Source organism: Sporosarcina sp. P3 (assembly GCF_002743415.1).
Classification (GTDB): Bacteria; Bacillota; Bacilli; order Bacillales_A; family Planococcaceae; genus Sporosarcina; species Sporosarcina ureae_A.
The window spans coordinates 57,672-115,342 of record NZ_PDZE01000004.1 but is presented as its reverse complement, the minus strand read 5'-3'; the positions used below and the strand labels follow the sequence as shown (position 1 = coordinate 115,342).

At 41.6% G+C, this 57,671-nt stretch carries 49 protein-coding genes and 2 pseudogenes (2 of these 51 cut by a window edge); 32 read left to right on the top strand and 19 right to left on the bottom strand.

Annotation, left to right across the window (positions count from 1 at the left end; translation table 11 throughout):
- From csrA to CSV61_RS06745, 3 genes and pseudogenes are all read left to right on the top strand, one after another.
- Window positions 1–72, top strand: partial view of a carbon storage regulator CsrA gene (gene csrA, locus CSV61_RS06755; RefSeq protein WP_099638581.1) — the 3' portion only. Its footprint begins 150 nt before the window's first position; the window shows 72 of its 222 coding nt (coding positions 151–222); the start codon falls outside the window, past its left edge; the stop codon is at window positions 70–72.
- Between the two features lie 216 nt (window positions 73–288).
- Entirely contained in the window at window positions 289–1,374 is a 1,086-nt protein-coding gene (locus tag CSV61_RS06750) for a flagellin N-terminal helical domain-containing protein (protein WP_099638580.1), read from the top strand.
- Between the two features lie 340 nt (window positions 1,375–1,714).
- Window positions 1,715–1,828, top strand: a pseudogene (locus tag CSV61_RS06745) (flagellin); the annotation flags it as partial.
- 419 nt (window positions 1,829–2,247) lie between these two features.
- On the opposite strand, the gene CSV61_RS06740 reads toward CSV61_RS06745, so the two are convergent.
- Window positions 2,248–4,161: a hypothetical protein gene (locus CSV61_RS06740; protein ID WP_158233790.1), complete on the bottom strand. Its 1,914-nt coding sequence runs from the start codon at window positions 4,159–4,161 to the stop codon at window positions 2,248–2,250.
- 116 nt (window positions 4,162–4,277) lie between these two features.
- Between CSV61_RS06740 and CSV61_RS06735 the strand changes: the two genes are divergently transcribed.
- From CSV61_RS06735 to CSV61_RS06705, 7 genes are all read left to right on the top strand, one after another.
- Window positions 4,278–4,505, top strand: coding sequence for a hypothetical protein (locus CSV61_RS06735; protein ID WP_099638578.1), 228 nt, complete (start codon window positions 4,278–4,280; stop codon window positions 4,503–4,505).
- 247 nt (window positions 4,506–4,752) lie between these two features.
- Window positions 4,753–6,330, top strand: a complete 1,578-nt coding sequence (locus CSV61_RS06730; protein WP_099638577.1) for a VPA1262 family N-terminal domain-containing protein — start codon at window positions 4,753–4,755, stop codon at window positions 6,328–6,330.
- The gene (locus CSV61_RS06725; RefSeq protein ID WP_099638576.1) at window positions 6,323–6,913 is read left to right on the top strand and encodes a hypothetical protein; all 591 of its coding nucleotides are present in this window, start codon (window positions 6,323–6,325) and stop codon (window positions 6,911–6,913) included. Before CSV61_RS06730 ends, CSV61_RS06725 begins: the two co-directional genes overlap by 8 nt.
- Window positions 6,910–8,814 (top strand): hypothetical protein, encoded by a 1,905-nt coding sequence (locus CSV61_RS06720; RefSeq protein ID WP_099638575.1) that lies wholly within the window; start codon window positions 6,910–6,912, stop codon window positions 8,812–8,814. Before CSV61_RS06725 ends, CSV61_RS06720 begins: the two co-directional genes overlap by 4 nt.
- Window positions 8,815–9,222: 408 nt before the next feature.
- Entirely contained in the window at window positions 9,223–10,062 is an 840-nt protein-coding gene (locus CSV61_RS06715; protein ID WP_099638574.1) for a hypothetical protein, read from the top strand.
- 661 nt (window positions 10,063–10,723) lie between these two features.
- Window positions 10,724–14,164, top strand: a complete 3,441-nt coding sequence (locus CSV61_RS06710; RefSeq protein ID WP_099638573.1) for a flagellin — start codon at window positions 10,724–10,726, stop codon at window positions 14,162–14,164.
- A gap of 285 nt (window positions 14,165–14,449) precedes the next feature.
- Window positions 14,450–15,190 (top strand): hypothetical protein, encoded by a 741-nt coding sequence (locus CSV61_RS06705; RefSeq protein WP_099638572.1) that lies wholly within the window; start codon window positions 14,450–14,452, stop codon window positions 15,188–15,190.
- A gap of 215 nt (window positions 15,191–15,405) precedes the next feature.
- Here the strand turns inward: CSV61_RS06705 and CSV61_RS06700 are convergent, their stop codons facing one another.
- From CSV61_RS06700 to CSV61_RS06695, 3 genes are read right to left on the bottom strand one after another with little or no spacing between them, the layout of a single operon-like run.
- Window positions 15,406–16,764 carry a hypothetical protein gene (locus tag CSV61_RS06700; protein WP_099638571.1) on the bottom strand — a complete coding sequence of 453 codons (1,359 nt, stop codon included), beginning with the start codon at window positions 16,762–16,764 and terminating at the stop codon, window positions 15,406–15,408.
- Between the two features lies 1 nt (window position 16,765).
- Complete coding sequence (locus tag CSV61_RS16735; protein ID WP_158233789.1) at window positions 16,766–16,927, bottom strand: hypothetical protein; 162 nt, start codon at window positions 16,925–16,927, stop codon at window positions 16,766–16,768.
- Window positions 16,909–17,784, bottom strand: a complete 876-nt coding sequence (locus tag CSV61_RS06695; RefSeq protein WP_099638570.1) for a hypothetical protein — start codon at window positions 17,782–17,784, stop codon at window positions 16,909–16,911. Before CSV61_RS06695 ends, CSV61_RS16735 begins: the two co-directional genes overlap by 19 nt.
- A 399-nt stretch (window positions 17,785–18,183) precedes the next feature.
- Between CSV61_RS06695 and CSV61_RS06690 the strand changes: the two genes are divergently transcribed.
- From CSV61_RS06690 to CSV61_RS06670, 4 genes are all read left to right on the top strand, one after another.
- Window positions 18,184–21,414: a hypothetical protein gene (locus tag CSV61_RS06690; protein WP_099638569.1), complete on the top strand. Its 3,231-nt coding sequence runs from the start codon at window positions 18,184–18,186 to the stop codon at window positions 21,412–21,414.
- Between the two features lie 5 nt (window positions 21,415–21,419).
- The gene (locus CSV61_RS06685) at window positions 21,420–22,283 is read left to right on the top strand and encodes a carbon-nitrogen hydrolase family protein (protein WP_099638568.1); all 864 of its coding nucleotides are present in this window, start codon (window positions 21,420–21,422) and stop codon (window positions 22,281–22,283) included.
- 1,348 nt (window positions 22,284–23,631) lie between these two features.
- Window positions 23,632–24,453 (top strand): choline kinase family protein, encoded by an 822-nt coding sequence (locus CSV61_RS06675; RefSeq protein ID WP_099638566.1) that lies wholly within the window; start codon window positions 23,632–23,634, stop codon window positions 24,451–24,453.
- 14 nt (window positions 24,454–24,467) lie between these two features.
- The gene (locus CSV61_RS06670; protein WP_099638565.1) at window positions 24,468–24,887 is read left to right on the top strand and encodes a PaaI family thioesterase; all 420 of its coding nucleotides are present in this window, start codon (window positions 24,468–24,470) and stop codon (window positions 24,885–24,887) included.
- Between the two features lie 184 nt (window positions 24,888–25,071).
- Here CSV61_RS06670 and CSV61_RS16730 read toward each other — a convergent pair whose 3' ends face one another.
- Genes CSV61_RS16730 through CSV61_RS06645 form a run of 6 tightly spaced genes read right to left on the bottom strand, consistent with a single transcriptional unit; the run spans window position 25,072 to window position 31,158 of the window.
- Complete coding sequence (locus tag CSV61_RS16730; protein WP_158233788.1) at window positions 25,072–25,224, bottom strand: hypothetical protein; 153 nt, start codon at window positions 25,222–25,224, stop codon at window positions 25,072–25,074.
- A 5-nt stretch (window positions 25,225–25,229) separates the two neighbouring features.
- Window positions 25,230–26,483, bottom strand: a complete 1,254-nt coding sequence (locus CSV61_RS06665; RefSeq protein WP_099638564.1) for a dihydrolipoamide acetyltransferase family protein — start codon at window positions 26,481–26,483, stop codon at window positions 25,230–25,232.
- Window positions 26,484–26,495: 12 nt separating this feature from the next.
- Window positions 26,496–27,518, bottom strand: a complete 1,023-nt coding sequence (locus tag CSV61_RS06660) for an alpha-ketoacid dehydrogenase subunit beta (protein ID WP_099638563.1) — start codon at window positions 27,516–27,518, stop codon at window positions 26,496–26,498.
- Complete coding sequence (pdhA, locus tag CSV61_RS06655; RefSeq protein ID WP_099638562.1) at window positions 27,518–28,582, bottom strand: pyruvate dehydrogenase (acetyl-transferring) E1 component subunit alpha; 1,065 nt, start codon at window positions 28,580–28,582, stop codon at window positions 27,518–27,520. The genes CSV61_RS06660 and pdhA overlap by 1 nt, the downstream gene beginning before the upstream one ends.
- A 29-nt stretch (window positions 28,583–28,611) precedes the next feature.
- Window positions 28,612–29,751: a Glu/Leu/Phe/Val dehydrogenase dimerization domain-containing protein gene (locus tag CSV61_RS06650; protein WP_099638561.1), complete on the bottom strand. Its 1,140-nt coding sequence runs from the start codon at window positions 29,749–29,751 to the stop codon at window positions 28,612–28,614.
- 51 nt (window positions 29,752–29,802) lie between these two features.
- Entirely contained in the window at window positions 29,803–31,158 is a 1,356-nt protein-coding gene (locus CSV61_RS06645) for a sodium-dependent transporter (protein WP_099638560.1), read from the bottom strand.
- 275 nt (window positions 31,159–31,433) lie between these two features.
- Between CSV61_RS06645 and CSV61_RS06640 the strand changes: the two genes are divergently transcribed.
- Complete coding sequence (locus CSV61_RS06640; RefSeq protein ID WP_083035207.1) at window positions 31,434–31,898, top strand: Lrp/AsnC family transcriptional regulator; 465 nt, start codon at window positions 31,434–31,436, stop codon at window positions 31,896–31,898.
- 310 nt (window positions 31,899–32,208) lie between these two features.
- Window positions 32,209–32,916, top strand: coding sequence for a gamma-glutamyl-gamma-aminobutyrate hydrolase family protein (locus CSV61_RS06635; protein ID WP_099638559.1), 708 nt, complete (start codon window positions 32,209–32,211; stop codon window positions 32,914–32,916).
- 87 nt (window positions 32,917–33,003) lie between these two features.
- Here the strand turns inward: CSV61_RS06635 and CSV61_RS06630 are convergent, their stop codons facing one another.
- The gene (locus CSV61_RS06630) at window positions 33,004–33,702 is read right to left on the bottom strand and encodes a YjjG family noncanonical pyrimidine nucleotidase (protein WP_099638558.1); all 699 of its coding nucleotides are present in this window, start codon (window positions 33,700–33,702) and stop codon (window positions 33,004–33,006) included.
- 258 nt (window positions 33,703–33,960) lie between these two features.
- Here CSV61_RS06630 and CSV61_RS06625 point away from each other — a divergent pair, with 258 nt between their 5' ends.
- Window positions 33,961–35,616 (top strand): flagellin N-terminal helical domain-containing protein, encoded by a 1,656-nt coding sequence (locus CSV61_RS06625; RefSeq protein ID WP_099638557.1) that lies wholly within the window; start codon window positions 33,961–33,963, stop codon window positions 35,614–35,616.
- Between the two features lie 162 nt (window positions 35,617–35,778).
- Complete coding sequence (locus CSV61_RS06620) at window positions 35,779–36,534, top strand: IclR family transcriptional regulator (RefSeq protein ID WP_099638556.1); 756 nt, start codon at window positions 35,779–35,781, stop codon at window positions 36,532–36,534.
- A gap of 47 nt (window positions 36,535–36,581) precedes the next feature.
- On the opposite strand, the gene CSV61_RS06615 is transcribed toward CSV61_RS06620, so the two are convergent.
- Together CSV61_RS06615 and pxpB are read right to left on the bottom strand one after the other, a co-directional pair.
- On the bottom strand, window positions 36,582–37,571 hold the full coding sequence (locus CSV61_RS06615; RefSeq protein WP_099638555.1) for a 5-oxoprolinase subunit C family protein: 990 nt from the start codon (window positions 37,569–37,571) through the stop codon (window positions 36,582–36,584).
- Complete coding sequence (pxpB, locus tag CSV61_RS06610; RefSeq protein ID WP_099638554.1) at window positions 37,562–38,302, bottom strand: 5-oxoprolinase subunit PxpB; 741 nt, start codon at window positions 38,300–38,302, stop codon at window positions 37,562–37,564. The genes CSV61_RS06615 and pxpB overlap by 10 nt, the downstream gene beginning before the upstream one ends.
- Window positions 38,303–38,611: 309 nt before the next feature.
- Here pxpB and CSV61_RS06605 point away from each other — a divergent pair, with 309 nt between their 5' ends.
- The 3 genes from CSV61_RS06605 to CSV61_RS06595 are packed head-to-tail and all read left to right on the top strand — an operon-like array spanning window position 38,612 to window position 41,422.
- Window positions 38,612–39,388 carry a LamB/YcsF family protein gene (locus tag CSV61_RS06605; RefSeq protein WP_099638553.1) on the top strand — a complete coding sequence of 259 codons (777 nt, stop codon included), beginning with the start codon at window positions 38,612–38,614 and terminating at the stop codon, window positions 39,386–39,388.
- On the top strand, window positions 39,385–40,611 hold the full coding sequence (locus tag CSV61_RS06600; RefSeq protein WP_099638552.1) for an NRAMP family divalent metal transporter: 1,227 nt from the start codon (window positions 39,385–39,387) through the stop codon (window positions 40,609–40,611). Before CSV61_RS06605 ends, CSV61_RS06600 begins: the two co-directional genes overlap by 4 nt.
- Window positions 40,612–40,630: 19 nt before the next feature.
- Window positions 40,631–41,422 (top strand): putative hydro-lyase, encoded by a 792-nt coding sequence (locus tag CSV61_RS06595; RefSeq protein ID WP_099638551.1) that lies wholly within the window; start codon window positions 40,631–40,633, stop codon window positions 41,420–41,422.
- 102 nt (window positions 41,423–41,524) lie between these two features.
- Here the strand turns inward: CSV61_RS06595 and CSV61_RS06590 are convergent, their stop codons facing one another.
- A complete protein-coding gene (locus CSV61_RS06590; protein WP_099638550.1) occupies window positions 41,525–42,292 on the bottom strand; it encodes a 3-hydroxybutyrate dehydrogenase in 768 nt (255 codons plus the stop codon).
- Between the two features lie 503 nt (window positions 42,293–42,795).
- Between CSV61_RS06590 and CSV61_RS06585 the strand changes: the two genes are divergently transcribed.
- Window positions 42,796–43,350, top strand: a complete 555-nt coding sequence (locus CSV61_RS06585; RefSeq protein WP_099638549.1) for a competence protein ComK — start codon at window positions 42,796–42,798, stop codon at window positions 43,348–43,350.
- Window positions 43,351–43,506: 156 nt separating this feature from the next.
- The gene (locus CSV61_RS16725; protein WP_158233787.1) at window positions 43,507–43,662 is read left to right on the top strand and encodes a hypothetical protein; all 156 of its coding nucleotides are present in this window, start codon (window positions 43,507–43,509) and stop codon (window positions 43,660–43,662) included.
- 126 nt (window positions 43,663–43,788) lie between these two features.
- Here CSV61_RS16725 and CSV61_RS06580 read toward each other — a convergent pair whose 3' ends face one another.
- A complete protein-coding gene (locus CSV61_RS06580; RefSeq protein WP_099638548.1) occupies window positions 43,789–44,301 on the bottom strand; it encodes a sigma-70 family RNA polymerase sigma factor in 513 nt (170 codons plus the stop codon).
- A gap of 199 nt (window positions 44,302–44,500) precedes the next feature.
- Between CSV61_RS06580 and CSV61_RS16720 the strand changes: the two genes are divergently transcribed.
- Window positions 44,501–44,653 (top strand): hypothetical protein, encoded by a 153-nt coding sequence (locus CSV61_RS16720; RefSeq protein ID WP_158233786.1) that lies wholly within the window; start codon window positions 44,501–44,503, stop codon window positions 44,651–44,653.
- Between the two features lie 485 nt (window positions 44,654–45,138).
- Here CSV61_RS16720 and CSV61_RS06575 read toward each other — a convergent pair whose 3' ends face one another.
- From CSV61_RS06575 to CSV61_RS06560, 4 genes and pseudogenes are all read right to left on the bottom strand, one after another.
- Window positions 45,139–47,121, bottom strand: coding sequence for a methyl-accepting chemotaxis protein (locus CSV61_RS06575; RefSeq protein WP_099638547.1), 1,983 nt, complete (start codon window positions 47,119–47,121; stop codon window positions 45,139–45,141).
- Window positions 47,122–47,256: 135 nt separating this feature from the next.
- Window positions 47,257–47,334, bottom strand: a pseudogene (locus CSV61_RS17060) (YjcZ family sporulation protein); the annotation flags it as partial.
- A gap of 129 nt (window positions 47,335–47,463) precedes the next feature.
- Entirely contained in the window at window positions 47,464–47,592 is a 129-nt protein-coding gene (locus CSV61_RS06565; RefSeq protein ID WP_099638545.1) for a YjcZ family sporulation protein, read from the bottom strand.
- Between the two features lie 113 nt (window positions 47,593–47,705).
- The gene (locus tag CSV61_RS06560) at window positions 47,706–49,673 is read right to left on the bottom strand and encodes a methyl-accepting chemotaxis protein (protein ID WP_099638544.1); all 1,968 of its coding nucleotides are present in this window, start codon (window positions 49,671–49,673) and stop codon (window positions 47,706–47,708) included.
- A gap of 204 nt (window positions 49,674–49,877) precedes the next feature.
- On the opposite strand from CSV61_RS06560, the gene flaG reads away from it, so the two are divergent.
- The 8 genes from flaG to prfB form a co-directional block, all read left to right on the top strand.
- On the top strand, window positions 49,878–50,252 hold the full coding sequence (gene flaG / locus CSV61_RS06555) for a flagellar protein FlaG (protein WP_099638543.1): 375 nt from the start codon (window positions 49,878–49,880) through the stop codon (window positions 50,250–50,252).
- A gap of 20 nt (window positions 50,253–50,272) precedes the next feature.
- Window positions 50,273–51,808, top strand: coding sequence for a flagellar filament capping protein FliD (gene fliD, locus CSV61_RS06550; protein ID WP_099638542.1), 1,536 nt, complete (start codon window positions 50,273–50,275; stop codon window positions 51,806–51,808).
- Between the two features lie 33 nt (window positions 51,809–51,841).
- On the top strand, window positions 51,842–52,243 hold the full coding sequence (fliS, locus tag CSV61_RS06545) for a flagellar export chaperone FliS (protein WP_083035226.1): 402 nt from the start codon (window positions 51,842–51,844) through the stop codon (window positions 52,241–52,243).
- Window positions 52,240–52,593: a flagellar protein FliT gene (gene fliT / locus CSV61_RS06540; RefSeq protein WP_099638541.1), complete on the top strand. Its 354-nt coding sequence runs from the start codon at window positions 52,240–52,242 to the stop codon at window positions 52,591–52,593. The genes fliS and fliT overlap by 4 nt, the downstream gene beginning before the upstream one ends.
- A gap of 67 nt (window positions 52,594–52,660) precedes the next feature.
- The gene (locus CSV61_RS06535) at window positions 52,661–53,032 is read left to right on the top strand and encodes a PilZ domain-containing protein (RefSeq protein ID WP_099638540.1); all 372 of its coding nucleotides are present in this window, start codon (window positions 52,661–52,663) and stop codon (window positions 53,030–53,032) included.
- A gap of 118 nt (window positions 53,033–53,150) precedes the next feature.
- Window positions 53,151–53,705 (top strand): ribosome hibernation-promoting factor, HPF/YfiA family, encoded by a 555-nt coding sequence (hpf, locus tag CSV61_RS06530; protein WP_083035229.1) that lies wholly within the window; start codon window positions 53,151–53,153, stop codon window positions 53,703–53,705.
- Window positions 53,706–54,408: 703 nt separating this feature from the next.
- Entirely contained in the window at window positions 54,409–56,907 is a 2,499-nt protein-coding gene (gene secA / locus CSV61_RS06525) for a preprotein translocase subunit SecA (protein WP_099638539.1), read from the top strand.
- Between the two features lie 33 nt (window positions 56,908–56,940).
- Window positions 56,941–57,671, top strand: a protein-coding gene (gene prfB / locus CSV61_RS06520; RefSeq protein WP_099638709.1) for a peptide chain release factor 2 whose coding sequence is annotated in 2 segments (ribosomal slippage) — window positions 56,941–57,012 and window positions 57,014–57,671 — 1,101 coding nt in all; it runs 371 nt beyond the window's last position. Because the reading frame shifts where the segments join, the coding sequence is not laid out codon by codon here.

The window sequence follows — 57,671 nt, the reverse complement described above, 5'->3', positions numbered from 1 at the left end:
ATTAAAGATACGAATACTGAATCATTGACGCTAGATCTGGACTGGTATAAAAACTTGAAGGATAACAAATAAAACATGGTGACGTCATCACAATAACCAATACAAGTCACTTAATCTCCACATTTCAAATAAATTGAAAAAGATTTCAATAAACTACTAAACACTCTAGTCACGCATCCGATATTAGTAGTGTAAGCGGCAGAGAGCGTCCGGCCGGTGCTCAAAACCGTAAAACAAATAAGGGACACAAGGACGTGTACCCAACAAACACTCAAGGAGGAAATTATAATGATTATCAATCACAACATGGCAGCAATGAATACGCACCGCCAACTAGGTTCAAACAACGCAGCAGCAGCTAACAACATTGAGAAGTTGTCTTCGGGTCTAAAGATCAACCGTGCAGGAGATGATGCAGCTGGACTAGCAATCTCTGAGAAAATGCGTGGACAGATCCGCGGTTTGGATATGGCTCAAAAAAACTCACAGGATGGAATATCTTTAATCCAAACAGCTGAGGGTTCTTTGAACGAAACACACGATATTCTACAGCGTATGCGTGAATTAGCTGTTCAAGCAGGTAATGATACAAATACGGGGAATGACCGTAAAGAAATTCAAAAAGAATTAAATTCACTAACTTCCGAAGTAAATCGTATCGGTAATGCTACAGAGTTTAATACCCAGAAACTGTTGAATGGAGATAAAGCGTCTCAGTATACATCTAAGTCCAATATAGAAGTAGATTTAACAGACATGACAGGTGGAAAAGTCACTGTAATGGGCAAAGAAATAACTTTTAATAATAACATTTCAGATACTGGTGATGACATCGCAGCTGCAATTAATGATGATGCTGAATTGTCCGCTAAATTTACTGCAACTAATAATGCAGGTATAGTTACAATTGAAACTAACAAAAATGCATCTTCTGAAGGTTTGACAGCAGATCTTTCAGGCGCTACAGATATTACTGGCGTAGTAACGACAACTGAGGGCGACTTTGATGATACTAACGTACTGAATTTCCAAATAGGTGCCAATGAAAATCAAAGTTTGAAAGTGGATATTTCTGATATGCGTGCGAGTGCACTAGGGCTTACTAATGCAGGTACTGGAGCTGGACTTGGTGTTACTGATGGAACATCAAGTACTATTACAGAACAAGCCCTTGATGTTTCTACACATGATAATGCTGCAGCAGCAGTAACTAAGATCCAATCAGCAATTGATCAAGTATCAGGTGAACGCTCAAAATTAGGTGCCACACAAAATCGTCTAGAACACACAATCAACAATCTCGGAACTTCTTCTGAAAACTTAACGTCTGCGGAATCACGCATCCGTGACGTGGATTATGTCTTAGCTGCGTAAGAAGTGAAAGACACAGTCGTCCTGACTGGTAACGGTCAGAGAGTACGACCGGGTGAATTGCTGGAAACCCCTGAAACTGTTCTTGCTACAACGTAACTGGAAACGGTCAGCGTGAATGCTTGAAAAAAGAACAGATTGGGCAATCAGCAGCCAAGCTCCTGTCTCGAAAGAGTGGAGAAGGTTCAACGACTAGGATAGACCATCTAAGGCATAAGCTATGATGATGAAATCCGTAGGAAACACAAGACTGAGTAGTTTGTGAATCCGAAGTGCCCGGCCCCTACCGATAGCGGAGGGTGAAGATATAGTCTAGTCATTAGTGAAAGCTAATGTTCGCACGATGGCGAAAGAGATGATGGACTTTACGAAGAACAACATCTTAACTCAAGCAGCACAAGCAATGCTTTCTCAATCGAACCAGCTTCCGAACGGAGTATTACAACTCCTTCGATAAACGGTTCAGGGACGCCTATTCGGTAACGGATAGGACGCATAACTGGGTGAATTGCTGGAACCTCCTGAAGTCCACTTTCCGACAACGCAGCTGGAAACGGCAAACGTGAACGGTTGAAAAAAAGTGGAATTGGACAATCAGCAGCCAAGCTCCTGTGAGGAAACTCTGGAGAAGGTTCAACGACTAGGATATACCGTCTAAGGCAAATCGCTATGACGATGAAATCCGTAGGGTGTCAAATGACATTCGAAGTGCCCAGCATCCTAGGTATTTAGGTTCAAGGATGGAGATATAGTCTGACCCTATTAGAGACAATAGGACTAGTTGCAAGCAAATCAACAGCCTCAGGGCGTACTACAACTATTACGTTAATGGTTAATAAGAACTATAAAAGAGACTTCTTACGAGAAGTCTCTTTTCTATAATGTTTTTCGATTTCGCAGTTCACGAATTTTGTAAACTATTGACCAATAGCTACGACCAAGTGCATCAGCTATTTGTTGGTCGGTGTTACCAGATTGTTTCATCTGTTTGATCGTTTGTATTTCATGCAAAGTATAAGGCAGTCTACGTTCCCTGGAGCTAGTCAGTAGTTGATAGTCTTCATATTTTTTATGCCATCTTTGTTTCTCGATATAGTAGCGGTAATGCCAATTCGTTTTATAACTCATTGAAGGACAGGTAATTGCTGCGGGTTCTATATCCTGTAGAAATAATAATGTATCCGCTGTTTTACTCGTACGTAAATAGTAACCATTGCCACTCGGAGTTTTTGTGAGGATAAATTCAGCAGTAGTTAATTTTTTAATTTGTTCTTTTAGTAATGACAATTCATCAAATGTGAAGCATTGTAAATAGAGAGCTATGTGAGGAGTAATATAAATCTTTTTATGATTATGATTCACTCGAGTGCTTAGCAGTAACGATCCATCATCCATATAGATTGTTGCAAGACTATGCACATTAGTTAAATTGTCGAGTTGGTTTGGCGGCAAACGTTTGGTTCTTCTATTATATTCATTTTTCTTGCTATAAAACTCAGCTTGCAAGTTACTCCATAAATTCTCGATTTTTGAATTGATCACAGTAGCTTCAAGATTAAATGTAAGGTAAGGATGAAGCTTCATTACTTTCCAGGCACGGTAGTCATATTGTTTGATAGAAAAATGTTCATAATAACTACTTCTGATTCCTTTGGTTTTTGTAGGGAGATGTGTCAGCATGCCATCTCCAATAATTGATCCCAGCATAATACTTTGCTGTGTAGTCGAAAGATCATCTAACGTATTCAGCGGTCGCGGTGATATGCTGTTATGCTGATGGAAACACTCTTGCACAATCTCACCCAACGTTAAACCTGTCGAAGCTTGGACAGAGCATAGAGCGTGTTGATTTTCTTCAGTCAGGCTCACTTGATAGCGTGTAGATTCATTGTTCTCTTGCCTCGCGTAATTTAATCTTTGGAAGTTGTTGCTCGTTACTTGGATAGAAGAGGCGTATTGCTGAATCATTTGATTGATTTCTTTTGTAGGTGCAGGAATAGATATTTGGTTGGGCAGTCGTATAGTTGTTCGTTTTGAAACTGGTTTGTGAACTGCTAGGTCTTTTACTTTATAAGCGAACAAGGGATGGATCCAAGGCGTTACTATACTTAGGAAGTATTTGATTTGCAATTGGTCATAGAGTATTAATCTCTTCTGTCCATCTATCGCGAACAGCAAATTAAATTTACTATTCATTACATATTGCAGTAACCGAAGCTCTTCGTCAGTCCATTGCTCAGTAGAAAGAATCAGCTTCTCGAGCGTTCCATTATCTTTCACTTTCAAGTGACCGCAGTCCTGGTACCACCACGTGAGAGTTTGATCGGTCATATGCTGTTTGACAAAATCGAGAGGTATACCCTTGAAGCTGTTCTGATACCAATCGGAGTATAACGCATCAGCAGTCGCACAGGGAGCAGATTCGATCACTACACGCTCTGTGAAGCCGAGTTTACTTCGTGTATCCGTAGTTTGTTCTTTCTTTATAACGAAGTTCGGTAAATAGGCTTGTAACTGTTGATTACAGGAATGAGCCCATTCAGTATGCTTTGTATGGAATGTGAAGCGGAAATACTTATGGCTAGTTGAGGAAGAAATAATACGTCCACTGCCGAGCAACAATGCACATAGCAAGCTGTTTAATTTTTTTGTAGAAAAAGGTAGCGAATTTATTTTCTGATTACTATTTTTACAATTGGCGGTGTATTGCTCCTTTGCAGCATTACCATCTTCAAGTAAAAAGCCGTAAGATCGTGAATGAGTAGAGTACTTCAATGTTCCAATCGTCATAGCGAGCCCTCCTATAAGATAAGAATACATGTTCTTATTATATAATAGTGGAAGGGTAATAGCTAATTATAATCTGATAATTGAACTGACATGTAAGTGTAAAGGAGGAGTAGCAAATGGCGGATCATTCAGAAGAACTCGAACGGTTGAAAGAACAACTTGAGCAGGTTAAGCAGCAGGATCGGATATTGGAAGAGATAGAGAAGCGGTTGTATAAGATGAAAGAGATTGCGAAGTATGCTTCGAGGTTTCGGCTAAGTGGGGAAGAAACGTTGGAGTTAGAGAAGCAGATCGAGGGGCATAAGGCTGCAATTGAGTCGTTGCAGAATTATTTAGACGTGTAAGTTATCATCTACACGTTTATCATTTATCTTGAAAAAGTAAATCATTGAATGTAGCAGTTGATTTAAATAGGGCGGTACTGTTTTATTATGCATTACACAACATATGTAGGAAGGATTGTCAACACTAAACTGGACACCATTTATAAGGTCTTTAATCTGAATTCCACTGGACTTTGATAGTCAAGCGTGCCGTGTATTCGAATTGTGTGACGCACAGGTAATTAAAAGTGAAGAGGAGATGTTACAGATGTTACTTCCTGAATTATCTTTATACGATCGAACGGAAATAACAGTAGCGTGGATACGTGATAAAGTATCTGGCCAAAATTTAAATATTCTCACTGTCATTGAAATATGTCCAAAAGAGCAGCCGATTTCCGAAGCGATTTTGCCAAATAACGAAGATCTTATTTATTGTAAAAGAATTAATAAAAATATGAGTTTATATATTGCAAGAAAGTACGACTTATCTCCAATCGAAGCATTAGAGTTTTTTAGAGGTAATGAAAATCTCCAGACAATAGTAATTGAAGGAAGGGAGTTAAAGTTCCCGGCAATTGGACATTTAGAGCTAGAACCACCCAAAGAAGTCCCATTGCTGATCTCGAGCAATTTACATCCTGATGACCGTGCGCTTTCCAACATATTACCGAAACGTCCTGTTGACCAGCGTGTGTCCTCATTAATGGATGTCAATGGCTCGGCTCTAAATAGAATAGGTCATAAAAACTTAGGAAAGATAACGGCTGCTATTAAGGAGGTTTTATTTGTAGATTTGATCAAGTATCAAGAATATATAGGTTCTTTTTTATTTTCTATGCCAAATCCTTACTTGCGCAATCATTCTATTCGATTACATCATGAACAAACAGCTGTCATTGTTGAATTTTATTTACGTCATGGAATGGATCTAAAAGGCGGAGAAATTGAGCTGGTTGATGAAAGAAGAGGAGGACAGGGTTTTGTTAAAAAAATTTCTATTGAACAAACAGTCCATATGATCCCAATTCCGTATTCGCCAGAAAAACTGAGAGTAAGGATATTTAGCCCGGAAGGCGTCCTGATTAGTGAGGAGGCTTCGCACTTTTTAATGAATATACATGTGAATATGCAATTAGCGGGGCCAACTCGTAAAATTCAGGTAACTGGAGAAGATGGCACCGCAAAAGAACAGTTTGAAGTTAAAACATTTTCCAGTGACAATATAGACATTTTGCAAGATAAAGAACAATCTCTTCATCAAAAGCTTGCCAGTGCTGAAGAGAGCAGGATGATGAATCAACTTGAAAGTCAAAGAAAATTCATTTATTTTCCAGGAAACAATGAAGATTCTAAGCAAAAGGCAACGGAAATTATTCGTGAGCTGATATCTCGAACCCGTGAGAGGTGTGTGATTTGTGATCCTTATTTATCTGGCAAGGATGTCGTGAGGTTTGCTACGCATGTCCGAAGCAGGAATGCGGATATTCAGTTATTAGGGTCAGCAAAACACCTGACAGAAAAAGCAAGCGACGGATATGTAAATGGAGAACTGCTTCACTCTGCAATCAGTCAGCTGAGTAAACACGATAAAAGCTTGCGAATAGAGTGCCGGGTTTTAAAAGGCAGAAAGAAAAGTCCTCTCCATGACAGATTTTTGATTATTGATGAGATTGTCTATATCTTAGGAAGCTCTCTCAATGAGTACGGATCGAAAGCCACGACTTTATTTAAAGTGCCTGATCCCCGACATATTCAGCGACAAGTTGATAGCTGGCTTAAAGAATCACCTTCTTTAGAAGAGTGGATTAGTGCAAGAACGAAAGAGGCAGATGCTGATGAGTAACGTGCTAAAACCCGGAGGAGAAGCAGAACTGAGTACCCCGAAAGGGCAAGAATTGAATTGTTCTACAGCCTCGGGACTTTGGTATTTTGATCATTTTATGGAAGCTGTAAAGCCGCCAGCAGTTTACAAGAAATTTGTAACGGAATCAAAAGAACGAATTTGGGTGTGGGATCCTTATGTTCGTGCTGGAGATGAAGTGCTATTTGAAGATGTGAGTAAAGAAGTGGATATCCGTATCTTGACAAGCGATGACATTAAGACAAAAATACCTTTGAAAACTGAGGAATTTATTGCCGGTATTTCTTCAGTTCAACAAAGTGCTCAATTTAAGTTGGAATTAAGGATTTATAATACCAATCCTAACGAAGAGAAAGGCGCCTTTCACGATCGTTATTTATTTGTGGATAAGCATGTGTATTCGGTCGGCGCCTCGATTCAGCATCATCGAAGAAGACTAACTTCCACCTCTATCCATCAAATACTGCAAGAGGACGCGAAAAGTTTAATTGAAGAGAAATTTAGAGACGTATGGAACCATCAAAATACTCAAAGTGCTATAACTTTAATCGGAGGGCGATTATGATTAGAGACGAGAGATTATCATTAAATCATTATTCAGTTATGCACCATAGAATTGAACTGGAAAAGAAGCGTAGTGAATATAGAGCGCAATATGATGTCAAAGTCTGGCGAGATGCCATTTTAAAAAGCGTACAGCGGATTATAAATCATTTGTTTGAAGATAAATTAGACCCGTTTGTATTTGAATCGTCTTTAAGTAGCGAAACAAATTATCATATTCAGATAGTAGAAGAATGGCTGAAAGACGGAACAGACATTATGTTTCCAAGAGAAGCTGAAATGGAGACGGTATTGAGCTGGTTTGGGGAGATATTGGCTGAAAATTCAGGAGCTGATTTCGTAACATGGGAAATACTTTTTGAACGAATATGCGAGAACCATATACTTGCACAAACTTGGATGCAATACTTGCCGATTGAAAGTATCCAAAAGAATGAAAATGAGTTAGCCCAATTACCAAATTTCACTGATCCTCTCGAATTAACAAATACGTGGGGATTGTACCATGATAAACAATACTGGAGTGGATTTAGCGAAAGTATGGAGAGTAAGAAAAACGATTCCCCCAACACTTGGGAATTTGTTAACAATACTCTGCGTTTCGACAACGAATTTATACACAAACCCATTATAGAACTCAAAAGCACTTTACTGTTTCGTTGTGATAAAAGTATTTGGGTGAAATGGCTAAGTGAATTACCGTTTTTGCAACTGAAAGACGCAGTTTTAGAAGCCTATTTAGATTTCGACTTACTTATTGAACTGCTTGAAATTAGTTTGAAGCAAAGCTGCGAAGAATTATCGGCTTTACTGATTTGGAAGTATCTCGATCTTGCAAAGCACATTACTGGAAATTTGGAAAAGTATTCAAGTGACAGATGGACAGCCAATGAAGCAGATAAGGAATTTGCAAAAGAGAATAAAAAGGAATTAGAAAAGTGGAAACAGCAAGAACTGCCTGAACGGATAACAGATATTGGAACTGTGCTTATAGATTCGGAAGAAACAAGGGGCACTCAGCTAGCTATTAATATATTGCAGACAATATCTATAAGAGGAAACAATAACGATCATATACATTCTACTGTTAGAAAGGTTTTTATAAGTAGGCTGGTGGATGATGAGGAAATTAAAGTTCATAGCATTTTAAATAAACCGATAACCGAAAGTTCTCTAATCTCTGCTACATTATTTCTTTACGAAAAAGATAGCAATTTGGAAAGTGAATCTACCAATTTATTATGGGATGCTTATTTAGAATTGTTGTTACGAGAAAGATTCTATTGGCACACTGAACTGAATAAAAACCAAGATGATTTTCTCTTGCTTTGGCTAATGGGAGGAATCTTAAGTGAATTTTTGGATTCTCAAAAAAAATTAGCAGAAGCCATGAAAGCAATAAATGCGGAGACTGAAGGATGGAGAGTTCAGCCGGACCTCATTTATGCGCTTAACAAGAAGGCTGTCCACTTGCTGATATGCGGGGCCATGTCAGCCGAATGGATGCATCAAAATCAAAAAGTACCGGAGGCGCAAGATATTTTTAACTTTGTATTCCATCAAATGAAACAGCGAATCCGATTGTTAACGAACCACGATCATGAAGAGTTCTATCCGCTGATTTTACAAGTATGGTCCAGACTTCCATCGATTTGCCCAGATGATTATGTACTTTTGGCTCAAGAGACCATAAATGAATTTGATAACTTGGATCATATTCTTTTATCTTTAACAATTCTCCGACAAAATATCTTGCGTGACAAAACAAAGATATTTGATCCGCAGCTAATCCAGCTGATGAAAACTAGCTTTGATGCTAAATTTCCGTTTGTAAAAATTAAATATGCACATTTGCCTGAACGGATTCAATGGTATGAGTCTTTTGATTGGTGGGAGGAATAGAGTTCTTTTCTGATATGCCTCAGGCTTGCTTGAAGAAATTAAAATATCATGCCTATGTATTGCATAACTCTGAAAAAACTCAGAATCGTTCTAGAGTTTTATACTACACAGGGAAAAATGTTTTTTTGGTAGATGAGGATGTAAACAAAGAAGTAATTGTTTTATCAAATAAATATTGTGCACCTGTGCATCACACAACTCCGACACTAGTCTAAATAGTTCTTGAGTTGTATGATACAGGTGCGCTAAACGACAATAAACTGAAGTTCAGCAACAGGGAAAAAATTGTCTACCTGTGCATCAAACAACTCGGACACTATTCTGAGTTGTTTGATACACAGGTAAATTTGTTTTTTTAACAGTCCGGCTTATTTTTACAAGCAGCACAAAAAATTGAGGAGGGGTAATGTGGCGGAGCGTGCTTACAGTATAGAATTGAAAAAAGACATAAGTGCAAAACAAGCGAGTGATTATTCGATTAAGGGAGAATTGTACGATATGCGGGCGTTTCAATGCAGCGATTCGAACTGTCAAATTCATATGACTTGTACCAACTGGAACCGAAAAGGGGTACGATACTATTTCACGCCTTCATCTCAAGACGAGCTGCATGTCATTGGTTGCAGTGAATTATCGACAAAGGAAATTAAAGAGCAGGAAAAACTCGAAAGTAACCTTGCCAAAGAATCTATTCGGAAAAACGGAATGATCAAGATGACGAAGTCGATGGGTAAAGCAAAAAGCCAAGATAAAACGGATATGAAAACTGAATTCACTGGTGAGAGAATGAATCAATCCACCAGCCCGACTACTAAGAAGAAAAGCGAAGCAAGACACGTTTATCCCATTGCCAGCTTCGTAAATTTATTTGAAGATGCTACAGTGGACAACGATTCCCAAATCGTCGCTATTGAAAAAGAACAAATATCATTGAATGATTTATTTATCCAAAGCAAAGCTAATTTTATTCCGTATGGATGTATGCGAATTATTTACGGGGAAGCGGTTATTAGAACCGCTGATTTCGGCAAAGATATGCTGGAAATTGAATTTCTCAACAGTAAATTGCCTAAAGTTTACTCTAATATAAAATCGATATCCAAGAATAAGTCTGTATCAGATGTGAAAAATCACCTAGACACAAACAAAACAGTAGTTGTCTATTATCGAGGCAAACTAATCAAAAATGGTTCTACTTTTAAGTTTGTGTCGTTCAATTATCAGGTCTTTAAGGATATCCATTTCTAAGGAAGTGGAAGGTCTATGATTTTTCCTTTAGTGAAGGATGCCTGTGTGAATAGTATGCTGAATCATGTAATGTAAAGATAAATATTGGATGAGCTATAGTCTTGGTCCATCTTATCTAACAAGAACTAAATGATCACATCTTCCAAGAGTTTACAGTTTGTGAAGAACTCTTTGAGAGAGTAATAGGAGGGAATGGAAAAATCTCTGGAGTCTATCCTGAATTAAAATGTTGAAGAAAACTATATGCCTGGGCTCTACTCATTTCATCCGCTCTAATTGAAGATTTTTGAAAGATAGTCTAACTCGTTAATTCGGGATACAGAACAGAATATATGAAATGTGCTAGTGATTCAGTTGATTTTGAAAGATGGATAGGAGACGAGATCTCTTGCTTTTATGCAAGTGCTGGCCATGCTTCGGCAGTCTCACAAGTTAAACGCCCGTAAGTCACAGATGCTTGTATAAAAAACGAACATGAACGTTTCGCATACAGGCGCTCAAAAATTATCCTCAGTAGCCTCTACTTTAGTTAGCCTCCTACTAAATCTCTCCAAAAGTAAAAACTCTCCATTTTCAACCGATATAATACCTATGTTAATCATACACACACAAATACATACTCAACAATAATAAAACATATCAAACGCGTGGAGGACTAAAAATGATGCTCATCAAAAACGGATCGTTTGGTTTACAGCGAAATATGAATCAAGCGAATGAGCGTTTGGAGAAATCGATGGGGAAGCTGTCTAGCGGGAAGCGGATTACGTCTGCTGCAGTGGATGCTTCGGGTTTGGCGATGAGTGAGAAGTTGCGAGCGTTGCAACGTGGATCCCGTCAGGCACTGCAGAATGTGCAGGACGCGCAGTCGCTTGTCCAAACAGCGGATGCGGCTATGCAAGAAATAACGGATGTGGTGCAGCGGATCCGAGAGTTGACGATTCAGGCGATGAACGGGACGAACACGGATACGGAATCGGGTCATAGTTCCCCGGATACGCTCATTATTCAGAATGAAGTGGATGAGCTGAAGAAGAATTTGCGAGATATTGTGCACAATACGGAGTTTAATACGCATAAAGTGCTGACGAATACGACGCCGGGGGAGTATGGGACCGCAGCCCGGAGTGTATCGGTGAATCGGTCTGCACAGACGGTTCAGTCTTCGGGGAATGCGCTGACGGGCATCAATACAGTAGAGTCTGAACCGAAAAAATATGCTTGGACAGAAAGGGTACAGTCGGATTCTGCAGTTATAAATGACAGTGTTTCTTTCGTGCCTCAGAAGGCAAAAGTGACGACAGTGCTGGATCACAAGCCGCAATGGTCAGCTGACGGCAGAAATATTATTTTCCAGTCATCCAGAGACGATGGGACTTACAGTGTACGCGCAGACGGGAGCACAGAGCCCGTGGCAGCGGAGTCATCCATGACAACGGCTGCTTCGCGCAAAATAGCGGGAGATTACCGACTACAGAACGCGGGTTCTTCACTGTATCTTCAAAAGCAGTCTGGAGGCAACTGGTCGACGGCAGCCACATATTCAAATTTCAATGCGATCGACGGTCTGCAAGGGTACAACTTTGCGCCCGGCACAGATCCGCAGGGAGATATTTCATTTGCGTTTTCGGATACTGACGGCAATATTTCCAAGGTAGTGATTGGAAAGAATGGCCATATCAGCTCTCCTGTAACAGTTATCCCGAACACCGATAAACTGAACCTTCCGCCCATCTATAATACGTTATCCATTGGCGGGACACCGGATCTATACCGGATGAATGAACAGAATGCCTCGCTCATCGTGCACAAAGTGACAGACGGCGGATCGCAGCGGCTTCTGTACTGGGACGGTACTGGTTCACCGCCTGACAGTGGATACTATACGGTGAACGGAGACAAGATCACCTTTCACAGAGACGCAATTCTTGGATTTGATCCGAACAGTGAAGATGATGCACAGGATTACTATACAGTTGATTATGTGCGGGGGAGCGGAGAGCCTTTTCACACGGAATCTATCCCGGGTTCTGCTCAATTGTATAATGTGCATGGAGAAGAGGGACCGGGCTCGCTTCAAATCAGAGTAGGGAACCGTACTGTCACTAAAGAGCAATTTTTATCTGAACGGCCAGCAGACGCAGAGAGTACAACCGGTGTCTACATTGACCAAACAACCGGCAGAGCTGAATTCTACGGTGATCTGCGTCCTGCATTTAATGAAACGGTCAGTATTCACTATATTCCTGACAGTGATGCCGACCGGACAGTGCAGACATATGTACTGCCTGATGAAATCGATACCTATAATCTTGATTCGAATGATTCATCACTGCCCAAGTCGCTTGCGGTATATGTAGGGTCGCGAAAGTTGTCGTACGACGAAGTGGACGGCTATACATATGACCCTGCCACTCGGCGCATTAGCATCCGAGGAAATGGCCGCCCCGATATGCTGAACGGCGAGTTGCTGCGGATTGAACACATCAAAGACACCAGCCAGACGACAAAAGAAGTTTACGGCATCGAATTAAAAGGAATCAAGCCGGAAGTGTTCAACCTCGGGCAAGCTGACGCGCCCAACTCGATCCGCGTATTTCGGGGCAATGAAGAAATCGATTATTCGGCAACGGATGGTTTTCAATACAATGTTGCTACCAATACGATTGAGCTGTTTGGCAATAGCCGACCTAACGTCGGGGACCAGTATACTGTCCATTATGTAGCGGTAGAGCAAGAGCCGAATAAGCTGGACGATAGGCTGGAAATCAAACTGAGCGGCACACCGGAACTTTACGATGCAGACAGCCCTGGTTATCCATCTACCTTGCGTGTCGCGATTGGCGGAAGGACGATCAGTTATGACGAAACGAAGCAAGACGGTTTTTATTATAATAAGCAGACAAATACTATTGAAGTGTATGGGAATAGTCGGCCGGACGCGAACGATCAGTCCATAAGCAACCCGCACATCTCTGTCACCTTCGTAACGGAAGCGGGGACGACGAATCTCTACAATAATTCTTATGATATCCAGATCCCGGCTGGTGGCACATCTTACGGGATTGAAGAAGGAAGCGACGCACCGAAAGGGTTGAAAGTCTTCCAAGGCCTGAATGAAGTTCCGTATGATGCTGAGAACGGCTATACATTTAATGCCGATACGAGAACAGTTTCCCTGCATGGAAGTTTCCGTCCTAGTGCTACTTCTCCTGCAGGCTCATTCAAAATTTTTTCCGTGCCTGAAACAGCCTTAAGTCGGTCTGTGCCTGCAGGTTCGACTGTCCATAAAGTCTTTGTCAGTGGCACAGAAATCCAGCCGGCTGAAGACGAGAACGGCGACGGATACGTAGTCGAACAGGGCATCGTCCGACTTGTCGGGAATGCCAGACCCAATGCGGTTTACAACCAGATCAACTATGCGGTAGACGTGCTCCATACAGAACCGCTCACTATGGAATTGCCGGTCCATCCACTGCTCACAGACGACAACTCTTATTGTGACCATGAAACCGGTACAGCCATGCCCGACGCAGAATTGGTTCCTGACTCGCAAACGATTCGGCTCAACGGCCAGGCGCTCTCACACGACCAGTACGAAATTAGCGGCGGTCGTATCACACTCGTCAACAACAAAGTACAACTTTACTCAGGAAGCAACACACTGAGCGCCGACTACCAGATCCGTCAAGGAATCCATTACGAAGACAATTCCTACACCTTCCAAGTAGGCGGTAACTCGGGCAACAGCAAAGTCTTGAATATCGCTTCCTTCGACAACATGCTCGTCGACATGAGCGCTGTCTGCGTCCGCACCGCTGAACATGCGGAGAAAGGACTCAAGATCATTGACCGGTCTATGAACTTTATATTAGGAGAGCTCGGAAACGTCGGAGCTGCAGAGAACAGCCTAGAGCATATTGCGGCGAACTTGCGAGTAGGAGAAGAAAGCATGATGGCTGCACTGAGTCGGATTGAAGATGTGGATGTAGCGAAGGAATTAATGAACAGTACGAAACTGCAGATGTTGACGCAGGTGGGACAGACGCTGGCTGGGCATGATAAGCAAAGGCATGAAGCGGTTTTGGGGTTGCTGCGGTGAGTGAATTCAAATACGGACCTGTGCATCACACAAAGTGAGAACTATTCTGAATTGTTCTCACTTTGTGTGATGCACAGGTAAACAAGATCAATGCATAGGTGCACCATACAAAAAGGAGTGCGTAACGCTTCCTGTTCGGAAAAATGTACCTTTAACTCAAAAACTGCTTACGATAGGGCTTGATATGGTGTATGGTTTTGAAGGCATGAAGTAGGTAAGTTGCGTTAGAGGTACATAGAGCTATTTCCATATTTATTGTATTATGTAAGTATGGAGGTGAAATATTTGAGAGAAAAACTTATTGAAGGCTTTGCCTTAGTGGCCGCAATAATCTTTGCTATAACAATTTGGGCATTATTAATCCAATTTATAGGAGTAGATAACGCCAATAAGGCCGCAATAAGCGGTGGTGTGTTAAGTATGATTGGGGGAATGGTTGGAGCCTTTTCTGCTTATTTTATCGCCAAAATGCAATTAACTAAGCAATTAGAGTTGCAAGACATAAAAGATAGAAATAGGATATTACTAGAAGTAAGAATGCATAAAGCGGAAGAGTTGTTAGATAACTTAAACAGAACAAAAACGGCTTTTTACAACTTGCAAGGTGCATGGACTAGTTTATTAAGGGATTATCTTGGGTTTATTAAAAATAGATTGGATGCAAAAACCGATTATGAAGTACTTAAAAACGAAGCTATTTTACTTGGCTTGGAGAAAAACAGAGATAAATTTATCCGGACCTATAACGAGTGTTACAAATACAAGCCTTACTTTAGGGAATTAATTACAGGTATAGAAAATGAACATGATGAAAGATTTAAGGATTTGACAATAGAGATTAACGATGTACTACTTCGTTTCGCCGGAGTAGACTATGAATTTTTAACGTATAAGGAATTGTATAATTCTATAGAGGAAAAGATAGAGAAGGTAAACGCGGATTTCCTTGACATCGATAATCTTATAAAAAATCAAATTAATAACTCTGAACAAAATGTTGTTTTTTTGATAAAAGAGTTTAGTTAAAATGATTGATGTATTGATAGTGTAACGCACCTGTGCATCACACAACTCGAGAGCCATTCTGAATAGTGTCTGAAATGTGTAAGGCACAGGTGCACGTTTGATAATAACATGCCATGACGGCATTTGATGTCTTGGTACCAGGTCCTCACGCAAATCTCGTTTAGTTCAGAATCGTTTATTAATTATGTCAGGGCCTGTATTTAATAAAGTAACCTTCACAAATCCAAAACCCCGTCACTCAACATAAATTCCTCAAATACCTCAAACGTCTCATACTCAAAACCAACACTCAACCCCTCCGCTAACGCAACAATCGCCTGTTCAGTTATACTATCGTCCAAAACAGCAACATCCACCAACTTCTTCAATTCCGCAAAAGTAGTCTCATATTCTTGATAGTAGGAAATCAACCGTTCTTCTTCAGCTTTTATTTCCAAAATCATTGCGGCAGACAGTTCCTCAGCTTTTTGTCTCGCTTCTATTGTCAGCTGCAGATCCTCTCTGGCATTCGCAAACACGCTGTACAGCTGCTTCATTCCAATTAAAGCGACAGTTGCAGACACGGCTGCTCCGATTGGTCCGAACAATGCAGCTCCTGCGGCGGTCATGACGATACCCGAAAAACAAGTCAGCGCATTAGAACCAAGTCCTTCGACCAGTTCCTCCGTGGATATTTTTCCCGATAGAAACTGATAACCCAGTTCAGTCGTGCTTATGGCTGCACTGGCAAGTGTAGTGACAATGTTGCCGGACATGAGCGGATGGTTCTTGCCCAAGTATTTCAGACCATAGGCCACCCCGCTGACTACTGCACCGCGGGCAGCACTGTAGGCTGCAGCCTTGCCGGTTTCTTTTGCGCTGAATTCCTTATTGAATGCTCCCTGAGCGGCAGTGATCGTACCGCCTACGAAAGCTCCTGCCAATACTCCGCTGACCATTGCATTCCGGGCTCCGTTGAATAATTCGGCACGGTTCATGGCAGACGTGTAGCTGTTAGGATCTTCAGCTGCCTGCAGTGCTTCTTTATGAGTCGTCCCCCCGCTTTGGATATCACCATATTCCGTCTGCCCTTTGACGGAACCGTGAGCGTCTCGGTAGTTCTGTGCGTAAATTCCCTCCGTATTCATCCGCTTCTCAATGAGTTCATTTACTTTATCCTCATTTTCTTTGTTGACGAGTCGGTCCATACCGTTGTATTTCGGTTTGGCAATGGCATGAGTAGTAGCAGCGGCTTTCTCGTAAGATTTTGCTTGTATTTCTTTCATTACATCGCCGTTAGCATTGCGGATCAGCAGATCGGCCGCAGCATGCGGTTCTCCAAGCTGATCGGTTGTGACCGCGCGCAGTAAATTGCCTGCTTTTGCGGAGGCTGCATTGAATTTAGTCATCTCGATAATTTCAAACATGCGACCCTGCGTATAACTTGAGGCACAATTTTCATATTGTTCGGCGACTTTCTGTAATCGTTCGGAGCCTGCTACAGTTTCAATCAGCGCATTACCCTGGCGTTCAATAATCTCGCTGACTACTTGTCCTGCGATAAAGAATATCTCTGACTGGCGTAAGGAAACCATATTATCCCTCCTGTATAGTGGTGAATTTCTTTTTATTCGCAGTGATGACTGAGTGAATGTGGGGAATTAACTCACCTTGCTCGTCGAGAATTGTCGTATTCAAAATATCCCGCATGATGACGGCTAATTTATAACTGTTATGAATCACTGTTTTTTCATCCATTTCATACCCACGAAGTCAGCGCCTTTACTTTGCATGATTTCAGACATTTTATGAATAGTAGCTGACAGCAGCAGGTCTGTACTCTTTGCCAAATTACGCATGCTAGCGGTCGTGCTAGTAATCTGTTCCATAACATTTGTGGCGGCCTGGAGTTTCTCTATTTCCGCCTGCGCCTCTGCCTGTCGGCCGTACATCTCCTGCAGTTTCTTTTCCGTCGAAGCTGCAAAAATCAAGCTGCCAATTGCCAAAGCAGGGGCCAGTGCAATACCGCCCAGCACCAGTGTCCCGTCCGCAACACCCAGTCCGCCGGCAGCCAATGAACCGCCGCCAAGGAAAGCAAGCGTTGCATTCTGTGCCGCAATCCCGCTGAGGGCTACTATTGCTGTGCCGGTAGACGCAGCAGCAAACGTAGTTGTAGCTCCTAACGCACCCATCGCCGCCAGTCCACCGCCAGCCAATGATGCGATACCCGCTGCCAAAACTTGTCCGGCTTTCACTACTTGTTTTTCAATAGTTAAAACAAACTGCTCTATTTCACTATTGGAAACAAACTCTTCCGTAACTGCCTCATTTGTGAAATTCACGTGCTTGATCTGTTTGAATGTCTCTACAAAATGCTTCATGGAACCGTCTAAAATTTCCAGCTTCAACAGCCCGTATATCTCAAACTCTTTATTGGTCGCATCTCGAACACGCTTAAACTCTTCGTAGACTTCATTATATGAAGTCTCTAGTTCACTTGCCAACTGCCTTGTTTCCTTCATATTTTTAACAGAATCATAGCCCTTCTTGCCAGCCAGTGCTGTCGACGCAGCAGTAGCCCCCAGAACGATCAATGGAATTAAAGGTAGCGGCATAGTCATTACCTACTATCTAATTATTTTGTTGTTATAAGCCTTTTATGACATAGAAGGGCGGGAAAGTAGAGGGCTATTTTCTTCGAAGTGATGAACTGGAAGGAGGTTTTTTGTGTATATGAAAGAGTGGATATAGATACGTTGCCTGTTGTCTATGTTTGAAACCTTTCGTCATATATATACAGGATTGTGGTAAAATTAGTGTGAGACGATATGACTAATTAAGTGGATGGATTTAGTGGAGAGTACATATGTGAAAAACTAATATGGAAAAAGGGAAGACGGCTACATCAGTATTGTGCATCAGCGCATCCCACAACTTGAGAGTTATTCTGAATAGTGTCAGAGTTGTACGATGCACAGTTGTGCAAAAAATCAAAACGTTAGTGAGGTAATTTTATGAATGAAAAAACGTACCTAGATTTCTTATACTTTGGTTACAAAAAGGCAAAACACTTTGTGACTGTAGAAACTAGCTTTACTGATCAAGTAGATATACTTTTATTTGAAAAAGATTTGAAGTCTAATATTGAATATCTAAATGAATTATTAAAAGCGCCTGAAGAGTTGCATTCAGAAATTAAGGGAATGGAAGCCTACCTTTACTTCTTTCCGAAATCAAATGGTCCAAACGATGAAGTGAGAATGAGACCAAAAGTGTCTTTTCCTTTTAAATATCAAGTTTTATGGGCAACGGTGATTCTAATTATAGGTGAATGGTTCGATACGAACGAAAAGATAAAGAATACATATTCTATCTGTGATGAAAATACACGGAAACAGTTTGATTGGATGGTTCCTTGGAGTTTTAATGGGAGATTAAAACGTTTAAATGGTTCTCATGGGGAAGACGATAATAATACTTGGTCTTCAAGTTACATTCATTATAATGATAAAAGATTATATGAGAGCCATCAGATGGCTTTAAGAAAATTTAATGCGTATAAATTAAATGAAATAGATAAAATGATGGCTGGAAGAAACAAAATATTTATAGGTGAACTTGATATAAGAGAGTTTTTTCCAACATTAAAAAAAGATTTTGTGAAAAAAGCATTGAGAAAGAGATTGTTAGAGCTTCAGAAAATTAAAGGATTTGACACAAAACACTTTGATATCAAAAAGATTCTTACAATTATAAATGCTCTTTTGCAAATTCAAATACTTTATCCAGATAAAGACGAAATCAGTCCTGAGTATTTGAATATACTAAAGAGTTTATACGAACAGTTAAATGATAAAGATGATTTTAATATTGATAATTTAGTTTCATTTTTAAATTCTACTTTACCTTTAGATTTAATCGCTTCTAATTTTTTATCCAATTGTACTTTAAATTATTTTGTGGATATTCAAATCCAAGCCGATATACGAGAAGCAAATAAGGTGGGCGATATATCTGTACTTAGATATACAGACGACTATACGTTCATTTCTAACAATGAAAAAGACATAATTGAGTACATTGAAAAAGTTAAAATGAAAATGAAAACTATTGATTTAGAACCCTCTCTTTCTAAGACATTACCAACTGACAATAGCGAGATTTTAAAGATTTTGAATCAGTTACAAGATACAAATAAGGCAGCCCCAGCCTATGTAGAAATATTAAAAAATGAAATTAAAAGTTTGAAGGTTAACCCGGCTAACTATGATGAGAATTTAAAAAAACAACTAGTCTGGCTAGGAATTACAATATGTCCAAATGTAATAGTTGAAAAGTGTATAGAAACTAGTCACATAACTAAAAGTGTATCTACAACAGTTGATATAAAATTAAAAGCCTTAAGCGATCAAGAGCTAGATATGTTTATTCAAGAAATGTTATTTTATATGAGTGCTGACAATGATCTTGGAGAGTTAAAAGAAGAAACAGTAAAAGTATTTGCTGCTTGGAGATTAAAGAATTCATATAACGAAATAATTTGCAGAACTACTCTAAAAAAAGAACAGCTTAAAAAGTTTTTTTGTTTGTTGATTGAAGCAATAAAAAAATATCCTTACAAGATGGGTTTTTATGATGTTTATGTGTTGATGATTCTAAAGTTAATTGAAGATCAAGATGATGGTTATGAGGAATTTAAAAGTTTTTTATTAGGATTATCTAAAAATGTAGAGTATTCAAATGGAGTAAATTCAATATATTTTTCTACTATCAGATCCAGAATTATGAATATAATGTCTAATAATTGGTACGCATTTACAAACGACCAGAGAAAAAAGTTAATAAAAATTTTTGATGAAGTGTTCTTACAATGGTATGCCGTTCCTTTTATTACTTGGACAGAAAAATGTGAATTATATTGGTCGTTCTCTATTATGAGATTGAGACTACCGCTTCAACTATGTAAAATATCTAACGTATCACCAAGTAACCTCAAAACCTTATGCTATGCATATGATAAATATATTTTCCCGTATCCAGGAAGTAACAATGTATTAAAAAACAACACCTCAGAAAATGCATTGATGGTAGGGATCAAAATGTTAAAAGAGGGATTATATTGGGATAAAGAAGTAAAAGAATATGATTTTGAAGAAATAGATCATGTTATTTATAAAATATTAAAGAAAGACATACTATCTGAAGATAACGTAGATATTAGTAATTGGCTCTCTTTTGCGAAAGTATCGTTCAAATACTTAAATAAAGAATTGTTTTATAAGCTTGATGAAATAACTAAAGGTAATGACTTGAGTACATTACTGCAAGATCAAAAAAAAGAATTATACTTTGAGGTGCAAGAGTTTATACACTATAGTATAAAAAAATACTTTGAAAACCCTAAAAAGTTTAAAGGTATTTTTGAATGGTGTGAAGATGAAAACAACAACGGAGTAAGTGAGTCTCCATACAAATCGTTTGCACAAGAAAGATTTGAGTCTTTCAGTAGGATTAGAAAGTTTTATTCGGTTACAGATGACCGTTCTGTTTATTTACCAAAGCAACATAAAGATCCTAATGAGAAAACGTCAATTGCAGATTGGATATTTTACTGTGAATTGTTGCCGTATAATCTAGAAATGATAACGGCAAAGCAAAATGTCTTACACTCTCTAGCTGAATATGAATATGTGAATTTATTAGTCTTAATAATAAAAAGAAATATTAAGGTTTCTAAAAACAAGGCCAATAATGTTTTTGATGAAAATAATTTATATAATATAAAGATTGACTTTAATGATTGGGAAAGCGTTCGAAATGAGATATTTATAGAAAACTTTAATAAAAATTTGGATGTAGATGTATTGGATACAAAATATTACGCAAAGTTGCTGTTTTCAATGCTAACAAATAGACCTGTTCATAGCCATATTACAAAAGAATATTCATTTTACAAATGGAATGATTTACAAAGTTACTTTGAGTTAACTTATTATCCATCTTCGAAAATCGCAAGTTTTTTTGTTGATAATTTGAATATTCATCAAGGATTTTATCAAGATATTTATGGAGCGCCACTTGAAAGACTCCCTTATCGAGATGTTTCCCGTTCTAAAAGTTATAATAATGATATTTTAGATTTCATTAATGATTATTTTGTAAACATCAAAGATGAATTAATTACAAAAAAATACAATAGAAAATTGGAATTACTAGAGATAGATACAGATCAGCTAAGGAGGTAAAAGATATGAAAGAAAATATTAAAGTGACAATTGGGCAGATTGGTAATGATAATTTTTCTGATGCAGATAAACTCGATCCTAATAATGGCTTAAGCTATAAATATCCAAAGGTTATGTGGGAGAAAATTCGAAAAGCTATCGAAGTGGCTAAAGGGGACAACTCAGACTTTCTAATACTCCCAGAGATCACAGTTCCAAATAGTTATATTCGATCTCATATTCCTACTTTATGTAATGAAAACGATCTTATAATAATCGGTGGGGTAGAGTTCCATCATAAAAAGACAGTTAATGGCAAGAAATTTATTCAGAATGAAGCATTTATTGCAGTTCCAGGTCCAAAAGCAGAACTAGGTATGAGAGAAAAAGCAATGGTTTGGAGAATACCTAAAATTTATCCTGCTACAACAGAAGAAGCCGCCATAAAAAAGGAGGGATATTACTTTTTACCTGGAAGTAAACTATATTTATTTAAAAGTAAAGAGTTTGGAAATTGGGCAGTATTGATTTGTGTAGATTATCTAAATTTACCTATTCATCAAATTCTGCAAAAGAAAATCCAAACGTTGTTTATAGTTGCATTCAATCCGGATTTAAATTATTACTATTCAATATCAGATTCCTTGCACAGGATTTTATATTGCAATATTGTTGTTTGTAATATATCTAATTTTGGAGGTTCACACGTTTATACGCCGTACCGAGAGGCTTACAAAAGGGAAGTGATGAAACTTCATGGAAATAAAGTAGAAACCGCAGTAACAATACAATTACCTTTAAAAATTCTTAAAGAAATACAAGAAGCTTCTCGTGATAAACAATTTGAAGGTTTTATCAAGAAGCCTTCGGACTATGAGTATCTAAACTAGAGTTCCGATTTGTCTTGTGACACAGAATCCTTTACAAGTTCCATCACAACTCAGAAACTCTTCTGAATTGGGTTAAAGTTAAGTGAGGATCTAATAACTTTCGCTAGTGTAGGGTACTGGTGTGAAAAACTAACATGAATATTGTGGTAAACACGATAGTTCAAACAATCAAGAAAGTTTGCTGTACAGGTACTGAAAATTAAGACGGTTTCTGAGAATCGAAAAAACATGTGTCTTTTCAGTAGTCCCAAACCGTCTTCCAGTGTTAGTAAAATATAAATATAGCTATAACAGTCAATATAATAATCACGGGTAATGATAAAACATAAATCCACAGCAAATTGGAAAAAGATTTTTTGCTGTTGTACTTTTTCTTCTTAGAATCCGTACTAGAATTAGCAATAGAGAGAGTCAAAATCAGTCCGACAACCAAAACAATAATAACGAGAATCATGGCTACGATAAGGCCCAAGTTGATGATGTCCTCCTTTTAAAAAATAAATTTCTTTGTTCCATACGTTATAATGATATCACATATAACATTTTCGAAGACTATCCAATTAGGGGTATTTAAATTACCCACTTTTATGTAACAGTTGTTACATAAAAGTGCTTGGTTAGAGGTTATGAGATCGTAAAAATTATGTGTCAAAGTGTAGCCTACCTGTCCATCAAACGGTTTAGATACTATTCTAAATTGTTTTGGAGTTGTATGATGCACAGGCAAACAAAAAAGCACTGCCCAATAGTTACAGGTGGTCTGCCTAAAGTCGACAGGTGTACCTGACGACATTGGGCAAGTGCACTTGCCTAAAACCGCCAGGCCAATAACCAAAGAACTTAAAGAATCTTAAGAAATAAGAACATTGTCGAGAAGAATCTCGACGTTGCACATTTCATGTCTAGTACGTGAATGACCAAACCTAGAATCATAGCAATCACAAAAAGTTTTTTGTTGTGAGTATCCTTTTCGCGAAATAGCTCTATATGAAAAGTGAAAGGGGACATGCTGAGTGAATCCTCACAGAGTGTCATGAACCCAGCAAAACGATGAATGAAGTTGAAATTAGGATAGCGAATACAACTACGGATTATAACGGATCTATAAGGAATCTAGTATTACTATTGATTTAAAGGATACGTTGAAAGATAATAATCTAATAGGTGAGTTGATATGCGTAAGTGAGGGCTTGCTCTATGGAGTGGGAAGAAAAGTGACATGTGGTAAAATGTTTGATTTCGATCATTATTTTTTAATTTTATATTTCAGAATAATTAATAATTGTAAGTCGGAAACTAGCTTTAAGAACAGAACGGACTATATTACGAAGAACAGAGGTGCGAAAAAGTGTTTCTAATCGAAGATCTAACATACATAAAAAGACTAGGCGGTCTCACCAATCTAAACTTCCTCGTCGAACACAAAGGAAAAAAATACGTTTTACGTTTCCCGGCACATGAGTTCGAAGACATTATCAACCGCCAGCATGAAAAAGAAAACCAGCGAATTGCGGCCGAAATTGGCGTGACGGTTGGCAATGTGGTGTTTACCGATGAAGGGATTAAAATGACTCCGTACTATGATGCGACGGCTACTTTAACGCGAGAGTTGATTGTGACGCCGGAGTATTTGGAAAAGATTGCGGGAGTGTTGTCTACACTTCATTCGTCGAAAAGGGAGTTTCCGAATCGTTTTAATTATTGGGGTGAGGTTGAGAAGTATAAGATTGCGTTAACGGAAATCCCTTCGCTGTATGTGTTGTTGGAGGAGCGGTTGAGGAAGTTGATGCAAGGGGAACGGCAAGAGTATGTGTCGTGTCATATGGATTCGGTGACGGGTAATTTTATTCAGAATGATGCAAAGCAGTTGCTGTTGATCGACTGGGAGTACAGTGCGAATTATTTACCAGAATGGGATTTGGCAGCGTTTATTTTGGAACGTGAGTTAAATGAGCAACAGGAGCAAGAGTTACTCGATTATTACGGTTTGCCGACTACTTCGAAACAGTCGCTTGATCTACAAAAATTGAAGTCGGATTTTCTTTGGTCTTTATGGTCGCTTGTTAAAGAAATAGAAGATCCTTCGTTTGAACAGTATACTGCGAAGCGGACGGAGCGTCTGATTGAGGGGTTAGAGCAGTATTATCGTGTGTATGGGAATAAAGGATAGGAGTGAATGAATTCATGACACAGCCAAAAACAGTGAATTTGATGGAAGTAGTAAAAGGGGAAGCGACACCGCCGAATTGTGATGGAACCTTGCAGATTGAAGTATTATCAGCGGAGGATGGAGTGGCCCGTGGTGTTTGGACGGTGGATGAGAAGTTCATGAATGGAAACGGAGTGTCGATGGGCGGCTTTTTAACATCTGCGGCAGATATTATGATGGCTTATGCGGTGGCTTCCAAAATAACCGAAGATCAGACATTTGCTTCTGTGGATATACATACGACGTTTCACCGACCTGTATTCGCAGGAACTGTGGAAGTAGAAGCACGTGTAGAACGGCTTGGACGCAAGATGGCATATGTAGTGGCTAGTCTGTTTCAACAGGATAAGAAAGTCGGGGACGTCGTTTCATCTATAATGATCTTGCCTAAGTAAGTCGAGCCAGTGCTACAAATAGAAATCAACATGGCCATTATGTACAGATTGTGTGAGCAGCTTTGCGGCTTCATGAAAACGGTTACTAAAAATCTTTTCCTATAATAGGGGAAGATTTTTTTATTTGTGAAGTAAATGAAATAGGACATGGAAAAACCCGGTTAACGTAAACCGGGTTAAGGTATTAATTCTTTGTCGGTGCCATGTGGATCACTAATCTAGCCAAGCCTTCAACAGCTTCTACTAGTGATTCGTTACTACTGGGACGTGCATAATTCGGGAAAGTGAAATCTTCCGCACGCATTACAAAATCCATACCGAGTGCTGCAACAGCCACACCGATTATATCAACTCCAACCAAAGCTTTTTAGGATGTTCAATCAATTCTGCAAAGCGGTTTGTAAAGGCTACCGCTGTTGCACCGTCTGCTACTCGGTGGTCAAATGACATGGAAATATTCATCATCGAGCGGATCGCAATTTCATCGTCATCCGTGACGATTGCACATTTCTTCGTCTTATGGAATGCGATAATTGCCGTTTCAGGATGATTGATAATGGGCGTGGCTCCTGTACTTCCGAGGGGTCCTACGTTCGTGATCGTCATAGTGCCGCCACGCATTTCATTACCTGACAATGTACCGAGCCGTGCTTTTTCATTCAGCTCTTTCATTTCATTGTGGACTTCCAGCAATGTTTTCTTGTGAGCATTTTTCAAAACCGGCACAATGAGTCCGAGTGTTGAATCGACGGCAAGTCCGATATGATAATCTTTTTCCAAAATGATGACTCCATTTTCTTCATCGAGCTTAGCGTTGAAAACAGGGAAGTCTTTCAGCGCTACGACTAGTGCTTTGATGAAAAATGCGACTGCGGAAACAGAGACACCGTCTGCTTTTAATTCCTGGCGCAGCGCAAGGAGATTCGTCATATCGATTTCCTCGAAATGTGTAACATGCGGAATGGTCGTCAGTGAGTGTGTCATTTTCTTCGCAATTTGCTTGCGGATGCCTGTGAAAGGAATGGTCTCCGCTTCTGCCGGTATCGATGCTACTTTAGTTACAGGAGAGCGGGGAGCAGGTTGCACAATGTTCGTTGTCGCAGTTTCCTGTGACGCAGCAATCTGGTTGCTTACCGTCTCCATAAAGTGGTACACGTCCTGTTCTAATATACGGCCTGCAGGACCTGTTCCGTTGACAAGTGTAATGTCGACATCGTTTTCTCTGGCAATTTTCCGTGTGTACGGAGCTGCCTTGATCCGATGTGGTCCTTTGATTTTCGTTGCAATCGGTGTAGCCTGATTTGCCGGTACCGTCTCGGCAGTAGCGATGGCGGTTTCTTGCTCCGCTCGTCCTGAATGGTTTACCGCTTCTATTAGTAAGATCGTCGTACCTACTTCTACAGTAGAAGTAGTATCGATTAATAGTTCTCTTACAATTCCAGTTGCGGGTGACGGTAATTCTGCCACCATTTTATCCGTTTGTACTTCTACAAGTGCTTGATCAGCAACAACAGAGTCGCCGGGCTTCACGAAGTAGTGAAGAATCTCGGCTTCTGTCATTCCTTCTCCTATATCATGCAGTTTCACTTCTAACAATGTAAGACCCCCTTAGAATGTATACACTTTTTCGATTGCTTCTCCTATTCGTTTAGGAGTGGGTAGATAATCATCTTCCAGTGCGAAGAAGGGCACGGGTACATCAAATCCTGTTACTTTTTCAATCGGTGCTTTCATATATAAGAATGAAGTTTTATTGATAATGGAAAGAATATCGTTTCCGACGCCTGTCGTTTCATGTGATTCGTGCACCACTACTACGCGGCCGGTTTTTTGTACGGATTCTGTGATGATATCTTGATCTAATGGAAATAGTGTACGCATATCAATGAAGTCACACTGAATTCCTTTTGCTTTCGCTTTTTCAACCGCTTTCTTCGCAACAGGCACCATGGCGCCCCAAGTGATGACGGTTACATCATCACCTTCAGTAATTTTCTTACCTTTTCCGATTTCGACTTCATACATCCCTTCTGGAACATCTTCACGGAACGCGCGGTATAAACGCATCGGCTCCATGAACAAAACCGGGTCGGGATCTTTAATCGCTGCGATTAGTAAACCTTTAGCGTCGGCAGGGGATGAAGGGCAGACGACTTTAATGCCTGGCATATGTGTAAAGAGAGATTCGGGACTGTCTGAATGAATTTCTGGTGCGCGCACTCCCGCTCCGTACGGTGCACGAATCACCATTGGCACTGTATACTTGCTCATTGTCCGCATTCTGACGCGGCTCACATGCGTGGCGATTTGTTCGTATGCCGGATAGACAAAACCGAGAAATTGTATTTCCACGATTGGAATCATTCCGTTCACTGCCAGCCCGACAGAGGAGCCGACAATGCCAGCTTCACTTAACGGTGTGTCAATGACACGATCTTCACCGAACTTTTCTTGCAGGCCTTCGGTTGCGCGGAATACACCGCCATTTTTTCCGATGTCTTCACCGAGCAGCATGACGCGGTTGTCTTCAGCGAGCATCGTGCCGAGTGCATCTGTCACAGCCTGCACAAGCGTTAATGAACGTGTCGTTGTATTCGTTTCAATTGTTGACTTTTCAGCGACTGGATTCATTACTGATCACTCCTAACGGATTGTAAATACTGTTCTTTCTGCTCCCGTAATGGCCATGGCATTTCTGCAAATACGTGGTCGAATAAATCTTCTACATTCGCTTTAGGGAAGTTTTCCATTTCTATGATTGCTTTTTCGATATCCTCGTTGATCTGTGTACTAATTTCTTGCACCCACTTGTCGTCCCAGTAATTTTGTTCTTTCATGAAGCGCTCTAAGCGCAATAGGGGATCTAGTTGGTCACGTGTGGCATCCACTTTGTTTTGGTCGCGGTATTTTGTCGGATCGTCAGCTGTTGTATGCGCACCGAACCGCTGGGTAACGGCTTCGATTAAAGTCGGTCCGTCACCGTTTCTCGCTCTGTCGAATGCTTTTTTTGTTTCGAAATACACGGCGAAAATATCGTTCCCATCAATACGGATGCCAGGCATGCCGTATGCAACACTTTTTTGAGCGATGGTTTTCGAGTTCATTTGCTTCTCGATTGGGACCGAGATGGCATATCCATTGTTCTGGTTAAAGAACACAACTGGTAACTTAAAGACGCTAGCAAAGTTCATGCCTTCGTGAAAGTCTCCTTCAGATGTCGCCCCGTCGCCAAAGTACGCGATAGAAACATTTTTATTGCCTTTACGCTTATCTGCCCAGGCAGCACCTGCTGCATGCGGAAGCTGTGTGGCAATGGGAACCGCTGGAGGGAAGATATTGCGATCGGGATGCAGATTACCTTCCGCGCGCCCGTTCCAGTACAGCAGCACTTTTGGCATATTCGCACCGAACGTCAATATAGCACCGTGATCACGGTAGGTTGGAAACACCCAGTCATCTTTTTTCAAAGACAGAGCGCTTCCTACTTGAGCAGCCTCCTGCCCTTCAAAAAGGGCATACGTACCGAGGCGACCTTGACGTTGCAGGCTCTTCGCTTTGCGGTCGAACGTTCGAATACGCAGCATATTATAGTAAAACGAATGAACTAATTCGGCTGATAGATCTTCTTTAATCGAGTCATCCGTAAACGTACCTTCTTCATTCACATATTGTGTAATTGGATATAATTCTTCCATGAATCCTTCACCCCATTCAGCTATTTTTATTACTGATGAAAATTCCATTTTGGTCGGTTGGATTGCGTAAAGAAGCTATTGCGGTTCTTAGCATCTGCAATACGCTTTTCACACATACGGTCGGCAGCAGTGGCAGTTGGAATATGATCCTGTTCTGCTTGATTGAATACTTCAAGTAGCGAGTTATAGATGTTTTCAGTTTTAGCGAGTACACGTGCAGGGTTCGTTCCGTACAGTTCATCCGCCACTTGGATTAGACCGCCACCGTTCACGATATAGTCGGGTGCGTACAGAATCCCTTTTTCACGGAGCAGTTCTCCATGACGGCTTTCCGCGAGCTGGTTGTTTGCGGAACCGGAAATTCCTCGAACTTTCAGTACGTTGAGCGTGTCGTCATTGATCACGCCACCAAATGCACAAGGAACAAAAATATCTGCTTGCTGACTGTAAATCTCCTCACTTGATACGACTTTGACAGCATTTCCACCAAGCTGCTGAATATCTGCAATCGCCTGTTCATTAATATCTGTGACGATCACGTTTCCACCTTCATTAATAATATGTTCCGCTACTTTGTAACCTACTTTTCCGAGACCTTGGATACTGTATTTTCGGCCTTCTACTTTGTCGTCACCGAACAAATTCTGGTTTGTCGCTTTGATACCATAGAATACTCCGAGTGCAGTAGGGATGGATGAGTCTCCGCCACCGCCATATTCAACCGGCTTGCCTACGATGTAGTTTGTTTCTTTCATGGCTTGCACGAAGTCCTCAAGCGTTGTGCCCATGTCTGTTCCTGTATAGAAGCGTCCATTTAAGGATTCGATGAATTGACCAAAAGCACGGAACTTTTCAGGTGTTTTATCTTTTAATGGATCTCCGATGATGACGGATTTACCGCCACCGAAATCAACATCAGCTGCCGCACATTTATATGTCATCCCTTTAGATAGGCGAAGAACATCTTTTAATGCAAGATCCATAGTTTGATACGGTGCCATGCGACATCCACCGAGTGCAGGTCCCATAGTCGTATCGTGGACTGCAATAATGGCTTGAAGACCGGTTGCTTTGTCATTACAAAATAAAACTTGTTCATGCTCGACCATTTTATCCAATACACTTGCCTTGTCGTCTTGTAAAGTCTGTTCTAAAGTTACCAAATTCATTTCCTCCTCTATTTTTTTGCTGTAAACCTAGGGGATCAGCAATCTATCTAGTTATTTCAAGAAGTTCAATAGTCCAAGTACATCTGCAAAAACGATTAGAATAGCTACCGGTGCGAGGTAACGAATTAATAAAAACCAGGCAGAAAATAACTTTGTGCTGATGTTGGAGCCTGCCTTCAATTCTTCATAGAGCTTTTCTTTCGGTATTTTTATGGGAATGAAAATAGCAATCAACAACGCACCAAGTGGCATGAGAATATTACTTACTAAAAAGTCGAAAGCGTCAAACAGAATTAAACCGAAAATCGTAAAGTCTGATAAGATGCCGTACGATAAGGCGGATGGAACACCGACAATAAAGATAGCCGCGCCAATCAACCAGGCGTGATGTTTTCTCTTCTTGTGATCCCCTTTGGAAGTGGCCGCTACAATAATTTCCAGCATGGAAAATGCGGAAGTGAGCGCTGCAAACAGGAACAAAATCAAAAATGCTAAGAAGAACAATGTGCCAAACGGCAGTTGCCCGAAAATGGTAGGCAATACATTAAAGAGTAATGTAGGACCTGCGTCCGGTTCGAGACCGAATGCAAAGACGGCTGGGAAAATAACCAATCCGGCTAGAACGGCCACGAGCAAGTTCATTAATACGATAGAAATAGCGGATTGTGGCAAACTTTCCTTCTTGGATAAATACGAACTGTATGTCACCATGACGGAAACACCGATACTAAGTGCAAAGAAGGATTGCCCCATCGCGAACAAAATGGTTTCAGAGGTTATATTGCCAAAGTCAGGTTTTAAGAAGAAGCTAACACCTGCCATCGCTCCGTCGAGAGTGAATGACCGTATAGTCAAGATGATAAACAAGACGAACAGTGCAGGCATCATATATTTGCTGGCCTTCTCTATACCACTTGTCACTCCTTTTGCTATGACAAATGTTGTCATAATCATGAATAGGAGCTGGGCACCTACACTTACGTAGGGGCTTGATACAATGTTGCCGAATAAATCTCCATAGTCAGCCTGTGTCAGACCACTCAGACTCCCCGTGGCAGCTTTCCAGATGTAGATGAGCACCCAACCGCCCACCACGCTGTAAAATGATAGAAGGATGAAACAGGTCACAATTCCTAATCTACCGATCAAATGCCACGATGTACCCGGTGCGATCGTTTTATAGGAATCAATTGCGTTCTTTTGCGTACTCCGTCCAATAATGAATTCTCCCATGAGTAGCGGAAGTCCAATCAGGAAGGTGAAAAGTAAAAAGATTAATAAAAAAGCTCCACCGCCACTTGTACCTGCTACATAAGGGAATTTCCAAATAGCACCTAAACCGATTGCTGAGCCTGCTGCTGCTAAAATAAAACCTAATTTAGAAGACCACTGATTATTCGTATGCATGCGTCACGTTCCTTTTGTGTTATAGTTTTTACTAAGTAGAAGATCATTTTTAGAGCTTGAAACCGCTTACACTTTCATGTAAAAAAATGTATACATAGATTTTGGGATGCATGTGATCTGTTCCGTACCTCCCTCGGTTGCTGTTTTCCCTTTGACTTAATATTAGAGTAAGTTATAATTTATTTACATATCAGAAGAAAGTGTTTTTCACGAAAACGACACAATTTTGAATAACTTTGGTGCATTTATCCTTCATTTTGGAAAGAGGTGTGGTTTTGAACAAAACGGACATTACATTATTGAAACTATTGCAAGAAAACAGCCGTGTGACAATTAGTGATCTTTCTAAACAATTATCTCTTAGCCGTCCGAGTGTTTCGGAGCGTTTGCTTCGCTTGCAAGAAAAAGGTATTATTCAAGAATTCACTACGCGAGTTTCATTGCAGGCACTTGGATTGGACACGTTACTATTCATCCAGGTCAGTGAATTAAAAAAGAAGCCGACTGAGTTTGAGGAACAAATCAAAGAAGAAAACTCCATTCTTGAATGTCACCGTGTGACCGGAACGACCAATTATATTTTAAAAGCCGCCACGTCTAGTATGGCCAAAATGAGTGAGCTGATCGACCGGCTGATTCCATTTGGCACGTTAACGACTTCCATTGTATTGTCGTCGCCTATCCCGTATAAGATTATTCTGCCGGAAGAAGAAGTAGTAGAAGAAAACTGTTTGCTGTAACGAAAACGGTTTGAGAATGTGTGGAGTCTCTTCTATATAAATGATTTTGTATACGCTTTCAAATTGGTGGTTAGTATTTTAAAATAAAAGCTAGAATCGATCAATTCGTTAGAAGAGGCTATTTAATAAACATCTTTTTATAGAACATAACCATACTCCATCTATACCAGACTTCCATTCGCGACATGAATTGAAATCTGGTTTTTCTATTTACCTGTTTAGTAATGTACCCATCCCCGAGTAACTTCCCACAAATTCGGGTATACCATATTTCATCACTTGTAAGAATGTAAAAGGGAGAGTGCGGTACATGAAACCAGTAATTGGTGTAACATCAGATATAGACCAAAACGGAGATACATTCGTTCAGACTCGGTTCATACGAGCGGTTCGACAAGCAGGTGGCATACCGGTTATTTTGCCGGTAGGACTGGAAGCAATTGAAGAAGTGTGCGATCGATTGGATGGTGTATTGCTAATCGGCGGGGAAGACATCGATCCGTATTTGTATGGTGAAGAACCACATCGGCAGCTTGGGAAAGTGTTACCTGAGCGGGATGAGTCGGAGCTTGCGTTAATTAAGAGAATGGCAGAACAAGATAAGCCGGTGTTTGGGATTTGCCGAGGGTATCAGTTGATCAATGTGGCGTTTGGTGGAACGATTTATCAGGATATGTATGCGCAGTTATCGGAAGATTTACTGCAGCATCATCAGTTGACGGATTTAGATTATGCGTTTCATTCAATTGATATTGTAGGCGATAGTAAGTTGGCGGAGTGGGCAGACACTTCAGAAGTCCGCGTGAATTCGCTGCATCATCAGGCGGTGAAGGAGGTCCAGGCACCACTTGTCGTGACCGCGGTTGCGAAGGATGGGGTCATTGAAGCTTTAGAGAGTACTGCGCATCGTTTTGTCGTAGGCGTTCAGTGGCATCCTGAAGCGATGGTGAAGCGGGATGATCGTTTGTCGTTGACGTTGTTTGAGAAATTTGTTGAGGCGGCAAGCGAGAGAAAGTAAAAAGTTCTTAGGTCATTTATTATTAGCTGAATAAGTAGATGAGTAACCCCTCCAACGCAATGTATTGGAGGGGTTACTGGTTTTAGTTTAGTTATTCTTTACTAGAGTACGGTCCACGCTGAATTCTGCCCATGAATGAATTTCATAGGTTGGTTGAATTCCAGTTTGGTTTTCGCGACGGCATCGGTTGAACCAGCATGTATCGATGCCAGCGTTAATTCCACCTTGAATGTCGGAAGTCAGAGAATCGCCGATCATCAGAACACGGGAAGGATCGGTGATGCCGAGTTTCTCAAACGTGTAGTCAAAAATCTCAGGCTGTGGTTTTTTGAAGCCTGTTTCTTCGGAAGCGATAATCGCTTCGAATGTATTGTGTAGAGGCGAGCCGGCTATGCGAGCGTGTTGAGCAATTGTGAAGCCATTTGTTAAGATCGCCAATCGGTAATCCGTTAGCTTAGCCATCATTTCTTCTACGCCTTCGATCATATGTGATTCATTGCCTAAGTTTTCGATGTATAGTTCACCGAAATCTGAGGCATTTACTTGCAGTTCATGGTGTGTGAATAATCGACGGAAGCGTTCCACTTTCAACTCTTCAAGTGAGATACGTCCTTGTTCGAGATCATCCCAGATGACGGAACTGATCGCGCGGTATGTATCGCGGTACGCCTCTAGACCGTTTGGTAGTCCGAACGTGTTAAATGTATTGCCGAGTGCGTGTTTTTCTGTTTCTTCAAAGTCGAATAATGTATCGTCTAGATCGAATAATAGTACGTCGTATGGCATATGAAAGAACTCCTTTTTTTACAATAAGTACTAGTATACCATGGGGAACTAAAGGATTGTTGAAGACAATACCGTGGGATTACTTAATAATAGGGCTGTGTAAACTTTTGGCAACTTAGGTCTTACTTCAAAAAGGTGGGTTATCCTGAATTTTCATGATTAAAAAGTAATAGTTAATATAACCCAAAAATTACCGATAAGAAATAGAGACTGAGATATTTATAGTTGTCACATACATAGGTGGAAGAAGGGATTACGTTGCGAATCAATCATAATATACCGGCTTTAAATAATTATAGAAATCAACAACAAAACTCTCAATATGCAAATGAATCCTTAAAGAAATTGAGTACGGGTATGCGCATTAACCAAGCCGCAGATGATACGGCCGGTTTAGCGATTTCAGAGAAGATGCGAGGGCAAATACGTGGTCTAGAGCAAGCTAAGCAGAATATAAAAGATGGAATTTCACTTGCAGAAACTGCCGATGCTGCATTAGGCAAAATTAATGATCCTATGTTACTGCGTCTTAGAGAGTTAGCAGTTCAGGCGGCAAATGATACACTGACAGACGACGATAGAAAATTACTGCAGTTAGAGGTTGCACAAATTAAACAAGGTATTGATCAAATCGCAAATAATACAGAATTTAATACCATTCCTTTATTGAATAGAACAAGTGAAATTGTTGGAGCGTCTGGTGTTACAGTGATTAATGGTTCTGAAACACAGCTGACTTCTACTGTTGAATATGATACACAAGCAAGTTGGAAAGGCGATAGAATTGCTTTTACACGTGATACAAATATTTATGTAATGAATGCCGACGGATCGGATCAACAACTAGCTGTGTCAGGTGCTAGTCAACCTGCACTTTCTGAAGATGGAAAGTCTATCGCTTATGTAAAAGACAGTAATTTGTATATATCTAACTTAGATGGTAGTAATGTGATTCAATTGACAACCGATTCTACTGTTCCTGTTGATCAAACGTTTGGATCACGGCCAGCTTGGAATACGAATAGTGATACTGTTTATTTTAAAACTGCTACTGGGATAGAGTCTGTATCGATATTTGATTTGTCCAGAGAAATAGTGTTGTCAGATAAAAACGCAGCTTCACCAGTATTAACAGCTGACGGGAAGCAACTCGTGTATGAGTCAAACAATAGTATCTATAGCTTAGCTTTAGACACGCTAAGTATTACACAATTGGCTTCAAATGGAGTTCAACCTAGAATATCGCCTGATGGAATGCTAATTGCCTATTCATCGCCAGCGGGGGCTATAGACGATGCACAAGTATATATGATGAATCTTGACGGAACAGGGCAGACAGACATCACGAGTAAAATGGAAACTGCCAACCAGCATGCTCATAATATCTATCCATCGTGGTCACCAAATGGGAAGTTCATCATATTTCATTCGGATAACAAAATAGACACTAGTACAGGTGGAGATATATGGCGTATAGAGTTAGGCAACTCTATTGAAAACAATGGCAATGAAAATTCAGGGACTATGTTGTTGCTACAAGTAGGAGCGAATACGGGGCAAAATATGAAAATCGTTCTGACGGATGCTAGAACATCAGCTTTAGGTATTTCGAAACTAACCGTTTCCAATCGGAAAGAAGCAGAAGAGGCAATTTCATTGGTTGATCAAGCGGTTCAGAAAATATCTTCTGAAAGGTCAAAGTATGGTAGCTATCAAAATGTTTTGCAACATACCGGAAATAACGTAGCGAACTACCATGAAAATATTTTGTCATCTGAATCTAGAATTAGAGACACGGATATGTCCAAGGAAATTACTCAGTTAACAGGACATCAAATTCTATTACAAGCTTCACAAGCCATGTTAGTCCAGGCTAATCAGATGACACAAGGCATACTGCAATTATTAAAGTGAAGCATGATTTTTAAGTTGTAGTTATAAGTTAATGATAGTAGTTGGTTCTGGTCCTATAAGAGCAGTCTAGGCAACAATTCACTTGGATGCTATACTCAACCATATAAGATTCTATTCAATCTATGACAAATGAAGTGAACTACCCACTGGAAAGGAGCCAACATGAGCACAAACAACAAAACAGTCGTCCGTTCGTTAGACATACTCAACCTATTCGTTGACCACCCAGCCCTAACATTCCAAGAAATCATAGACCTATCGGGCATCCCGAAATCCTCCGTCTACCGCATGCTGTCTTCACTCGAAGAAATGAAGTTTCTCGAGAAAGGCGCGGATTCACAGTATCGTCTTGGTCTGTTGTTTTTGAAATATGGCAGTCTCGTTTCGAAACGATTGGATATTCGCAAGATTGCATATCCGATTATGGAAGAGCTACATAACGATGTGAAAGAAGCGATTAATTTGATTGTCCGGCAAGGCGATCAGGCGATTTATGTGGAGAAGATCGATACGTTCCAGAAAGTTCGTTTGTATACGGCGATTGGCAGAAGCAGCCCATTGTATGCTGGGGCTTGTTCGCGCATTATTTTATCTCATCTTTCGGATAGCTATATCGCGGAGTATTTGGATAAGACCGAATTACAGCAGTTAGGTAACGGTACGTTCACGGATCGGGAGTCGTTGCTTGCGTCTATTGAGGAGACGCGTCAGAACGGCTATGCGCTCAGTAATTCAGAGCTTGAGAATTTCACTTCTTCTGTGGCTGCACCGATTTTTGACTTTAATGGAGATGTTATTGCGGGGATTAGTATTGCGGGTATTGAAGCGAATTATCAGGATGAAAATTTGAAAATACTTGTTCCTAAAGTGAAAGAAGCTGCCTTAGAGATTTCCAGGCAACTTGGCTATACAGGATGAAAGAAACCTTTGTGATTCAGTTAGGCTGAAACGCAAAGGTTTTTGTTTTAGTAGTGGAGTTTATGTTGAATACCGATTTTAATTTGCTTGATCAGCTCTTCTTTAGCAATGAGTTCAAGCTCTGCTTGTGCGTGTGTAATGAGTTGGAAATAAAGTTTTGCGTTCGGTTTCGCTTGTGACAGGCTACCTAAGTCGGCGGTGATGACTTGACCGATTTTCGGATAGCCGCCAGCGGTTTGTCTGTCCGCCATTAAAATAATCGGCTTGCCGTTAGGAGGGATTTGAACCGTTCCGAATGTCACACCTTCTGACAATAGTTCCAGTTTCTCTGTTAACGAAAGCGCCTGTCCTTCGAGCCGTAAGCCCATCCGGTTCGATTGCGGTGTAACCACATACGGCTCGCTCACAAGTCGTTGTTTACTCGCTTCGTCAAAGTGCTTATATTCCGTGCCTTCAATCATGCGAATCGTTTGCGTGGATGCCAAACTGATTAACGGATGATGCGGTACAGCCCAGTCTGGCGTGCCGTTTTGTTCAATCAACGCAAAGACTTTTGCGTTTGATTCCGTTAATGGGCCGAATGAAAGCTGATCATTTTGCTGTAAGGCTCTTCCGTTAAAACCACCAATTCCCGCCACCATATACGTACTTTTACTTTCCATGACAACCGGTACGTCAATCCCTCCGGCAATCGCCAAATACGCCCGACAACCTTCAATTGCAAAGCCAAATTTTAGTATTGAACCTTTTTGAATAATCAAAGGCCGCCAATTCGCCACCGGTATGCCGTCAACTGTCGTTTGAAGATCTCCGCCAGTAATCGCGATCAATGTATCTTCCTCAAACTGTAGCGTCGTGCCAAATAACGTGATTTCTAGAATGCCTTCACGTTCATTATTGCCTACAAGCAAGTTCGCGATGCGCATCGAATAGCTATCCATGGCACCGCTTACAAGAACCCCGAATTTTTGGGAACCGGTGCGACCAATATCTTGAATGGTAGTTAAAAGTCCTGCATTTAATACGTTTACTGACATGCGATCACCTTCTTTTGCTCATCATACTCTTCTTGCGTCATCGGGCAAAATTTAATTTTATCTCCTGACTGCAATAAAGACGGGGGAGACATATCGGGAACGAACAGGTCGGTCGGTGTGCGTCCGATAATTTGCCAGCCGCCTGGCGTTTCGAGTGGATAGACACCCGTTTGTTTACCAGCGATTCCAACAGAGCCAGGAGGAATAGATGTCCGTGGCGTTAATTTTCTTGGCGTCGCGATGCGTTCGTCGAGGCCTCCGAGAAACGGGAATCCTGGAGCGAAGCCAATCATGTAGACGAGATATTCAGGTGTCGTATGAATGGTAATGACTTCTTCGACAGACATGCCGTGCGTTTCTGCCACGATTTCCAAATCAGGACCGAATTCTCCGCCGTACAGAACAGGAATCTCGACTAATCTTCCTTCGGTAACAGGCAGGTCGGAAATTTGGATAGCCAGCTGGTTAATATAATCGGTGACTTTTTCAATAGGTGTGCCGTCGATCTGAAAGCCATTCATTGATTGATAGACGAGATACGGAGAGTAGTATACTGCCAAGCTATTATAAGCAGGAACTGACTCGATAAATCCGTCAAATGGGTATTCATCCAAAAGATAAGATAGATTTTTCACTTGCTGGTGGATGGAAGGGTGGATGCCTTCGCCTAGTTTTATAATGATGGCGGAGTCGCCAAGTACTTTTATATCGAGAGATTTCTGATCACTCATCGTAACATCTCCTTCAAATTCCGAAATTCGAAACTGTTATTCTGAAAAACGAATCATAGTTCTATTATAAATTTCTAAAGAGAAAATACAAGCTTATTATTTGGATAATAAAAATACTCACCATTTTTCGACAATGGTCTATTCAGCAAAAGATTTTTATGATAGACTAAGTTTCAAGTTCAAAACCTCGGTTTCGAATTACGGAACTGAATGATATGCAAACGCTTACTTCTTATTGGTAAATTGGACGAATCATCTGGATTCTGACGGATTTGATTCGTCTCGTAAAAAATAAAGGGGGTCATACACATGGCAAAAGTAGATTTGAATAGTGATTTAGGAGAAAGCTTTGGTCGGTATACATTAGGAGAACAACAAGAGATTTTAAAATATGTAACCTCTGCCAATATAGCGTGTGGATTCCACGCAGGCGATCCTTCTGTGATGCGGGAGACGGTTCAACTTGCGATCGATAACGGAGTGCGAATCGGCGCGCATCCGGGGTTGCCGGATTTAGTTGGATTCGGGCGTAGAGATATGAACATTACTCCCGAAGAGGCGCATGATATGGTCGTTTATCAAATCGGAGCGTTGCAAGCATTTTTAGCTATACATCAAGAACCGATGCAGCATGTGAAGCCGCATGGCGCGCTGTATCAGATGGCGTCAAGAGATCAGAAAATTGCAGAGGCGATTGCACAAGCTGTTTATGATGTATCTCCGTCACTGGTATTATTCGCTCTTGCGGATAGTGAATTGTCGAAAGCAGGGGAAGCGATTGGACTCGTGACGGCGCATGAAGTGTTTGCCGATCGTACGTATCAATCAAATGGCATGCTCACTTCACGTTCGCAGGATGACGCGATGATTACCGATCAAGAACAGTCGGCTGCGCAGGTCATTACGATGGTCAAAGAAGGTAAAGTACGTTCGCAACAAGGGACAGATGTGGCTCTACGTGCAGACACAATTTGTATTCATGGAGATGGAGAGCATGCAGTCGAGTTTGCAAAATATATTACAGACCGGCTAAACAGTGAGGAAATTACTGTGACGGCTATTGCTGATCGGGAGGATGCTGTATGAAAAATGAGAAGTTGGGACTGACTCATGAGCAAGAACAGAAAAAAGTAACGCGTGGCGTCTTGCTTGGTGCCGCATTCCTTATGGCGACTTCGTCTGTTGGACCAGGATTTTTAACGCAGACAACCGTATTTACTGAGCAACTCGCTGCAAGTTTCGGTTTCGTCATTTTGATTTCATTAATTCTAGACGTCTTTGCTCAAATGAATATTTGGCGAGTCATCGCAGTGTCCGGCTTACGTGGACAGGAAATTGCCAATAAAGTGTTACCCGGTCTAGGTTTCGTTCTGGCCTTCCTTATTGTCGTAGGAGGACTTGCGTTTAATATCGGTAACGTGGCAGGTGCAGGTTTAGGACTGAACGCGATGACGGGTATTGATCCGATCATGGGCGCGGTCATTAGTGCGGTTTTTGCAATTTTGATATTCATGGTCAAAGAAGCAGGCAAGGTGATGGACAAGGTCGTTGCCGTAGCTGGTGTGTTAATGATTATTTTAGTCGTATTCGTTGCGTTCAAAACGTCACCACCAGTCGGTGAAGCAATTGTCCGAACGTTTAATCCTTCTGAAATTAGCTTCTTCGCGATCGTTACATTGGTCGGCGGTACAGTCGGCGGATATATTACGTTTGCCGGTGGACACCGATTGTTAGATGCAGGCATTAAAGGCATAGGTTCTGTTCCATTGGTAACAAAAAGTTCTGTCACAGGTATTGTCGTGACGGGCGTTATCCGCGTAGCATTATTCCTAGCTGTACTCGGCATCGTTTCACAAGGGTTGCAAATTGATCCAGACAATCCACCAGCATCTGTGTTCCAGTTAGGAGCAGGAGAACTTGGATTGAGATTGTTTGGTGTCATCATGTGGGTAGCTGCGATCACATCCGTTGTCGGTGCAGCATATACATCGGTTTCATTCATCCGATCGTTCCACCCAATCATCGAAAAGTATCATAACTGGATTATTATTTTATTCATCATCGTCTCGACTTCAACATTTGCGTTCGTTGGAAAGCCGGTCACGATTCTTTTATTAGTAGGGGCATTGAATGCATTGATTCTGCCACTCGCACTAGGTACGTTGCTTATTGCGGCGTATAAGAAGAATATTGTCGGTGAATACAAGCATCCGCTATGGTTGACGATTGGCGGCGCGATTGTTGTGGTCGTGATGGGCGTGTTGAGTATTATTACGTTGATCGAACAGATTCCATTACTTTTTAAGTGATCGTTAGGAGGGTGTATGGATGGAAGCGTATCGTTCAATGAAAGCGAAGGAAGTTCGGAAGTTCATCCGAGAGCAAGTCATTACGGGGCAGACGTCCGGGATGGCGACTGGCTTTACACAAGCGAATTTGGTCATATTAAAGCAAGAGCATGCACTTGATTTTCTGCTGTTTTGCCAGCGCAATCCAAAGTCTTGTCCGTTACTAGATGTCACAGAACCGGGTTCGTATCGTCTGGCGAAGCTTGCTGAAGATGCAGACATTCGCAGTGAACTACCGAGTTACCGTGTGTATAGGGACGGCGTGTTGGCCGAAGAAGTACACGATATTACGGATTACTGGGAAGACGATATGGTAGGCTTTTTAATCGGCTGCAGTTTCACGTTTGAAGCACCATTACTTGCGGATGGAATTCCTATTCGGCATATCGAGGAAAATCGCAATGTTCCGATGTATAAGACGAATATTGCGTGCACGAAGTCGGGTATTTTCGAAGGGCCGACCGTAGTCAGCATGCGACCGATGAAAGCGTCAGACGCGATTCGCGCGATTCAAATTACGACGCGTTTCCCTGACGTTCACGGTGCACCGATTCATCTCGGCGATCCGAGTTTTATTGGAATTGACGACATTTCCGCACCAGACTTTGGAGATGCCGTGACGATCCACGAAGACGAAATCCCAGTGTTCTGGGCGTGTGGTGTGACGCCGCAAGCCGTAGCGATGCAAAGTAAGCCGTCTATTATGATCACGCATTCGCCGGGTTGTATGTTCATTAGTGATAGGAAAGATTCGGAATTAAGTGTGTTGTAATATGAAAAAAGTTCTCAACGCGACGAATGGTCGGTTGAGAACTTTTTTGGTTGCTGGAGTTGTTGTTGAATGAATAGCGTGGTTCGACAACTAGCTTCTATCTTACTGCACTGTATACCCACCGTCGAGTACAATCGCCTGACCGGTAATTCCTTTCGCGCTATCACTTGAAAGATATAGCGCAAGATCCGCTACTTCCTTCACATCCAATAAACGTTTCTGTGGAACTAGGGGGTAAATAATGTCTTCGAGTACGGATTCGAGAGGGACACCGCGCACTTCCGCTAAGTCTTCAAATTGATTGCGCACGAGAGGTGTATCCACGTAGCCTGGGCAAATCGCGTTCACGGTAATGCCGTCAGCTGCTGTTTCGAGTGCGGCTACTTTCGTCAATCCGATTACACCGTGTTTAGACGAGTTATACGCTGCTTTTCCTGCAAAGCCTACGAGTCCGTTAATGGACGCCATATTTAAGATCCGACCGAATTGCTGTTTTTTCATATGCGGCAAGACGAGCTTAGTCGCGATGAACGGGGCAGTGAGCATAACTTTTACTAACAGTTCAAATCGTGCAGTAGGGAAGTCTTCAAGCTTTGAGACATGCTGCAAACCTGCGTTGTTAATGAGGATATCGATTCTGCCGAAGCGGGCGATTGCTTCATCGATTGCTTGCTGAAGATCTTCCTCTTTCGTGACGTCGCATTTTAAGCCGATTGCCCTGCCACCTAACGTGACAGCCGCTTCTTTTACCTTTTCTTCATTCACATCGGTCAACACGACGATGGCGCCAGCTTCTGAGAACGCTTTGGATATTTCGAAACCTATTCCTTGTGCAGCCCCTGTGATGAGCAATATTTTATCCTTAACCATACAAAAATCCTCCTTAGTGCTCTTCAAAATTGCATAATGTCTCGAATTGTATTTTAATTCACTTCATTCGCTAAACGCAATGCTTTGTCAAAATGTCTGATCAACATACAGAACCTGCCATATTATATAGAGGTTCAACAATAAAATCAGAATAATGGAAATGAAGGTAGACGAAATCATTATAGTACTATATACTAGTCCTTAAGACAGGTACTTTGTACGTGATATGCTATGTAAACGCTTACTGTCTTTCAAAATGAATGAACGCAGGTCGATAACTAAAACTCTGTTTATTGGCCTGTTTTTTGTGCGTTAACGTAAGGATCTGAAGGGAGGTGAGATCGCAATGCGTCACCTAGTGGATAGAGAAAATCCCCGAGTGCTTCATGTCATGGGAGACAGACCCGAGGATTTACTAGCTGGTGTATACCAACATATCGTTAGTATACCCTTTTATTCCACTAATCGAAAGGAGTTTCTATAAAAAAGGAGGATATTGGGGCATGGACGAAGAGACAAAGTCAGTGATTTCACCGGGTACGAGTCTAGTATATCCGTATTATGACGATGAGGGAAAGTTATGTGCGGTGTTACTGAAAGACGGTGATTTTATACGGGTGGATAAAAGTCCAACTGAAGTAGTGGACTTGAGCATGAAGTTTTACGGGACGAGTTTGCGCGGTGGGATCGACGGTGGCAAGGCATTGATGGGGGAAATCCATATGACACCCGTCATGGTCAATGAGCGATTGGATATATACTTTTTCCCGAGTAATTCGCCTTCGAGTAATGAATGCGTGTGGTTTTCATTGGCACACGTCTTAACATTCTTGCCATTCGATAAACATCATACAAAAGTGATTTTCCGGGACGGTAATGTTTTTACTGTGAAATGTAGTTATTCAGTATTTCAAACAAAATACCAGCGAGCGTGCATGTTGAAGAATGGATTGTCGGCCAGGTTCACGCAAATGGCGCTCGGTGTAAGGAAAGGATATAAGACGTATCTGATCCGAAAGAATCATAAGCGTGGGAATTACGAAATAACGGATGAGTAAATAGAATTATACATAGCGTTCCTCTGCGGAGGAGCGCTTTTTCTGTCGAATGGTTTCGTGAAATTTTCACTGTTTTGGTTGGTGGGGTGGTATAATCAGTGTAATTATGAATCGTTTGGTTGGAATTGTGTTCGTTAGCGGTCAGGAGGGAAGAGTATGTTGTTTGATTTCTTTAAGCCGAAATGTGAGTATTGTAAGAAGCGGACGTCTGTTTATCAAGGATATTATTTGCCGAATGATAAGAAGATTAAAGTGTGTTCGTCTTGTGCGCGTTTTGCGCAGCGTCGTGGGTTTCGGAAGTGGAAGGGCTGACGTTTAGTAGTGACGTTTCACTTGAATTTTTTTGAGTATAAAGTGATTGTTCAAAAGCAGAGATCAAGACAGGTTCAATAGAGCAAACAAAAGCAAGAGCTACCCATTCGGGCGGCTCTTGCTTTTTTAGCTTTCTACGTTTCGTTTGGCGGTTAGTTGATCTTTTAATTTCATCAGTAGTTTTGCTCGACGTTTTTTGATTCCCGAAATGGAGATGCCGAAGTGGGTAGCGCATTCGGCTTGGCTTTTGTTTTCTACGTATAGTTTGACGAGTAGTTCGCGTTCATTTGCTGGGAGTGCGGTGAGGATTTCGTGTAGTTCGTTGTTTGGATCTTCGATGAAGTCATGTTGTGTTAGGTTTTCTAACGTCTCGGTTTCGACTGATGTATTGACTTCGCTAAATCGACTCTCTTTTTTTAAGTCATCGAGCATCGCGCCGTAGATGGAACGGTAGGCGAATGGAGTAAAGCTTCCTTTCGATTCGTCAAATCGCGTCCATGCTTGGTAAAGTGCGAAGCGTCCCGTTTGGCGGAAGTTGTCAAAATCACGGTAGATGTGTAATTTTCTCATGACGGCTGAGATCATCGGTTCGTATTGTTCCATTACCTCTTCAAAGTTTTCATTTGTTTTGCTTTCCATAAAAGCGACCTCTTCAGGTCGTGCACGACACTTTGTATTCCCTGGGTATGTATATAATAGAAAGTTTTGAAGGAGATATCGAATCGGTGTGTTGTCGTTTTGCTTGGGGAAAGTGAGTGTTTTGGTTAGGGGAAAGTGTGCGGTTTGATTGGGGGGAGTTTAGGGGGTTTGGTTGTTTTTTTGAGGTGGGGGAGGGTGGATGGTTTGGTTGGTTGAGCGGATGTTGGGTTGGGTAGAGCGGTTGTGGGGAGGGATTGAGCGGATACGGTGTTTGATAGAGCGTTTGCGCGTTGGGATTGAGCGGATTTCGTGTTTGATAGAGCGGCTGCGCGAAGGGATTGAGCGGATATGATGTCTGATAGAGCGTTTGCGTGTTGGGATTGATCGGATATCATGTTTGATAGAGCGTTTACGCGTTGAGTATGAGCGGATGTGGTGTTGGATAGAGCGCTGACGCTGTGACAATGAGCGTAACCGGGATGATATGGTGATAGAGCGGCTGCGCGAAGGGATTGAGCGGATACGATGTTTGATAGAGCGTTTGCGTGTTGGGATTGAGCGAATATCATGTTGGATAGAGCGCTCGCGCGTTGAGTATGAGCGGATGCGGTGTTGGATAGAGCGTATGCGCAGTGACAATGAGCGTAACCGGGGTGATATGTCCGATAGAGCGCTCACGCAACAGCTATGAGCGGATATCAATCCAATAGAGCGCTCATCCAACAACAATGAGCAAATCACCCACTCAATAGAGCACACCCACCAAAACAATGAACCTCCAAACAAAAAAGGAAGACCTCCATCAAAAAACATGACGGAAATCTTCCCTAAAATAAATTACATTTTAAATTGTGCAATGACTTCTGATAGTTTCTCGCTCAGTTCCGTCAATGTTTCGGCTGCTTCTGTCACCGATTGGATTGCGCGGAGTTGTTCTTCTGATGATGCGCTCACTTCTTCGCAGGCTGCTGCGGTTTCTTGGGAGGTGGCGGACATCGTTTGAACGGTTAAGGACACGTCGTCTTTATGTGTGACGATTAATTGGATTTCATTGGATACGGTGTGGATCGATTCTTGCATGGTGTCCATGAGTGAAGAAAGTTCTTCAAATGTATTTTCCGTATCTCCAACGACTATGCCTTGGTCGCGGAATGTGTGGATCGTTTGTTGCATTTGTTCAGAGACGATATGTGATTCTTTTTGTAATTCTTCTATCGTGACTTTGACATCGTCTGTCGCGCGGGCGGATTGTTCGGCTAGGGTGCGGACTTCTTCTGCTACGACTGCGAATCCTTTGCCGTGTTCGCCTGCTCTTGCTGCTTCAATGCTTGCGTTGAGTGCTAAGAGATTCGTTTGTTTGGAAATGTTCATGATCGTTTCCATGACGCTACCGATCGCTTGTACTCTTCCGCCGAGTGAATCGATGTCGTTGGACATTTCCTCTAGCGTTTTACCGGTAGTCGCAAATGAAGTTTTCAGCGCGTGCATCTGTTGCTGACCATTGTCGTTTTGAATACCCGTTTGTTTCGCGATCTCCAGCATATTTTCTGCTTTTTCTCGAATTTCATTGATTTCCTGTCCGAGAAGGTCGGTACGTTCTGTAACGGTTTCAGCATCTTCGGCAGATTTTGCAGCACCTTGCGCAATTTCTCCGACAGCCATTGCGACTTCATTGCTTGAAGCACTTGTTTCTTCTGATACAGCACTTAGGCTTTCGGAATTCGATCGCACATTGTCTGCTGATGTATGGACGACTGTGATAATGTCGTTCATATTTTGCACCATATGATTGAAGTCACGACTCAGTTCGCCAATTTCATCTGCACTTTGGTTTTCTGAACGTACGGTTAAATCGCCGCCAGACACTTTGGCCATTAAATCTTTGACGGTATCGAGTGGCTTCAACATCCGACTGATCGTAATAAATAGACCGACGAATGTGAGAATTAATGTAATGAGCGCAATAATTAGCATAGAGTTACGTAATGAATTGGCCAACGCACTCAAATGACGTTCTTCGTAGACAGCGCCAACTTTCCAGTTGAAGTCGGGAATCGTCGTATAGATATTGCGCTTGTCGATCCCTTGATCGTCGGTGTATTGGATGACACCACTGTCGGCCTCATACATTTTTTTGAAATGGGCTTCGTTTGTAACGTCCGTTCCTGTTTTGGAAGGATGTACAATAGCCAACCCTTGATCATCGAGCAACACTGGATAGCCGTTATACCCGATATCGCGGCTCGCTATTTCGTCTGTCAAAGCACTTAGTTCAATATCGAGTCCTAGAGCACCGACAAACGTACCATCGATCATAATGGCTTTGGAAGCTGTGATGACAAACTGATTGGTTGTATCATCCAAATACGGCTCCGTCCATTGCACGTCGTCTGGTTGTGCTTGTGCTAACTTGTACCAGTTTCTCGTCGTCGGATCGTAATCAGTTAAATCATCATCCGGCTTAATGACAGTATATTTGGATGTCAATGAATAATAGACCGCATCTGCACTTGGATACATAGACAAGAAAGCTTGTAAACGTTCCTCTATTTCTGTGACAGACACTTCTTTCCCGTTTTCTCCGGTAAATTCAGTGATGGCATCGGTTGTCGCTAGCAACGCCAATCCTTTTTCATACTTGTCCATAAATTGATACACGCCAAAACTCATTTCATTGATGATGGCATTACTTGAATCAGTGGCATTGGCCATCGATTGTTTTTTTGCTTGATCATTCGTCATCCAGGTCATGAGTGCAATACCTAAAATGAATAACATGATAGCAGTGAAGATAATCTTTGTCTTTATAGACCGTAACATGCAGGTTCAGCTCCTTCTAAGATGTGTGATGTTATATTGTACCTAGCTTGTTATCGGCTAATTTTCCTATATGTTCATAGTTTTATAAAGAAAAACAAAGAAACCTGTCGATTTGACAGGTTTCTTTGTAAAGTCTTATAGGCAAGCAGCGCCTACAATGATGAGTAAAATAAATAGTACGACAATCAATGCAAATCCGTTTCCATAAGAACCGCAATTGCCGTACGATCCACCAGACTCACAGCCGTGTCCCCCGTGTCCTCCGTGTCCTCCGTAGCCACCGCCACCGCGTCCGTATCCACCGAATCCAAACATGTCTCCACCTCCATTTTTTTTAAGTAATTAGCAACCGTAACCCATAAATCCTGCACCGACAATGATCAATAAGATAAACAGAACAACGATCATGGAAAAGCCGAAGCCTCCTTCATAACCGCCACCGCAACCATAGCCTTTAACTGATTCTCCCATATTGATTTCACCTCCAAATGTGGAACTACCCTTATTCTATGCAGAGATTCTCAGAGTGCCTTGGCTTTTATGAAAAAATCCGCCAAACCTTCAATAAGGTTTGGCGGATCGTGTTAGATTTTGAATCGTTCTACGGCATAACTCAAGTCTTCACTCAACTGCGTCAAGGCTTCAGCCGCTTCGGTAACCGAGCCGATTGCGTGAAGCTGTTCATCAGAAGACGCACTCACTTCTTCGCAAGCCGCAGCCGATTCTTCTGTCGTCGACAATAAAATTTGAATTTGTTCAGATACATCATTTTTATGGGCGTCCATTTCTTGGAGTGCGGTAGTGACTTGATGGATACGGGATTGCATATCGCCAATGAAACTAGAAATACTTTCGAAAATGCCTTCTGTGTCTTGTACGACAGTGCTTTGGCGTTCGAATGTATTACGCGTATTGTCCATTTGCTCAATAACGTGCTGCGTGCCGTTTTGCAGTTCTTGGATTGTCGAGCGTACTTGCTCCGCTGAACTCGCAGACTGCTCCGCTAATTGACGGACTTCATTTGCGACTACTGCGAAGCCTTTGCCGTGTTCACCAGCCCTTGCTGCTTCAATACTAGCGTTTAACGCAAGTAGATTGGTCTGCGAAGAGATCGATGTGATGGCGTCAATGACGGAACTGATCGCTGTGACTTTATCTTCTAGTGATCCGATCATGCCGCCCATTTGTTGCAAGTCTTGATTCCAATTGTTAAATGCAGAGCTTAACACATTCATCTGTGCGCGACCTTCCGCGTTATAGGTTACGGCTTCTGTTGCCAAACTTGCCATTTCACCCGCGGTAACATTAGCTTCTTGGATTTGCTGATTTAATAGCTCCGCACGAGTGGTCACCGTGTCCGCATTTTCCGCGGACTGGACAGCTCCTTTAGTGATTTCCGCCAAAGCACTTGCAATTTCTTCGCTCGTCGCATTCGTTTCTTCGGAGACAGCACTCAAGTTTTGTGAGCTCGCGAGTACATTGGATGCAGAATGTGTCACGGTCGTAATCAAACCGTTCATTTGATTAAGCATCTGATCGAAACCTTTGCCTAGATCTCCAATTTCATCTGTGGAATGAATGTTCGCCCGAACCGTCAAGTCACCGTCTGCTACTTGCTGCACGGTCTCTTGTAAACGGAAAATCGGCTTCAGCATTCGGCTGATAAAGATAGATAGAATGATCGCAAGTAACACCAAAGTCACGACAGCTGCAACGATCATGACGTTGCGTAAACCTGTGGCGAGGGATTGCATATTTTTCTGATCATAGATGACACCCAGTTTCCAGTCGAAATTCGGAATCGTAGTGAACATATCGACCTTTTTGACGCCTTCTTGCTCAAATGTGTGGTGACCAGCCGACTCTTTATACATTTTGGCTACATAGTCACGATTCATCGCATTCTCTCCAACAAGCGAAGGGTGAGCGATGGCGGTTCCTTCAGAATCGAGAATGAATGCATAACCATCGTGTGGGATAGCGGTCGCTGAGATATCTTCAGACATGGTCGATAACTGAATATCGATGCCCGCGACACCCACTAGATCGTTGCCGTTCATCACGGCTTTTGAAGCACTAATGACAAAATTACCTGTCGCTTCGTCAATATACGGTTTAGTCCAATGTACTTGTTCCGTTTCTGTCACGGCATTTTGATACCATTCACGTGTAGATGGATCGAAGTCGGTCAAATCCACGTAAGGACGAATCATCGTTTCTTTGGTCGCAAAGCTAAGATATGTACTCGATACGTCAGGATACGTCTCCAATGTGTGGTTAAGTGCTTTCGCAAGTTCTGCTTCGCCTGCTGTGGCAGTCGCATTCGTAAAATCCGACGAATCGGTGAGCAACTCTAACCCTTTACTGTATTGTTGCAAATCCGCTTCAATGGAAGCACTCATTTCAGTTAGCAGCGTACTACTCGATTGTATGAGGTTTTCCTCTGTTCGTTCCTTGACTAACCAGCTACTAATTCCCGTCATGGTCAGAACGCCACCAGCAACTAGCACGACAACAAGAAGAATTATTTTTGTTTTAATGGAATGAAACATGAATGTATGCTCCTTTATTCATATGGATTGTTCTAATCATACATTACTTTCGACTGTTATAATAGTCTGAATTTCATAACGTGGAAATTATTTATTCGCGTAAGAAGGAAGCTATAGAAGAAAAAATGTAGCTATACTCAACATCCCATATTTTCATCCGATACTATACATAACGATTGTTCATTGAAGACGGGGGGTACCAGTATGATCAGCCGAACAGGCGATGGCCCCGCAATGCAACCAGTGCAAACAACTTACGAGAGTGGGTCCGTTGAAAACAAAAGAGAAGTTTCAAACAGTCAACCCATTGGTCAGCCAGCACAACAGTTGACACCGGAGTTACAAGTCGAGTTGTCAAAGAGTGAAACGAAAGAATTAACAGATGGCATGAACAAATTTCTCGAAAGTGCAAATGTCCAGTTGCGCTTTATATTCCACGAACAGCTAAATGAATATTACGTAACGATTGTAGATCCAGACACAGAAGAAGTAGTTCGTGAAATACCACCCAAAAAATTGCTCGACATACACGCAGCTATGAAAGACTTCATTGGATTACTAATCGATCATAAAATTTAACAATAAAGGTGTGAGGCACGATGAGAATCGGTGGATTGGCATCGGGAATTGATACAGAATCAATCATCAGAGACATGATGAAAGCGCATCGGATTCCTCTTGATAAAATTACACAAAAGAAACAATACACACAATGGCAACTCGATGACTATCGTTCCACGAACCGGGACTTGAGAAAATCAAGTGACAAGCTATTTGATACCGTCATGAAGCAAAGTACGTATATGAAGAAAAACGTCAGTGTGTCGGATGAAGATGCACTAAGTATAACTTCTAAAAATTCAAGTGCGGACTTCTCAGGATCTATTAAGATAACTACATTAGCTAAGCAAGCTACTTTGCAAAGTGGTGGCTCTTTACAAAAAGATGAGGCAAACATTACGAGTGAACAAGCTGCAAAGTCTACTCTTGCTGACATTGGCATTATCAAAGAAAATGATTCTCAAAACCAAATATTGACGATTACTGCACCTGGAAAAGAAGCCGTTGATATTGAAGTCAAAGCTACAGATACTTTGGATTCAGTTTTAAAAAATATAAACAGTAAGACAGGCGTTAGTGCGTTTTATGACGATAGATCTGGAAAAATCGCTATGAGTGCTAAGAATAGTGGTTTTGGCGATATCACTGTTGTGGAGAAGAATGGTGGGAGTTTAGCTGAAAATCTTGGGTTGAGTACAGGAGTTGCTTCGAGTCAACAAGGTATTGATGCTAGTTTTAATTTTAATGGTTTGGATATGAAGCGATCATCAAACAGTTTTGAGGTTAATGGATTTCAAGTTAATCTAAAACAAACTACCACAGATCCTGTTACATTCAGTTCCTCTACAGATACAGAAAAAGTTTTAGATTCCGTCGTAGAATTCGTCAATGATTATAATGAAATGATTGAAAAACTGAACAGTAAGATCAAGGAGAAGCAATTCAAGTCCTTCCATCCACTATCGGCAGAACAAAAAGCTGATATGAAAGAAAAAGAAATTGAACTGTGGGAAGAAAAGGCTATGAGTGGTACGTTAAAAGGTGACCCAGCCCTTTCTACTATGTTAAATAATTTGCGTTCTATTATGTCTATATCTGTAAACACTACTGATAAAGACGGTAAGAGTCTCGATAAAGATAACAAACAAATTACAATCAGTCTCAAAGATTTAGGTATAGAGCCAACAAAGAGTTATTTAGACAACGGTAAATTAATTATCAATGAAGATAAACTTCGTGCTGCAATTTCAGAAAATCCAAACGCAGTCTATGATTTAATCGGTAAAAGCAATACTGAGCCTAAAGAGGGAGGAATTGCACAACGATACCGAAATGAATTACAAGTAGCACAAGAAAAGATTACCGTCAAAGCAGGTAGTTCTACTGCTGTAAACGATACATTTGCACTTGGTCGTTCTTTAAAAAACATGGACAAACAAATCGAGCGCTTCGAAACGAAACTTCAGATGATGGAAAGCCGGTACTATAAGCAGTTCAACGCGATGGAACAAGCAATCCAACGTGCTAACTCCCAGTCTGCAGCGTTGATGAGTTCACTTGGCGGCGGCATGTAACGCAACTTAGCTAAAAAAGGAGAATAACATAAAATGGCTACTAACAACCCTTATGCAGCATATCAAAATAATTCAGTAATTACTTCCACACCTGGCGAGTTGACGTTAATGCTTTATAACGGATGTCTTAAATTTATTCAGCAAGGCAAGATGGAGTTGGCTAAAGGTAATTTGGAGCAAAAGAATATTGCGATTCAAAAAGCGCAAGCAATCGTGACTGAATTAATGCTGACATTGGATACATCCTATGACGTATCCAAAAACATGCTGGTTCTATATGAATTCGTAAATAGCCGCTTAATCGAAGGGAATATCCAAAATGATCCCGCGATGTTTGAAGAAGCGGCAGGCATCATTACAGAATTCCGTGATACGTGGAAGCAAGTCATCCAAATTAATCGCTCGAAACAATATTCGAACGTGAGTGAGATATGATTCGACCCGCTATGACGATGTGGCGTGACCGTTCTCTACAATTAATTGCGCTTGTACAGGCAGTGGAGGAAGAACAGCGTGACGACGTGATTAAGCAAATCGACAAGATACTGAATGAACGCGATGTGTTGCAGTCACAAATAGTCCAGCCTTTCACTGCGGAGGAAGATGCATTCGGTAAAGAATTGATTCGTTTGGAGAAAGATGTACAGACTAGTCTGGAACGTTTCACCCATACGATACGCGCAAATATTTCACAATCTCAAGCCAAAAAAGAAAATATGAATAGCTATGTAAATCCATACGGTAAGATGTCTCAAGACGGTGCCTATTTCGATTCAAAGCATTGACCACCGGAAGAGAGGAATCTCTTTCGGCTTTTTTACATATAGGTATTCAATAGAGAGGAATCGTCCTATGCGTTATAATCGTCATGATTACTTTCGGTATTCGTTCAATTCATACATACCGGCCACATTCCGTATTCAATTGAAAAATGAAGAGAAAAACTTGTCTAATGAAGGGCGATGTGAAATTTTGGATATTAGCACGGGTGGCGTGAAGTTCGTGACGCATCTAGATCTACCTGTGCGCTCCGAAATGTTAGCGCTACAATTAGAGTTTACAATCGTTAAGCATCCCTTTGAAATCTTAGGAAATGTGGCTTGGAAAAAAGAAACCGAATTTGGTTTTGAGTATGGATTTGAGTTTGGTGAAGATCAAAATGTGGATACGCTGATTACGGAAGAATTAAAACATCATGCACGAAAAGTGAAAGAAACAGAGTGAAATCAACAAAAACCAGAAGTTTCTTTACAATTCCACATATTTCTTAAGTTTTGAAAAGGGTTTTACGGGTACTATGAAGAAGTAAGGTAATGAGGGTTTAAATAAAGGAGGAGTTCATATGTTAGACTTCAATATTCGCGGTGAAAACGTCGAGGTAACTCCGGCGATCAGAGAGTACGTTGAAAAGAAAGTTGAGAAACTAGAGCGTTACTTTACTGAAGGGGTAAACGCTACAGCTAATGTGAACTTGAAAGTTTATAGTGATAAACAAACAAAAGTGGAAATTACAATTCCCATGAAGAATTTGACACTTCGCGCAGAGGAGCGTCACAACGATATGTATGCAGCGGTTGACTTAATCGTCGACAAGCTAGAGCGTCAAATTCGTAAATATAAAACACGTGTGAATCGTAAATCACGTGAGCGCGAAGGCGTAGCCGCTTTCTTCCAGTCAACTGAAAGCAATAATACGCAAGACCTCGAGGACGACGCGGAGTTCGACGTAGTACGCACAAAGCAGTTCGATTTGAAGCCGATGGACCAAGAAGAAGCAATCCTTCAAATGAACATGCTAGGCCACAGTTTCTTCATCTTCACAGATGCAGATTCCGACGGCACACACATCGTCTACAAGCGTAAAGACGGCAAATACGGCCTAATCGAAACAAACTAATACACAACCCAAACAAGTCCAGCTCAAGCTGGGCTTGTTTTTTCATTCCCCAATAGAAGTGTTACCTTTAGAACACAATCAGTGGGTACAAAGAGATTTCCACTCCAGCTAGGGGAAGCTTTCCTGAGCGCGTGGCTTGCTCAATAGCAGCCTACAAAAGCGCATACTCCTAACGCTCCGCTAAGGCTTTCGCGGAACCTTCAGGAGTCGCCCCAGCTTCTGTTACAATCCTACGCGTAAGGTGGAAATACATAAGTGATTCACTGTAGTTAGCATACCAATGTTGGCTCCAACTTATTTAAATTCAAAGATGAATCAAAAGCGAATACAAACACGATTACAATCCCACATACAATGCACACCAGAAACTGTCACCCACTCAGCTCGTAAGGGATTGGCGCGTAGGAGGGGCGACTCTGGGAGGATTAGCCCGATCAGGTGAAACAACCAAAGAGAGCAACGCGAACTGGTTGGTTCACCGCGGGCCCTCCAGAACGCGTCCCCTCCGAAGCGCCAATCCCCAACCCCAACAGCACCTCCACCCTAACCCAAGACAAACTTAGGAAAAAAGATACAGCGCCCCATTTGCACCTAGCTTTTTACAATGCTAAAATGGACTGTGACTCAAAAATACCTAGACACCGAACTTACAACTAGCAGGCACGTCCTGCTAATTAAAGAAGCTATGAGGATGTGACAATAAATGCTTGGCGTACTAAATAAAATGTTCGACCCAAACAAACGAGACCTAAAACGACTCGAAAAAATTGCCGATCAAGTAGAACTATTGGCAGACGACATGGAAAAGCTATCCGACGAACAACTAACAGCCAAAACAGATGAATTCAAACAACGCTACCAACAAGGCGAGACAATCGATGACCTACAACCTGAAGCGTTTGCTGTCGTGCGTGAGGCCTCACGACGCGTGCTCGGACTCTACCCATTCCGCGTGCAAATCATGGGTGCTGCAGCGCTTAACGAAGGGAATATCGCAGAGATGAAGACCGGTGAGGGGAAGACATTGACTTCTACACTCGCCGTTTATTTAAATGCACTGACTTCCAAAGGCGTCCACGTCGTAACTGTCAACGAATACTTGGCTAGTCGTGACGCGGAAGAGATGGGGCAGTTGTATTCATTCCTCGGCATGAACGTAGGCTTGAACTTGAACAGCCTCAGTAAAGAAGAGAAACGTGAAGCGTACGAAGCAGACGTAACCTACAGCACGAACAACGAACTCGGTTTCGACTATTTGCGTGACAACATGGTGCTATATAATGAACATAAAGTTCAGCGTCCACTTCATTTCGCCGTCATTGACGAAGTCGACTCCATTTTAGTCGATGAAGCACGGACACCGCTCATTATTTCCGGTCAGGCTGCGAAAGCGCAAGAATTATATCGCTTAGCCAATCGCTTTGTGATCACGTTGAAAAAAGAAGAAGATTTTTCATTTGATGAATCAACGAAAGGTGTTGTGTTGACGGAGCAAGGGATCGAAGCGGCTGAGAAAGCGTTCAGCATTGAAAACTTATTCGATCTGCAACACGTGACGCTCAACCACGCAATCAATCAGTCATTGAAAGCGCATGTAAGTATGCATAATGACGTAGACTATGTAGTAGAAGAAGGCGAAGTGGTCATCGTTGACTCCTTCACGGGTCGTTTGATGAAAGGCCGTCGTTATAGTGATGGACTGCACCAGGCGATTGAAGCGAAGGAAGGACTCGAAGTACAGAACGAGTCGATGACACTTGCGACGATTACGTTCCAGAACTACTTCCGTATGTATGAAAAGCTGTCCGGCATGACGGGTACAGCGAAGACTGAGGAAGAAGAGTTCCGCAATATTTATAATATGAACGTCATTGCGATTCCGACCAATCGACCGATTGCACGTGATGACCGTCCAGACTTGATCTTTGCATCGATGGATGGAAAGTACAGAGCTGTAGCGGAAGAAATTAAAGATCGACACGAAAAAGGCCAACCGGTGCTTGTCGGTACGGTTGCGATTGAAACGTCAGAAATTATTTCAGCGTTTCTAAAAAAATACGGTATTCCGCATAATGTCTTGAACGCGAAGAATCACGAGCGAGAAGCCGAAATCATTCAAGACGCGGGTAAAAGAGGTGCCGTAACGATCGCAACCAATATGGCCGGTCGTGGTACAGATATTAAACTAGGTGAACATGTCCAAGATGTTGGCGGTTTAGCGGTCATCGGTACAGAGCGACATGAGTCACGACGTATTGATAATCAGCTCCGTGGACGTTCAGGACGTCAAGGTGACCCAGGGGTTACGCAGTTTTATCTTTCATTAGAAGATGAATTAATGCGACGTTTCGGTTCTGAGCAAATGAAATCGATGATGACTAAACTCGGTATGGACGATGAAACGCCGATCCAATCGAAAATGGTGTCACGTTCAGTTGAGTCTGCTCAGAAACGAGTAGAGGGGAATAACTTTGATTCACGTAAACGTTTATTGCAATATGACGATGTACTACGTCAACAACGTGAAGTCATTTACAAAGAGCGTAATGAAGTACTTGGTTCAGAAAATATTCGCCCCGTTCTTGAAAATATGTTGAATTCCGTAATTGAACGCGTAGTGGCGACTCACACTGCAGACAATACGGTGTATTCAAAAGGCTTGAAAGACTATCTGGAAGCAAACTTACTAGCTGAAGATACGGTGACAATCGAAGACTTAGAAAGTAAAACAGCAGAAGAGTTACAAACATTTATTCACGAATTGGTCATTGCGCGCTATAATGAGAAAGAGCAAGAAATGTCCGAAGAGCGTATGCGTGAATTTGAGAAGGTCGTCTTGTTGCGTGCGATTGATACCAAGTGGATGGATCATATCGATGCGATGGATCAGCTCCGTAACGGAATTCATTTACGTGCTTACGGACAGAATGACCCGCTTCGTGAATACCAAGCAGAAGGTTTTATAATGTTTGAAGATATGCTGATGGCCATCGAAAACGATGCGACGAAGTATGTCATGAAGGCAGAAATCCGCAATAACTTGGAGCGCGAAGAAGTAGCAAAAGGTCAAGCGAACAACCCGAAAGAAGACGGCGCGCCGGTTGCTAAAAAGCCGATTCGACGTACGGTCAATATCGGACGTAACGAACCTTGTCCGTGTGGTAGCGGCAAGAAGTACAAAAACTGCCACGGCAAATCATAAAAAGAAACAACCACTCAGGAGGAAACAATTATGATGGAATTATCCGATGTGCGCAACGATCTCGACAAAACAGCTAAGAAATTAGCGGACTTTAGGGGGTCTCTTTGACTTAGAAAACAAAGAGGCTAGCATGCAGGAATTAGAAGAAATGATGATGGAGCCAGGATTCTGGGATGACCAGGATACGGCGCAGAAAGTTATTTCACAATCGAATGCATTGAAAGACATTGTCGGCGAATATAACGAATTGAACGAAATACAAGAAAACTTGGAAATGACCTTGGAACTTCTGCGAGAAGAGGCAGATGCAGAGTTACAAGAAGAACTTATTTCCGAATTAAAAGAGTTCAAAAAGAAGATGGAGCAATTCGATCTTCAAATGTTATTGAGCGATGAATTTGATAAAAATAATGCAGTAGTTGAAATACACTCAGGCGCAGGCGGTACCGAGTCTCAGGACTGGGCATCGATGTTGCTTCGTATGTACACTCGATGGGCTGAGCACCACGGCTTTAAAGTCGAAACTCTCGATTACCAAGCAGGTGACGAGGCGGGCGTGAAGTCTGTTACGCTTGGCATCAAAGGGCATAATGCCTATGGTTACTTGAAAGCAGAGAAAGGCGTGCACCGACTCGTTCGGATTTCGCCATTTGACTCTTCAGGTAGACGCCATACTTCATTTTCTTCTATTGAGGTCATGCCGGAATTTGATGGCGACATTGAATTGGATCTGAAGACGGAAGATATCAAGATCGATACGTACC

What these genes read in the sequence shown, in the direction of transcription:
- CSV61_RS06750 (WP_099638580.1), top strand. Translation starts at nt 289, where the DNA reads ATGATTATCAATCACAACATGGCAGCAATGAATACGCACCGCCAACTA.
- CSV61_RS06740 (WP_158233790.1), bottom strand. Translation starts at nt 4,161, where the DNA reads ATGACGATTGGAACATTGAAGTACTCTACTCATTCACGATCTTACGGC.
- CSV61_RS06735 (WP_099638578.1), top strand. Translation starts at nt 4,278, where the DNA reads ATGGCGGATCATTCAGAAGAACTCGAACGGTTGAAAGAACAACTTGAG.
- CSV61_RS06730 (WP_099638577.1), top strand. Translation starts at nt 4,753, where the DNA reads ATGTTACTTCCTGAATTATCTTTATACGATCGAACGGAAATAACAGTA.
- CSV61_RS06725 (WP_099638576.1), top strand. Translation starts at nt 6,323, where the DNA reads ATGAGTAACGTGCTAAAACCCGGAGGAGAAGCAGAACTGAGTACCCCG.
- CSV61_RS06720 (WP_099638575.1), top strand. Translation starts at nt 6,910, where the DNA reads ATGATTAGAGACGAGAGATTATCATTAAATCATTATTCAGTTATGCAC.
- CSV61_RS06710 (WP_099638573.1), top strand. Translation starts at nt 10,724, where the DNA reads ATGATGCTCATCAAAAACGGATCGTTTGGTTTACAGCGAAATATGAAT.
- CSV61_RS06700 (WP_099638571.1), bottom strand. Translation starts at nt 16,764, where the DNA reads ATGGTTTCCTTACGCCAGTCAGAGATATTCTTTATCGCAGGACAAGTA.
- CSV61_RS16735 (WP_158233789.1), bottom strand. Translation starts at nt 16,927, where the DNA reads ATGGATGAAAAAACAGTGATTCATAACAGTTATAAATTAGCCGTCATC.
- CSV61_RS06695 (WP_099638570.1), bottom strand. Translation starts at nt 17,784, where the DNA reads ATGCCGCTACCTTTAATTCCATTGATCGTTCTGGGGGCTACTGCTGCG.
- CSV61_RS06690 (WP_099638569.1), top strand. Translation starts at nt 18,184, where the DNA reads ATGAATGAAAAAACGTACCTAGATTTCTTATACTTTGGTTACAAAAAG.
- CSV61_RS06685 (WP_099638568.1), top strand. Translation starts at nt 21,420, where the DNA reads ATGAAAGAAAATATTAAAGTGACAATTGGGCAGATTGGTAATGATAAT.
- CSV61_RS06670 (WP_099638565.1), top strand. Translation starts at nt 24,468, where the DNA reads ATGACACAGCCAAAAACAGTGAATTTGATGGAAGTAGTAAAAGGGGAA.
- CSV61_RS06660 (WP_099638563.1), bottom strand. Translation starts at nt 27,518, where the DNA reads ATGAATCCAGTCGCTGAAAAGTCAACAATTGAAACGAATACAACGACA.
- pdhA (WP_099638562.1), bottom strand. Translation starts at nt 28,582, where the DNA reads ATGGAAGAATTATATCCAATTACACAATATGTGAATGAAGAAGGTACG.
- CSV61_RS06650 (WP_099638561.1), bottom strand. Translation starts at nt 29,751, where the DNA reads ATGAATTTGGTAACTTTAGAACAGACTTTACAAGACGACAAGGCAAGT.
- CSV61_RS06645 (WP_099638560.1), bottom strand. Translation starts at nt 31,158, where the DNA reads ATGCATACGAATAATCAGTGGTCTTCTAAATTAGGTTTTATTTTAGCA.
- CSV61_RS06635 (WP_099638559.1), top strand. Translation starts at nt 32,209, where the DNA reads ATGAAACCAGTAATTGGTGTAACATCAGATATAGACCAAAACGGAGAT.
- CSV61_RS06630 (WP_099638558.1), bottom strand. Translation starts at nt 33,702, where the DNA reads ATGCCATACGACGTACTATTATTCGATCTAGACGATACATTATTCGAC.
- CSV61_RS06620 (WP_099638556.1), top strand. Translation starts at nt 35,779, where the DNA reads ATGAGCACAAACAACAAAACAGTCGTCCGTTCGTTAGACATACTCAAC.
- CSV61_RS06615 (WP_099638555.1), bottom strand. Translation starts at nt 37,571, where the DNA reads ATGTCAGTAAACGTATTAAATGCAGGACTTTTAACTACCATTCAAGAT.
- pxpB (WP_099638554.1), bottom strand. Translation starts at nt 38,302, where the DNA reads ATGAGTGATCAGAAATCTCTCGATATAAAAGTACTTGGCGACTCCGCC.
- CSV61_RS06605 (WP_099638553.1), top strand. Translation starts at nt 38,612, where the DNA reads ATGGCAAAAGTAGATTTGAATAGTGATTTAGGAGAAAGCTTTGGTCGG.
- CSV61_RS06600 (WP_099638552.1), top strand. Translation starts at nt 39,385, where the DNA reads ATGAAAAATGAGAAGTTGGGACTGACTCATGAGCAAGAACAGAAAAAA.
- CSV61_RS06595 (WP_099638551.1), top strand. Translation starts at nt 40,631, where the DNA reads ATGGAAGCGTATCGTTCAATGAAAGCGAAGGAAGTTCGGAAGTTCATC.
- CSV61_RS06590 (WP_099638550.1), bottom strand. Translation starts at nt 42,292, where the DNA reads ATGGTTAAGGATAAAATATTGCTCATCACAGGGGCTGCACAAGGAATA.
- CSV61_RS06585 (WP_099638549.1), top strand. Translation starts at nt 42,796, where the DNA reads ATGGACGAAGAGACAAAGTCAGTGATTTCACCGGGTACGAGTCTAGTA.
- CSV61_RS16725 (WP_158233787.1), top strand. Translation starts at nt 43,507, where the DNA reads ATGTTGTTTGATTTCTTTAAGCCGAAATGTGAGTATTGTAAGAAGCGG.
- CSV61_RS06580 (WP_099638548.1), bottom strand. Translation starts at nt 44,301, where the DNA reads ATGGAAAGCAAAACAAATGAAAACTTTGAAGAGGTAATGGAACAATAC.
- CSV61_RS16720 (WP_158233786.1), top strand. Translation starts at nt 44,501, where the DNA reads ATGGTTTGGTTGGTTGAGCGGATGTTGGGTTGGGTAGAGCGGTTGTGG.
- CSV61_RS06575 (WP_099638547.1), bottom strand. Translation starts at nt 47,121, where the DNA reads ATGTTACGGTCTATAAAGACAAAGATTATCTTCACTGCTATCATGTTA.
- CSV61_RS06565 (WP_099638545.1), bottom strand. Translation starts at nt 47,592, where the DNA reads ATGGGAGAATCAGTTAAAGGCTATGGTTGCGGTGGCGGTTATGAAGGA.
- CSV61_RS06560 (WP_099638544.1), bottom strand. Translation starts at nt 49,673, where the DNA reads ATGTTTCATTCCATTAAAACAAAAATAATTCTTCTTGTTGTCGTGCTA.
- flaG (WP_099638543.1), top strand. Translation starts at nt 49,878, where the DNA reads ATGATCAGCCGAACAGGCGATGGCCCCGCAATGCAACCAGTGCAAACA.
- fliD (WP_099638542.1), top strand. Translation starts at nt 50,273, where the DNA reads ATGAGAATCGGTGGATTGGCATCGGGAATTGATACAGAATCAATCATC.
- fliS (WP_083035226.1), top strand. Translation starts at nt 51,842, where the DNA reads ATGGCTACTAACAACCCTTATGCAGCATATCAAAATAATTCAGTAATT.
- fliT (WP_099638541.1), top strand. Translation starts at nt 52,240, where the DNA reads ATGATTCGACCCGCTATGACGATGTGGCGTGACCGTTCTCTACAATTA.
- CSV61_RS06535 (WP_099638540.1), top strand. Translation starts at nt 52,661, where the DNA reads ATGCGTTATAATCGTCATGATTACTTTCGGTATTCGTTCAATTCATAC.
- hpf (WP_083035229.1), top strand. Translation starts at nt 53,151, where the DNA reads ATGTTAGACTTCAATATTCGCGGTGAAAACGTCGAGGTAACTCCGGCG.
- secA (WP_099638539.1), top strand. Translation starts at nt 54,409, where the DNA reads ATGCTTGGCGTACTAAATAAAATGTTCGACCCAAACAAACGAGACCTA.